The 44,422-nt window shown below is 46.8% G+C and carries 41 protein-coding genes and 3 tRNA genes; 32 read left to right on the top strand and 12 right to left on the bottom strand.

Features of this window, described 5'->3' with window-relative positions; translation table 11 throughout:
• On the bottom strand, positions 1 to 1,431 hold a 1,431-nt coding region (locus J5I83_RS14440; protein WP_304057423.1), incomplete at its 3' end, for a DEAD/DEAH box helicase.
• A 248-nt stretch (positions 1,432 to 1,679) separates the two neighbouring features.
• Here J5I83_RS14440 and J5I83_RS14435 point away from each other — a divergent pair.
• Entirely contained in the window at positions 1,680 to 2,063 is a 384-nt protein-coding gene (locus tag J5I83_RS14435) for a VOC family protein (RefSeq protein ID WP_304057421.1), read from the top strand.
• A gap of 161 nt (positions 2,064 to 2,224) precedes the next feature.
• Here J5I83_RS14435 and J5I83_RS14430 read toward each other — a convergent pair whose 3' ends face one another.
• The 4 genes from J5I83_RS14430 to crcB all read right to left on the bottom strand — a co-directional run bounded on the left by J5I83_RS14430 (position 2,225) and on the right by crcB (position 5,845).
• Entirely contained in the window at positions 2,225 to 2,539 is a 315-nt protein-coding gene (locus J5I83_RS14430; RefSeq protein ID WP_304057419.1) for a hypothetical protein, read from the bottom strand.
• Positions 2,540 to 2,888: 349 nt separating this feature from the next.
• Positions 2,889 to 4,934 carry a PhoX family phosphatase gene (locus tag J5I83_RS14425; RefSeq protein WP_304057417.1) on the bottom strand — a complete coding sequence of 682 codons (2,046 nt, stop codon included), beginning with the start codon at positions 4,932 to 4,934 and terminating at the stop codon, positions 2,889 to 2,891.
• 191 nt (positions 4,935 to 5,125) lie between these two features.
• Positions 5,126 to 5,443 carry a DUF190 domain-containing protein gene (locus J5I83_RS14420; protein ID WP_304057414.1) on the bottom strand — a complete coding sequence of 106 codons (318 nt, stop codon included), beginning with the start codon at positions 5,441 to 5,443 and terminating at the stop codon, positions 5,126 to 5,128.
• An 18-nt stretch (positions 5,444 to 5,461) separates the two neighbouring features.
• A complete protein-coding gene (gene crcB, locus J5I83_RS14415; RefSeq protein WP_304057411.1) occupies positions 5,462 to 5,845 on the bottom strand; it encodes a fluoride efflux transporter CrcB in 384 nt (127 codons plus the stop codon).
• A gap of 172 nt (positions 5,846 to 6,017) precedes the next feature.
• On the opposite strand from crcB, the gene J5I83_RS14410 reads away from it, so the two are divergent.
• Complete coding sequence (locus J5I83_RS14410; RefSeq protein WP_304057408.1) at positions 6,018 to 7,784, top strand: ABC transporter transmembrane domain-containing protein; 1,767 nt, start codon at positions 6,018 to 6,020, stop codon at positions 7,782 to 7,784.
• A 47-nt stretch (positions 7,785 to 7,831) separates the two neighbouring features.
• Here the strand turns inward: J5I83_RS14410 and J5I83_RS14405 are convergent, their stop codons facing one another.
• From J5I83_RS14405 to gpmA, 4 genes are all read right to left on the bottom strand, one after another.
• Positions 7,832 to 8,599 carry a HesA/MoeB/ThiF family protein gene (locus tag J5I83_RS14405; protein ID WP_304057406.1) on the bottom strand — a complete coding sequence of 256 codons (768 nt, stop codon included), beginning with the start codon at positions 8,597 to 8,599 and terminating at the stop codon, positions 7,832 to 7,834.
• A gap of 41 nt (positions 8,600 to 8,640) precedes the next feature.
• Positions 8,641 to 10,083 carry a S41 family peptidase gene (locus J5I83_RS14400; protein WP_304057404.1) on the bottom strand — a complete coding sequence of 481 codons (1,443 nt, stop codon included), beginning with the start codon at positions 10,081 to 10,083 and terminating at the stop codon, positions 8,641 to 8,643.
• A 46-nt stretch (positions 10,084 to 10,129) separates the two neighbouring features.
• Positions 10,130 to 11,347, bottom strand: coding sequence for a murein hydrolase activator EnvC (locus J5I83_RS14395; RefSeq protein ID WP_304057402.1), 1,218 nt, complete (start codon positions 11,345 to 11,347; stop codon positions 10,130 to 10,132).
• A gap of 61 nt (positions 11,348 to 11,408) precedes the next feature.
• On the bottom strand, positions 11,409 to 12,158 hold the full coding sequence (gpmA, locus tag J5I83_RS14390; RefSeq protein WP_304057399.1) for a 2,3-diphosphoglycerate-dependent phosphoglycerate mutase: 750 nt from the start codon (positions 12,156 to 12,158) through the stop codon (positions 11,409 to 11,411).
• 362 nt (positions 12,159 to 12,520) lie between these two features.
• On the opposite strand from gpmA, the gene J5I83_RS14385 reads away from it, so the two are divergent.
• The 9 genes from J5I83_RS14385 to J5I83_RS14345 all read left to right on the top strand — a co-directional run bounded on the left by J5I83_RS14385 (position 12,521) and on the right by J5I83_RS14345 (position 17,880).
• Positions 12,521 to 12,937, top strand: coding sequence for a rhodanese-like domain-containing protein (locus J5I83_RS14385; RefSeq protein WP_304057396.1), 417 nt, complete (start codon positions 12,521 to 12,523; stop codon positions 12,935 to 12,937).
• A gap of 16 nt (positions 12,938 to 12,953) precedes the next feature.
• Positions 12,954 to 13,211, top strand: a complete 258-nt coding sequence (grxC, locus tag J5I83_RS14380) for a glutaredoxin 3 (protein WP_304057393.1) — start codon at positions 12,954 to 12,956, stop codon at positions 13,209 to 13,211.
• Between the two features lie 63 nt (positions 13,212 to 13,274).
• Entirely contained in the window at positions 13,275 to 13,751 is a 477-nt protein-coding gene (gene secB / locus J5I83_RS14375) for a protein-export chaperone SecB (protein WP_304057391.1), read from the top strand.
• 12 nt (positions 13,752 to 13,763) lie between these two features.
• Positions 13,764 to 14,225, top strand: coding sequence for an SH3 domain-containing protein (locus J5I83_RS14370; protein ID WP_304057389.1), 462 nt, complete (start codon positions 13,764 to 13,766; stop codon positions 14,223 to 14,225).
• The gene (locus J5I83_RS14365; protein WP_304057387.1) at positions 14,222 to 15,211 is read left to right on the top strand and encodes an NAD(P)H-dependent glycerol-3-phosphate dehydrogenase; all 990 of its coding nucleotides are present in this window, start codon (positions 14,222 to 14,224) and stop codon (positions 15,209 to 15,211) included. Before J5I83_RS14370 ends, J5I83_RS14365 begins: the two co-directional genes overlap by 4 nt.
• Before the next feature lie 232 nt (positions 15,212 to 15,443).
• A complete protein-coding gene (locus J5I83_RS14360; RefSeq protein ID WP_304057385.1) occupies positions 15,444 to 15,716 on the top strand; it encodes an HU family DNA-binding protein in 273 nt (90 codons plus the stop codon).
• 24 nt (positions 15,717 to 15,740) lie between these two features.
• A tRNA-Val gene (locus J5I83_RS14355) sits at positions 15,741 to 15,816 on the top strand.
• Between the two features lie 31 nt (positions 15,817 to 15,847).
• Positions 15,848 to 15,924, top strand: a tRNA-Asp gene (locus tag J5I83_RS14350).
• Positions 15,925 to 15,999: 75 nt separating this feature from the next.
• Entirely contained in the window at positions 16,000 to 17,880 is a 1,881-nt protein-coding gene (locus J5I83_RS14345) for a SurA N-terminal domain-containing protein (RefSeq protein ID WP_304057382.1), read from the top strand.
• Positions 17,881 to 17,896: 16 nt separating this feature from the next.
• Here the strand turns inward: J5I83_RS14345 and J5I83_RS14340 are convergent, their stop codons facing one another.
• Entirely contained in the window at positions 17,897 to 18,682 is a 786-nt protein-coding gene (locus tag J5I83_RS14340; RefSeq protein ID WP_304057380.1) for an enoyl-ACP reductase, read from the bottom strand.
• Positions 18,683 to 19,018: 336 nt separating this feature from the next.
• On the opposite strand from J5I83_RS14340, the gene J5I83_RS14335 reads away from it, so the two are divergent.
• Positions 19,019 to 21,190, top strand: coding sequence for an ABC transporter substrate-binding protein (locus J5I83_RS14335; protein ID WP_304057379.1), 2,172 nt, complete (start codon positions 19,019 to 19,021; stop codon positions 21,188 to 21,190).
• 22 nt (positions 21,191 to 21,212) lie between these two features.
• Positions 21,213 to 22,190 (top strand): ABC transporter permease, encoded by a 978-nt coding sequence (locus J5I83_RS14330; protein ID WP_304057377.1) that lies wholly within the window; start codon positions 21,213 to 21,215, stop codon positions 22,188 to 22,190.
• 73 nt (positions 22,191 to 22,263) lie between these two features.
• Here J5I83_RS14330 and J5I83_RS14325 read toward each other — a convergent pair whose 3' ends face one another.
• Positions 22,264 to 22,908 carry a DNA-3-methyladenine glycosylase gene (locus tag J5I83_RS14325; RefSeq protein WP_304057376.1) on the bottom strand — a complete coding sequence of 215 codons (645 nt, stop codon included), beginning with the start codon at positions 22,906 to 22,908 and terminating at the stop codon, positions 22,264 to 22,266.
• Between the two features lie 296 nt (positions 22,909 to 23,204).
• On the opposite strand from J5I83_RS14325, the gene mraZ reads away from it, so the two are divergent.
• The 19 genes from mraZ to J5I83_RS14230 all read left to right on the top strand — a co-directional run bounded on the left by mraZ (position 23,205) and on the right by J5I83_RS14230 (position 43,441).
• Positions 23,205 to 23,651 carry a division/cell wall cluster transcriptional repressor MraZ gene (gene mraZ, locus J5I83_RS14320; RefSeq protein WP_304057374.1) on the top strand — a complete coding sequence of 149 codons (447 nt, stop codon included), beginning with the start codon at positions 23,205 to 23,207 and terminating at the stop codon, positions 23,649 to 23,651.
• Between the two features lie 15 nt (positions 23,652 to 23,666).
• Positions 23,667 to 24,611, top strand: coding sequence for a 16S rRNA (cytosine(1402)-N(4))-methyltransferase RsmH (gene rsmH, locus J5I83_RS14315; RefSeq protein WP_304057372.1), 945 nt, complete (start codon positions 23,667 to 23,669; stop codon positions 24,609 to 24,611).
• A gap of 4 nt (positions 24,612 to 24,615) precedes the next feature.
• Positions 24,616 to 24,915 carry a cell division protein FtsL gene (ftsL, locus tag J5I83_RS14310; protein WP_304057370.1) on the top strand — a complete coding sequence of 100 codons (300 nt, stop codon included), beginning with the start codon at positions 24,616 to 24,618 and terminating at the stop codon, positions 24,913 to 24,915.
• A 2-nt stretch (positions 24,916 to 24,917) separates the two neighbouring features.
• The gene (locus J5I83_RS14305) at positions 24,918 to 26,645 is read left to right on the top strand and encodes a penicillin-binding protein 2 (protein WP_304057369.1); all 1,728 of its coding nucleotides are present in this window, start codon (positions 24,918 to 24,920) and stop codon (positions 26,643 to 26,645) included.
• Positions 26,642 to 28,204 (top strand): UDP-N-acetylmuramoyl-L-alanyl-D-glutamate--2,6-diaminopimelate ligase, encoded by a 1,563-nt coding sequence (locus J5I83_RS14300; protein ID WP_304057368.1) that lies wholly within the window; start codon positions 26,642 to 26,644, stop codon positions 28,202 to 28,204. The genes J5I83_RS14305 and J5I83_RS14300 overlap by 4 nt, the downstream gene beginning before the upstream one ends.
• Positions 28,201 to 29,583, top strand: coding sequence for a UDP-N-acetylmuramoyl-tripeptide--D-alanyl-D-alanine ligase (gene murF / locus J5I83_RS14295; RefSeq protein WP_304057367.1), 1,383 nt, complete (start codon positions 28,201 to 28,203; stop codon positions 29,581 to 29,583). Before J5I83_RS14300 ends, murF begins: the two co-directional genes overlap by 4 nt.
• 83 nt (positions 29,584 to 29,666) lie before the next feature.
• Positions 29,667 to 30,752, top strand: a complete 1,086-nt coding sequence (mraY, locus tag J5I83_RS14290; protein WP_304057366.1) for a phospho-N-acetylmuramoyl-pentapeptide-transferase — start codon at positions 29,667 to 29,669, stop codon at positions 30,750 to 30,752.
• On the top strand, positions 30,749 to 32,158 hold the full coding sequence (murD, locus tag J5I83_RS14285; RefSeq protein WP_304057429.1) for a UDP-N-acetylmuramoyl-L-alanine--D-glutamate ligase: 1,410 nt from the start codon (positions 30,749 to 30,751) through the stop codon (positions 32,156 to 32,158). The genes mraY and murD overlap by 4 nt, the downstream gene beginning before the upstream one ends.
• A 3-nt stretch (positions 32,159 to 32,161) precedes the next feature.
• On the top strand, positions 32,162 to 33,322 hold the full coding sequence (gene ftsW / locus J5I83_RS14280) for a putative lipid II flippase FtsW (RefSeq protein ID WP_304057365.1): 1,161 nt from the start codon (positions 32,162 to 32,164) through the stop codon (positions 33,320 to 33,322).
• A 46-nt stretch (positions 33,323 to 33,368) separates the two neighbouring features.
• On the top strand, positions 33,369 to 34,436 hold the full coding sequence (gene murG, locus J5I83_RS14275) for an undecaprenyldiphospho-muramoylpentapeptide beta-N-acetylglucosaminyltransferase (protein ID WP_304057427.1): 1,068 nt from the start codon (positions 33,369 to 33,371) through the stop codon (positions 34,434 to 34,436).
• Entirely contained in the window at positions 34,433 to 35,851 is a 1,419-nt protein-coding gene (gene murC, locus J5I83_RS14270; protein WP_304057363.1) for a UDP-N-acetylmuramate--L-alanine ligase, read from the top strand. The genes murG and murC overlap by 4 nt, the downstream gene beginning before the upstream one ends.
• 70 nt (positions 35,852 to 35,921) lie before the next feature.
• Positions 35,922 to 36,890, top strand: a complete 969-nt coding sequence (murB, locus tag J5I83_RS14265) for a UDP-N-acetylmuramate dehydrogenase (protein WP_304057425.1) — start codon at positions 35,922 to 35,924, stop codon at positions 36,888 to 36,890.
• Entirely contained in the window at positions 36,887 to 37,804 is a 918-nt protein-coding gene (locus J5I83_RS14260; RefSeq protein WP_304057361.1) for a D-alanine--D-alanine ligase, read from the top strand. The genes murB and J5I83_RS14260 overlap by 4 nt, the downstream gene beginning before the upstream one ends.
• A complete protein-coding gene (locus J5I83_RS14255; RefSeq protein ID WP_304057360.1) occupies positions 37,794 to 38,570 on the top strand; it encodes a cell division protein FtsQ/DivIB in 777 nt (258 codons plus the stop codon). The genes J5I83_RS14260 and J5I83_RS14255 overlap by 11 nt, the downstream gene beginning before the upstream one ends.
• A gap of 19 nt (positions 38,571 to 38,589) precedes the next feature.
• On the top strand, positions 38,590 to 39,828 hold the full coding sequence (gene ftsA / locus J5I83_RS14250; protein ID WP_304057357.1) for a cell division protein FtsA: 1,239 nt from the start codon (positions 38,590 to 38,592) through the stop codon (positions 39,826 to 39,828).
• A 66-nt stretch (positions 39,829 to 39,894) separates the two neighbouring features.
• The gene (gene ftsZ, locus J5I83_RS14245) at positions 39,895 to 41,043 is read left to right on the top strand and encodes a cell division protein FtsZ (protein ID WP_304057355.1); all 1,149 of its coding nucleotides are present in this window, start codon (positions 39,895 to 39,897) and stop codon (positions 41,041 to 41,043) included.
• Between the two features lie 383 nt (positions 41,044 to 41,426).
• The gene (locus J5I83_RS14240) at positions 41,427 to 41,912 is read left to right on the top strand and encodes a hypothetical protein (RefSeq protein ID WP_304057352.1); all 486 of its coding nucleotides are present in this window, start codon (positions 41,427 to 41,429) and stop codon (positions 41,910 to 41,912) included.
• Positions 41,913 to 42,377: 465 nt separating this feature from the next.
• Positions 42,378 to 42,454: transfer RNA gene (locus J5I83_RS14235), tRNA-Arg, on the top strand.
• Positions 42,455 to 42,673: 219 nt separating this feature from the next.
• Positions 42,674 to 43,441, top strand: coding sequence for a hypothetical protein (locus J5I83_RS14230; RefSeq protein ID WP_304057350.1), 768 nt, complete (start codon positions 42,674 to 42,676; stop codon positions 43,439 to 43,441).
• Positions 43,442 to 43,545: 104 nt separating this feature from the next.
• Here the strand turns inward: J5I83_RS14230 and J5I83_RS14225 are convergent, their stop codons facing one another.
• Positions 43,546 to 43,749: a cold-shock protein gene (locus J5I83_RS14225; protein ID WP_304057348.1), complete on the bottom strand. Its 204-nt coding sequence runs from the start codon at positions 43,747 to 43,749 to the stop codon at positions 43,546 to 43,548.
• Positions 43,750 to 44,422: the final 673 nt, after the last annotated feature.

Genomic DNA, 44,422 nt, shown 5'->3' with positions numbered 1-44,422 from the left:
ATGGGCTGCTTTCAATTGCTGCGCGATGTATCTTGCCTGTTGCGCAAGGCTGGGGAGCTTGATCAGCAACGGTTTAGGACCTTGCCGTCCGGCAGAAACCGGCATCAGCCGCGGTGCGCTGTCTTCGTCTGTTTCGATGGGCGTAAGCAACTGCCTGGCAAATTGACCCGCAAATTGAAGAATTTCCTGGGTATTGCGGTAGTTGATTTTAAGTATGGTGGTTCGCCCTTGTGCCTGGATGCCGACGCTCTTAAAGCTGAAGCGGCGTTTTTCTTTTGTGTGGTAAATGGATTGAACGTCATCATACAGAACCAGCAGTGAATTCGTGCGCGCATCCACCATTTGAACTACCAGTTTGAGCCATTCCGGACGAAAATCATGGCCTTCATCGATCAACACTGCTTCGTATTGTGCGGAAGGAATGAGTTTGTCATCTACCGCGCGGATGAGCCGATTCACCATGTCATCCCAATAACCATCACGCCCGCCATCCCCTTCGGGCAGGTCGACGTGATAAGCCGTGAGCTGGCGGCGGCACCAGGCATGGAATGTATGGACATTGACTTTGCTGCCGATTTCTTTTTGCTGTATCCAGTGTTCGAGGCGTTTGGCAAGTATTTTGTTATAGCAAAGTATCAGAATCGGTTTAGCGCAAACCCGGGCAAGATATTTTGCACGGTAGCCGAGAATCAGCGTTTTGCCAGAACCTGCCACCCCGTGGATGACTCGATGGCCTTCGCCAAGGCTGCGCGCAAGCTGTTCCTGCTGTAAATCCATGACTTGTAAAATATCCGGTAGCTCGCCAACCGCTGCTGCAGCACCATTCAATAGTTCACCCTGTTTTGCAGGTATGCGGATTTCCGGAAACATATGCCAGCGTATCCGATCCATCTGGGGCAAGCTTAGATTGCCATAGCCACCGAGGGTAAACATGTCCCACAAGCGTTGCTGGAACGCTTCCATTTCCACCGATTCAACCATTTCATCCTGACAAATGACGCGGCGAGGCGCTAATACTTCCCCCAAATCAGTGCTGTCAAACTGCTTGCGGCTGATATTGGGGAGCACCACGCCGTACGACCAAGGGAAAAGGAGTTGTCCCTGTTTTTTACCGCTGCTGAAAACCAGTTGCGGATCCCTTTGCAGCATGTCGGCCACTGCCTCAGCATATTGACGGGCTTGCTCCAGCGGATTGCGCTTGTGAATCAATCCTTCGGACATAAGCAAAGTCACATCCGTTTTGGTAATGGTTTGGATGCTGTCCCGTTTCCAGTCCTTGACTTCCAGAATCAGCAAGCCACGTTTTGGGTGCAGCACAATAAAATCCGGATGCCTCATCGATTGACCGATCGGAATGTCGTACCAGCAAAGATAATCATCTTCCAGTTTTGCTTCCAGACGTTGAGCGAAACGTCTTTCACCGGCGGTCATGCGGGAAATGCAACTAGAGTAGCTAGGAATTAAAGTAGTCATGTTGATATTAACGGCGATTATGGCTATCTGTTTAGCAGCTGAAGTATTCCAATTTTCCATGGAAAGGTGTTGGTGTGCAGTAGTTGCATATGACTGCCTGAACGATGATGCATCTTTCGCTATCACTTCAGAATTGGTGGTATTCTAAAAGACAAATTCTAACTTGAAAGATTTCCCGCTTAAATCTCGTGTGAAAGGAGTGCGTTATGGCGATTACACTCAACCATACCATTGTGCCGTGTTTTGATAAGCAGGCATCGGCAGCGCTTTATTGCAGACTATTTGGCTTTAAGTATTTGGGTGAGTTTTCCCGTTTCAGTGTGGTGCGCGTGAATGATACCTTGTGCCTCGATTTTGACAGCAGGGAGAAATTTGAATCCCATCACTATGCATTTAAGGTTTCCGAGCAGGAATTTGATGAAATATTCGAGCGCCTGCAAGCGGAAAAGCTCAAATATGGCAGCGGTCCCGGTGAAGCGGAGAACATGACGATCAATCATAATTATGGCGGGCGCGGGGTCTATTTCCGTGATCAGAATGGACATCTGCTGGAGATGCTCACTGCGGATTATGAAATGCCGCCTCAATAATTGCCGTCACCGAGTAGCTATGCGTTGATCACGTTATCCTGGGTGCTCATGAAATGTGGCAAGCGGAGAGTTTGATTGATGAGAGGCTTATATTTTTTATCATGCAATCTATTCTTGGCAAGGCGACATCTCACCGCATATGGCCAGCAACGAGGTCGTTCTCAAGCTCTGGAGTATGCCCACGAAATTTTTTCGATAGCAGATGATATAGATGATATATCTGCGTTGGCGCCAGTAATCTCTGCCAGAGGCACGCCGCGCAGAAGAGCCATCCAGTACAGCAGCTCCACCATTTCTGCTGCCATGCATGCTGAACAGTTCCTCGGTTCAGAAGGCATTTCCAGTGATTTTGAAGCTGAATCATGATTTTCTGCGGCTTCATCAGTCACAGGCGAGATTAGCTTGGTAATTGCCTGTGTAGCCGCGATATTGTCTGGATTGAGCGTGTTATCGTTGTTGAGTGCTGAAAATGCCATTTCTTTCTCCTTTCGTTAGTGTTTGATCAATAAATGCGTCATAACCCTTCGAGGAGACGCAAGCTTTGATTGGTGATATGTAATCATCTTTGTTGGTCCAGCTTGTGCACTGTGAATTACAAGTGACCGATGATGGTTACAAGATAACTGATCCAGATTTGATCATCTGTGAGAAAGATCACACCAAGTGATCGCTATGGTTCACTCAGCTGTCAATTAATCCGCGGTGAGCTGGTCTCTTAGATTCATGTTTCCTGGAAGCAGCATTGCATACCATGGCTGGAATAGCGACAGGCAGAATCAAGCTCATTGCTAATCTGATTCTGCCATCATTTTTTGTTAGCAATGCTTACATGCCAACTACGCCATCATCTTTACGTGATATCACTACTGTGGCAGAACGTGGACGTGCGCCGCTCGGATTAACCGTTACCGCTTGCTCCCCGGGATGCCCGAAGACTTTGCCATTATCCGGCCAGTTGCTGGTAAAGTTGTTTACACCTGAGCGGTCTCCAGGGTGTTGCAAATTGACAAACAATGATTTGCCATCCGGAGTGGAGACGATGCCGGTTACTTCACAGTCTTGTGCACCGACCAAGAAACGCTTGATCTCGCCGGTAAACGGATTAGCGGCCAGCATCTGGTTATTGCCGAAAGGGCCAGAGCTTTGTTGCGAGCCGCTCATGTCAGTCTGAATCCAGAGGATGCCATTTTGATCGATCCAGAGACCGTCAGGGCTGGCAAAGATGTTATCCTGCGTTAAAGCGGGACCATTTTGCTGCGGCAGAACCTGACTGTCGGCTTCGGGGCCGGCCAGGATGAAAATATCCCAGGTGAATTTGGTTGCCCAGGAGCGATGACCTTCCTCGCGCCAGCGAATAATATGACCATAGGGATTGGGACCCCGTGGATTGGCGGCATCAATCGTAGCGGCATTGCGGCTACTGTTGTTCGTCAGCGTCATGTAGACCTCACGGCTTTGCGGATGCACAGCGCCCCATTCTGGCCGGTCCATTTTGGTAGCACCGACAACATCGGCTGCCAGCCGGGTATTGACCAACACATCAGCTTGATCCATGAAGAAAACACCTTTACTGATGGACATGGCGTGAAAATATGGATCATTGATATCCAGCGCGAGCCATTTCCCCGTGCCGTCATCATTAAAGCGGGCCACATACAGAGTGCCTTCATCCAGGATGTCGCCATTGACATCTTTCCTATAGCGGGCCTTGGTGACGAATTTGTAGATATATTCATTTTGAGAATCGTCACCTGAGTAGAAAACGACAGGTTGACCCAGTTGAGGGGGAGCAAGCCAGCAGCCTTCATGGGCAAATCGGCCCATGGCGGTACGCTTAATCGGCTTGCTGTTGGGATTAAATGGATCGATTTCCACGATCCAGCCCTGTCCGTTGGGCTCGTTACGGTAATCCTCGTTTGCACTGCCGCCTTTTACCGAGGCATCGAAGCGTATGTACTCATCAGCGCCGCCTTGCGCAGTTTCCCAGCGGTAACGGCCATTATTGGTACTGACACCGTAGCGGCTGTGCTCTCGCGCAAGTTCGGTGCGATTGACAAAATAGCCTGCCCAGTTTTCTTCGCAGGTCAGGTAAGTTCCCCACGGCGTATAACCATTACCGCAGTTGTTGATGGTGCCGCGCGTCTCCGTGCCAGCAGGGCTATACTTGGTTTTGACCAGATCGCTGCCGCGCACCGGCCCCCGGATTTCCATCGGTGTGCTTGCGGTGATACGGCGATTGTATCGTCCATTAATGACCTGCCAGTTCCCTGCGCTGTCTTTACTGATTTCAACGATACTGATGCCATGCGCGGCAATTTCCTTTCTGACTTCATCTTCAGGACGTTGTCCAGTAATCAGGCTAGGACCATTGGTGTGCAATACATTCTGATCGACATATTCATGATTGACGACCAGCAGGCCATGAGCATTAGGATTATCCTCAAACGAGAAATAATACATTCCATCATGATGCGCTCCAACTTGCTGTTCCTGATCAACGCCAGAATTGGATGCATCCGGTGCATAGGCCGGGTAGTTTCCGGTTATGGGGGTACCCCAGGGAATTAAGACTTGCGCTTTATAACCGACTGGTATGGTGACAGTATCCGAGCGTGTGACAGGCACGGCCTCGAAACCCAAGGTCGGATTCAAAGTAAATGGCGTATTAGGTGATGGTACAGATTTGGTAGCGGTGGAAGCGCTTGCGGCGGCCTCCGCTTGACCCGTTAGTTCCGGCAAGCCGAACATCCCTGCAACCGCCACACCCAGGCTGCCTGTCAGCATTTGCCGGCGTGACAGTCTTTTTACAAGTATGGTCGAAAAATGTGGGTTGTCCGAATGATTGCTTTCTGCAATATCGTTATCATTCATATTTCTCTTTGCCTCAAATAGGTGTAAGAAGCAAAGAGTTATAAACGAGGAAAATGTTATTTTTGTGACATTTTTGTAAAAAAAAGATTGCGAACGCGCGATAAAGGAACACTTGCGTTATAGTTTTCGTCTTGTACGGTAATAAAGACTTAGTGCTGCTGCACCCATTTCAGAGCATGGTTAATATTTTGTCAGTTTTCTCCGCTCATGCCATATTCGACTGCTGTTTTGACAAAGAAAACGTTGATGTCTTCTTCACGTAGCCGGGTAAACATGCGTTCAGCGTCTGCTGCACTGAGCGCCATCGTCACTTCAATGGGCTGATCACTCAGCTCGAAAAAATGCGCTGAATGGAGTTTGCCGTCATGACCAAATCCTTCGGTAGCGGTAATCAAGGTGGCTCCGCTGATGCCAAGCTGGCGTGCTTCCCGCAATAACCATTCACCCAAAGGTAAACCATTATGCTGGCGGGACTGGTTGGTGTAAAAAGTCAATTGATAACCGTGCATGCTCATTTTTCCTGAAATTTAAGCATTCCTGTAGAGTGATATTGTCGCTAACCCAAGCATCGTCATCAACAATGATCCCATCACATGTAAACCGATGGAGCCTGCTGCCCAGAGTAACCGTCCTTGTTGTATCAGTGTCATGGTTTCTGCGGAAAAGGTGGAGAAAGTGGTCAGTCCGCCCAGGAAGCCAGTAATGATGAACAAGCGCCATTCAGGGGCTAGTTCGGGATGATTGGCAAAAATGGCAAGTGCCACACCAATCAGATAGCCGCCAATGAGATTGGCGATAAGCGTTCCTGGAGGAATGGTTGGAAATAGCGCATTGAGCGAGCTTCCCAGGAGCCAGCGAAGTACGGCGCCCAGCGATGCACCGAGGCAGATGGCGAAGATGGAATGAAACATTAGTTTGAATGATTGCAAGTGATGATTAATTTGCCAGAGCTTACAGACAATATGCTGGACCGCTATTAAATCCCGATTGAGTGCGTGAGCCAGCATGGTGCTGACGATATGTTCATTATTTATAATTATAGCGGTGTTATCCAGAAGTTGATGAGTTCACTTTATTTCTCAAATGATTAACATTTTGCGTACCATACACGATCGCTGGCAGAAAGCCAGAATGGTGATGATGTTTGTTACACCATATCAGCGGCAAGTCACTTTTAGTCTAATTGCATTGTTATTCACGGCAATGATCATGCTTTCAATCGGGCAGGGTATCCGCTTGCTGATCGATCGTGGCTTGGCTACTCAGTCGGTTGAACTGCTGACGCAGTATATGGTGATTTTTATTTTGCTCATTGTCGCGTTGGCAGCCGGCACGTTTACCCGCTATTACTGGGTGACTTGGCTGGGGGAACGTGTGGTGGCAGACATCCGTTGCAAAGTATTTGATCATTTAATCAATTTGCATCCTGGTTTTTTTGAAGCTAATCGTAGCCTGGAAATTCAGTCACGCTTGACTGCGGATATGACCTTGCTGCAATCCGTCATTGGATCTTCTGTTTCTGTTGCCTTGCGCAATCTGGTGATGCTGCTGGGAGGGGTAGTCTGGTTGTTTATCACCAATGCCAAACTGACAGCGCTGGTGCTGATCAGCGTGCCACTGGTGGTGGCGCCCATTTTGCTGTTTGGACGCAGAGTGCGGCAGCTGTCCCGGCAAAGTCAAGACAGGATCGCAGCAGTGGGCGCTTATATTGGCGAGATTCTGGGGCAAATAAAAACCGTACAAGCCTATAACCATCAAGAGATCGACAAGCACATTTTTCATCACCATGTCGAGGATGCTTTTGCGATCGCCAAGCAACGCACCATGCAGCGTGCTTTATTGATTACCGTGGTGATCATGCTGGTGTTTGGCGCGGTGGGTCTGGTGCTTTGGGTGGGTGGCATGGATGTGATTGCAGGGCAAATCAGTGGCGGTGAATTGGCAGCATTTGTGTTTTACAGCGTTATTGTCGGTTCTGCAGTGGGATCGATCTCGGAGGTGCTGGGAGAGCTGCAGCGTGCTGCAGGGGCCGCTGAGCGTACCGTGGAATTATTGTCTGCTCCCAGCCAGATCATCTCCCCAGCCAGCCCGTTACCCTTGCCGCTTGTAGCAGGTCAGATTGAAATCGAGCGATTGTGTTTTGCCTATCCCTCGCGTCCTGAGATACCCGCTATCAATGAATTGTCACTGACCATCAAAGCGGGTGAGATGCTGGCCTTGGTCGGCCCGTCAGGTGCAGGCAAGTCGACTTTGTTTGATTTGCTGCTACGCTTTTTTGATCCCCAGTCTGGTTGCATAAGGTTAGAAGGCATCGATATCCGCCACTTGGAGATTAACGCTTTGCGAGCATGTTTTGCGCTGGTATCGCAAAATCCGGTGTTATTCTATGGCAGTATCGGCGATAACCTTCGTTATGCCCGTCAGGAGGCAACAGATGCTGAAGTGGAGGCCGCCGCCAAAGCAGCCTATGCGCATGAGTTTATCGTTAATCTGCCGCAAGGGTATCAAACACATTTGGGGGATGCTGGATTGGGATTGTCCGGTGGACAGAAACAGCGAATTGCCATCGCTCGTGCGATCTTGGCAGATGCACCGATTTTGCTGCTGGATGAAGCGACTAGCGCATTGGATGCGGAAAGTGAACGCTGGGTGCAGCAAGCGTTGTCCCGCTTGATGACACACCGCACCACGATAGCGATTGCGCATCGTTTGAGCACTGTCAAATCAGCGGATAGGATTGCGGTGCTCAATCAGGGACGATTAGAAGCGCTGGGCACGCATGCTGAACTGATGATCACCAGCGAGTTGTATGCGCGCTTGGCTTCGTTACAGTTTCAGTTGCATGAATGAGTAGCAGGGTGCTCGGGGTGCGCTCTATATGCTAACTTTGCCACTTTTCAGCCAATTTTCCTTACTGCGCCGGGACTGCAAACTTCGCATGCCGGATCTTTCTTCAGAGTGATGGTGCGCCATCGCATGGTTAAGCCATTGAGTAGTAGCAAGCGGCTATTGAGTGTTTCGCCAATACCCAGCAAAACTTTGATCGTTTCTGCTGCCTGAATGCAGCCTATGATGCCAGCGAGTGGTGCAAATACGCCCAGTACGGCGCAATTGGGATCATCATCTTCACCAGAAACGGGAAAAAGACAATGGTAACAGGGGCTGCTGGCATGACGCAGATCGAACACCGAAACCTGGCCATCAAAGCGCACCACCGCACCCGAGATCAGAGGTTTTTTATGAATCAGGCAAGCTTGATTGATAGCATGACGAGTGGCGAAATTGTCGCTGGCATCGACTACTGCATCAGCGGAAGTAAGCAGATGCAACAGAAGCTGTTCAGTTACCTGCTCCTGTAAGGCTAGAATTTCGATCTCGGGATTGATATGATGCAGTGTTTTCTGAGCAGAAGCTGTTTTGGGTTGACCGATTGCGTCAGTGTTGTGGATGATTTGCCGTTGCAGGTTAGTAAGGTCAACGTGATCTTTGTCGCAGATAACGATTTTTCCGATACCGCTGGCTGCAAGATACAAGGCAGCAGGGGAGCCAAGCCCCCCCGCACCGATGATTAGTACGCATGATTGCGTTAACTTTTCTTGTCCCCGTACATCAATCTGGGGGAGCAAAATATGACGGCTGTAACGCAATAGCTGATTGTCATTCACGATCCTCCCGCCTCACTTTCTCAGCTATTGCTTGTTGTATTTCAGGAACTGGCTGCTTTTTTAGCAGTTTTTGTAGGCTTTCTTTTTGCATTTGCCTCGATACCCTTCAGATGCTCGATCGCTCTGGTGAGTAACAGATCATCACTCGAGCCAAACTCCATGGGAGCGCTCTTTTTCTTATTGGTAGATTTTTTGCTTTTGGGTTTATCTTCTGAACCATTCGGTTTTTGTACGCTGGCAGCATCGGCTCCATTGTTTTCATCATTTTTGTTACTACGCAAATGCCGACTAAGATCTGATTCACGCAATTGCCGGGATGCATCGTCTGTTTCATCAATAATATCCGGCGTAATACCCTTCGCCTGGATGGATTGTCCATTAGGCGTATAGTAACGTGCTGTGGTCAGCTTGATTGCGGTATTGTTACCAAGCGGCAGAATGGTTTGCACCGAACCTTTGCCAAAGGTCTGGGTGCCCATGACGAGGGAACGCTTGTGATCCTGCAGCGCACCTGCAACAATTTCAGAAGCTGAAGCAGATCCCCCGTTTACCAGGGTAACCATGGGTACCGTCTTGATTGCTGATGGTAATTCAGTCAAATAATCTTTACCTGGACCACGTAGATAATATTCAGGACTCGCCATGAGGCGCATTTTTGCATCGCTGGTGCGGCCTTCAGTATAGACGACGAGCGCATTGGCCGGTAGAAAGGCAGCTGAAACGGCTACGGCGCTATTTAGCAAACCGCCAGGATCATTCCGCAAATCAAGCACAAGTCCCTTCATCGGAATTTTGCTTTCTTTGAATAGCTTTTCGATTGCTTGTGCTAAATTTTCCCCTGTGTGTTCCTGAAATTGTGTCACACGCAAATAGCCATAGCCAGGCTCGACTAACTTTGCTTTGACGCTTTCGATTTTGATGATGGCGCGGACCAATGTGAATACCAGCGGCTCAGCTTCACCTTCCCGCGCGATCGTAAGTGTAATCGAGGTGTCAGGCTTGCCGCGCATGCGTTTGATAGCCTCGTTGAGCGTCATACCTTTAACTGCGGTATCATCCAGTTTGATAATCAGATCACCTGTTTTGATGCCTGCCCGGAATGCTGGCGTATCCTCAATCGGTGAAATGACTTTGACCAAACCATCTTCCATAGTAACCTGAATACCGAGTCCGCCAAATTCGCCTTGTGTGCCGATTTGCAGTTCCTTATATTCCTCGCTGTCCAAATAAGCAGAATGCGGATCTAAGCCAACCAGCATGCCATTGATGGCTTCGGTGATAAGTTTTTTGTCATCGACAGGCTCAACATAATCGCTTTTAATGCGACCAAATACTTGGGTGAAAGCGCGTAACTCTTCGATAGGGAGAGGAGGCAGCTCGGCTTTGAGTGCTTTATCAGCTCCAGCGGAAAAGTTGAGACTGATCATCACTCCGGCCGTAACACCGAAGAGGATTAAACTAAGTTTTTTAACAAAATTATGCATCACGTATTCTCCGCACCTATCAACTTTACAATTTTTACCATAAATTTCATTCTATTTTTACCCAGGTTAACGGGTCAAATGGCTTACCCTGATATCGCAATTCAAAGTATAAACCTGATTCACTATTACCACCGCTGTTTCCTACTGTCGCAATTGTGTCGCCGCTACGAACGCGATCGCCAACGCGTTTGTAATTGGCTTCATTGTAACCATAAAGACTCATATAGTTGTTGCCATGATCCAAAATCATGAGATTGCCAAATCCGCGCAACCAGTCAGCAAATACAACTTGTCCGCCTGCTATGGCTTTTACTTCACTACCGTTCTGGGAGCGAATAAATAATCCTTTCCACTTAATTCCTCCTTCTTGCCGTGGACTGTCAAAACGATTGACAAGTTCCCCTCGTACCGGTAGGCGTAGCTGACCTTTGAGCGACGTAAATGAACGCCCACTTGCAGAAGAATCAGGCAGTAAGCGGTTATGAAGCGGGAGAGAAGAAGATTTGGGTGCGGATGGCGGGGTAGATTTTTTTTGCGCGAGCAACCTGTTAATTTCTTTTACCAACTTGGATAACCGTTGCTCATCACTTTTGAGCTTGCTGATTTCTTGTTGTTGCTGGGAAATTTCTTCGGAGAGATTTGCCAGAATCTTTGCACGCTTGATTTTTTCCTGTTCAAGCTGTTGCTTTTGCATAGTCTGCTCAGTTTGGATCTTTACAATTTCAGCTTTTTTGACGTGGCTGTCGCGAGTTAATGTATCCAACTGCTTAAGCTGAATACGTAAGGTATTAATATTTTCGGAACGCGCGCGCTTTAAGTATCCATAGTAATGTAGATTGCGTGCCATTTGATTGGGATCTTGCTGCTTGAGCAGTAACTGCATGTAATCCTGCTGTCCGTTTATGTATTGATAGTAAAGCATATTGCCGAGCTGCTCCTGCTGCCCTTTGATCTGGCTTTGAATTTGTTTGGATTGCTCCAATAATTGATCGAGGCTAGCGTTGGCGTCAGTTAGTTGCTGAGTAAGCAAGATCAAAGCCCGGTTGGTTTCACTGATGGCGCGCTCTGAGTCGCGTAAAGCATCCGCTGCTTCAGTTTTAGAAGTTTCCTTGCGCGCCAGATCTTTTTGTAAGGTTTTAATACGATCTTGTAATTGCTTTAAATCTTTACTGACTTGAGGGTTGGCATAAAGCTGCCCGATGCATATCAGTGCTAAAAAAAACGTAATCACTTTGCGCAGTATAGCACTTGCACTGTAACACATGGTTTATTTCAGATATCGCACACAATGTATATGAATTCGAGATTTTCTGGGATATGCTGGGTTAAACATTTGTTTTAGTTTGATTTGCTACTGCCGATACTGCTTCTTCGATTTCGGTTGAGTCGCCGAGATAATAATTGCGCATGGGTTTTAGATTATCGTCAAGCTCATAAACCAGAGGGATGCCGGTAGGGATGTTATAGTTAAGAATGTCCTCATCCGAAACATTGTCAAGATACTTAATGAGCGCTCGCAAGGAATTACCGTGAGCTACAATGATTGTTTGTTGTCCTGCTTTGACTTGAGGTGCAATCGTTTGATTCCAGAAAGGTAAAAATCTAGCAACGGTATCTTTGAGGCTCTCGGTCAGAGGAATATCTTCCCTGGAGACATTGCCGTAACGAAGATCAAAGCCGGGGTAGCGTTCATCGTCAGTGGTAAGGGCTGGCGGCTGAATATCGTAGCTGCGCCGCCAGAGCAAGACTTGCTTATCACCAAAACGAGCAGCTGTCTCCGCTTTGTTCAATCCTTGTAATGCGCCGTAATGCCGTTCATTCAGCCGCCAGGTAAGATTGATCGGAACCCACATCAGGTCCATTTGATCGAGTGTGATCCAGAGCGTGCGAATGGCACGTTTTAGCACTGAGGTATAAGCAATATCAAAGATAAATCCATTTTCTCGTAAAAGCCGACCAGCAGATCTGGCTTCTTCCAGTCCTTTGGGTGTTAAATCTACATCTGTCCAGCCGGTAAAACGATTTTCCTTATTCCAAGTGCTTTCTCCATGCCGCAGGAGAACGAGTTTTTTCATGTTGACCTTCAAAGAAGAAGCTAGTAGGGTTTGTAAAAGCAATTGATGCACTGGAATTTTATTATATTTTGACAAAGAACGCAGCATGTTGCAGTGATCATGGCTGTTTTTTTGTAGTATTGAATCATTTTGTAGTCCTATAACAATAGGATTGCGTTTCTATTTAAGCGATTATCCGGATTTTGATGGAAATTGTCGGGCAACAACTGTAAGGCGCAGTAAAGCATTAGCAGCGTCAAACACTACAGTGTAAAGTTGTTATTATCGCTGACAGAATTTTTTATAGCTGTAGATTCTTAAGTACTTTGCTAGAATGATGGGTTATTTAAAGACCGATAGTGGGAACTGGAACAGGCGTTTATATGGAATCAACTTTTTTACAGGATAATATTTTTTTTATTGTTGCTGCTATGATGAGCGGTGGAATGCTGTTATGGCCAATACTGTCACGCAATGCTGCTAAAGAAATAGATGTTCAGAAAGCAATCAGACTTATTAATTACGATAATGCACTAGTACTTGATGTCAGGGATGACAATGAATTTGTCAAAGGTCATCTTCCTAATTCTAAACATATTTCTGTTGAGAGGATAGGCGAACGCTGGCATGAGCTAGAGAAATTCAAAGACAGACCCATTGTTGTGATATTCCAACCTGGGTTACGTGCAGGTCATGCGGGTGCGGTTTTGCGTAAAAATGGCTTTAACAAGGTTTACAATCTTAGCGGTGGGATCAATACATGGCGGCGAGAAAATCTTCCGATGGTAAAAGATCGCTAAGAGGTAGAAAGTGAATATGGTTAAGGTGATTATGTATGTATCGGGTTTTTGTCCTTATTGCGTGATGGCGGAAAAGTTGCTGCGATCGAGGGGGGTTGAGGAAATTGATAAAATCAGAGTTGATTTGCATCCCGAGCAGCGCACTGAAATGATGAAGAAAACTGGACGGCGCACTGTTCCACAAATCTATATTGGAGAGGCCCATATAGGAGGTTATGATGACCTGGTGCAGCTCGATCAGCAAGGAGGTATTATGAAACTGTTATCCGCCTAATTTTTTAGTGATGTTCCATCAATTTATAATCTTTATCATCAATTATTCCAATTGGAATCCAATATGAGTGAGCAACAACCAGTATTTGCTATTGAGAAGATCTATGTCAAGGATCTTTCTCTGGAAATTCCTAATGCGCCGCGTATTTTTCTTGATCGGGAGACTCCCGAGATCAACCTGCAGTTGAATGCCCAAGATGCCTGTATTGAGGGGGATATCTACGAAGTCTTGCTGACGGCTACTGTTACTGCCCGAATTAAGGAGAAAACCATGTTTCTGGTTGAAGCGCACCAGGCAGGGATTTTCCGCATACGTAACGTGCCGGGAGATGAGATTGGTTCTGTCTTGGGTATCGTGTGCCCAAATATCTTGTTTCCTTATTTGCGTGAGACTGTATCGGATACTGTGACGCGCGCAGGGTTTCCTGCCGTTATCCTCAATCCGGTCAATTTCGAAGCAGTTTATCATCAGAGAAAACAGCAAGCTGAACCAAAACCTGAGATGAGCCAGAGAGTATCTGAAGCAGAGGGTGTGCACTAAAAGGGGATCCACTTGGTACAAAGAAGGGGCTTGATCGGGAGTGTCTTTCTGTATTTCCTGCTTGTTTTTCCGCGTTGGAGTGCGGCTACGGAAATAGAATTTTTCTCTGTTGCAGCGAATGCGATCACAATGTATGACGCCCCTTCGCTGAATGCTGAAAAATTATATGTGGCAAGTCTAAATTTGCCATTAGAAGTAGTAGCGAAAGTTGAAGGCTGGGTTAAAGTACGTGACAGCAGCGGTGCGGTTGCATGGATAGAGAGAAAATTCCTGAGCGATAAGCGCTTTATCATTGTGACAGCTTCATTGGCTGACGTATTTGAGGCGGCGGATGTTCATTCACCCCTCATTTTCCGGGTTCAACGGCATGTGGTTTTGGAGTGGTTAAGTTCCGACATCGCTGGCTGGGTTAAAGTACGTCATCGTGACGGTCAGACTGGTTATATTAGAGTTAATCAGGTCTGGGGTTCATGAAAATTGCGGTATTGGGTGCAGGTGCTTGGGGTACAGCACTAGCCATCAATCTTTCTGCAAATCACCGGGTTACTTTGTGGACGAGAGATGCGGACCAGCTAGCTGAGTTAGTATCGCAACGGATTAATCGACGGTATCTTCCTGATTTGCTTTTGCCGGATTCCTTGCAATTGACATCAGAGCTTGATCTTGCTGTCAAAACTGCGGAATTGATTCTGATTGCAATTCCTGTGGCTGGTTTGCGTGAGCTATTGCAAAAAATCAAGACAATAGGTAAAGCATTACCAGTAGTTCTGGGCTGTAAAGGTTTCGAGTCACAATCAGCCATGCTACCTCATCAAGTGGTGCAAGAAGTGTATTCTGAGACGGCGCCTTGTGGCATTTTATCAGGCCCGAGCTTTGCGCAAGAGGTAGCGCGCGGGTTGCCTACGGCACTCACATTGGCATCGAATGATGGTGTATTTGCTAAATATATTATTGATGAAATTCACACAACCTACTTGCGTATTTATTCAAGCAACGATGTGATTGGTGTAGAAACGGGTGGAGCAATAAAAAATGTGATCGCAATCGCTACCGGAATTTCTGATGGATTGAAGCTGGGGAATAATGCGCGCGCTGCATTGATAACTCGGGGCTTGGCAGAGATTACGCGCATGGGCGTGGCATTAGGTGGCTGTAGAGAAACATTTATGGGATTAGCAGGGATTGGCGATCTGATTTTAACGTGTACTGGCGATATGTCACGTAACCGGCAGGTGGGGATGATGTTGGCTGCTGGCCACTTGCTGCCTGACATTTTGCAAAAAATCGGGCATGTAGCGGAAGGGGTGCATACGGCACGAGAGGCGGAGCGAATGAGCAGGCGCTTGAAGGTTGAGATGCCTCTGACGCAAGCGGTATGCAGTATTATTTATGAAGGTGTGTCTGCTGAAATAGTTGTTAAAAGAATTCTTGACCGTGAACCGAGAACGGAGTTTGATTGATTGTTGGCGCTCGGCGCGCGCCATTGCGCATTGAATAAAAGTGTGATTTTGTTGAGTTTGGACGCTTAAGGAATTATCTTTGATTCCGTATTTGTGCTTAGAGATATTCAAAAAAAAGAAATTTCCAAGCAATGACTTGACCAGGCGCAGACAGCTTGATATAAGGGCGTTTGCAGGACTTTCTGTTTGTGATCCAACTACCAGTAGCCCAACAACACAAAAGGGGAATTAAATGAATAAATCTGATCTAATCGATGCCATTGCAGAGTCTGCCGGTATTTCTAAAGCATCTGCAGGAGACGCATTAAATGGGGCGTTGTCTGCAATTAAAGACGCGCTCAAAAAAAATGAAAGTGTGACGCTTGTTGGTTTTGGGACCTTTAAAGTAGGAAAAAGAGCTGCTCGTACTGGCCGTAATCCCCGTACTGGAGCCGCTATAAAAATCAAAGCAGCCAAAGTACCAAAATTCACCGCTGGTAAAGCGCTCAAAGATGCGGTAAACTAAGCGCCTTGTTACCAAGCAAAGGTGGGGTGCTTAGCTCAGCTGGTAGAGCGTCGCCCTTACAAGGCGAATGTCGGCGGTTCGATCCCGTCAGCACCCACCAATCAGCGAGCAAGAATTAACTTTGTGGTTTAGGAGTGGTAGTTCAGTTGGTTAGAATACCGGCCTGTCACGCCGGGGGTCGCGGGTTCGAGTCCCGTCCACTCCGCCAAGTCAGTATTATACTAAAGGCGCATTAGCCTGCTATTGCAATCTTCCTTCTCATGTACTTCACTGGATTTTAGCCGTGTTTGATTTTGTTCATCGAAAAAAGACGATCGTTCAGGTTATCTTGTTGCTGGCTGTGTTGCCATTTATGTTCTGGGGAGTGGAGTCGTATCGTACCACTGGTCAGGAGAGCTATGTCGCAGTTGTAGACGGTGAAAAGATCCATCGCAGAGAATTTGAGCAAGCGCTTAGGAATCAGCAAGAGAGCATGCGTAGTATGCTAGGCGATAATTTTGACAGCACGCTGTTTGATAATCCTGAGATGCGTCAGGCGATTTTGGAAAGCTTGATTCAGAGAAAATTATTAACACGCGAAGCAGTCAATGTTGGGCTGACTGTTTTAGATTCACAATTAGCTCACGAGATTCAGAGTATTTCAGCTTTTCATGATGATCAGAAATTTTCTTACCAACGCTATGAGGAGTTGTTGCGTCGTCAAGAAATGACGCCAGCAATGTTTGAAGCACGAGTGGCTGCTGAAGTTATGCAGCAGCAACTGCTGGAACCAATCGCAAACAGTGCGAAGGTTCCTGAAACTGTCATTCAGAAAACCGCTTACTTAAGCGGGGTGAAGCGTGAAATCAATCAATTTCATATTGAGCCGGCACAATTCGTATCCCAAATTGTGCCAGATGAAGCGGCAATACAGTCTTATTATGATAATCACCAAGCAGAATTTCTTTTGCCTGAACGTGTGCGCCTTGAATATTTAGTGTTATCGCTGGAAGAATTGGCTCAGCAAGAAGAGGTTACCGCAGATGAAATCAGAAATTATTTTGATGAGCACCAAAGTGAATTTGGGCAAGAGGAAAAGCGAAGAGCAAGTCATATTCTGATCGCTGTTTCTGAAACAGCTTCGGATGAGGAGAAAGCCGCAGCACGGGACAAAGCTGAGAATGTGCTGTCGCAATTAAAAGTGGAACCAGAAAAATTTGCTGAATTAGCCAGTACCCATTCAGAAGATCCGGGTTCAGCAAAATTAGGGGGTGATCTCGGTTTATTGGGCCGTGGTATTTTAGCCAAGGAATTTGAGGATGAGCTATTCCAAATGCAGCCTGATGAAATTCGTGGTCTTGTTAAAACATCTTTTGGTTTTCATATCATCAGACTTGCTGAAATAAAACCGGCCGATGTAGCGCCTTTGGAAGAAGTAAGGAATGATATTGAGCAGCTTCTGAAACGCCAGAAGGCTGCAAGCAGTTTTGGTGAAGCTGCTGAAGATTTTAGCAATACAGTGTACGAGCAAAGTGATACTTTGCAACTGGCAGCGGAAAGATTTGGTTTGTCGGTTAAACAAAGTGAATGGATCGATAAAAAATCGAAAGAGCCTACAATTATTGCTAACAAAAAGCTACTTGCGGCAGTTTTTTCAGATGATGCTATTAACGATGGGCGCAACACGGAAGCAATAGAAGTCATGCCTGATACTTTTGTTTCTGCCAGAGTATTGGAGCATAAGCCAGCAGCAATTCAATCATTGGACGTGGTTAGAGATGAAATTATCAAGCGAGTTAAGCAACAGCTCGCTGCTGAAATGGCTGAAAAAGAAGGTAGAGCTAAATTAGCTCAATTACAGGCCGGTGAAAGTGATTCAATTTCGTGGAGTGGTACTAAAGAAGTGTCTTATATGCAATCACAAGGGATGAATATAGGTGCTTTGCGTACTATTTTTCAGACTGAGACAGATAAATTACCAGCATATACCGGTGTGGCCGGGTCAGATGGCGTTTTCAACTTGATACGAATTAATCGTGTCATTGAGCCGGCTTCTTCGGATAAAGCTCAATATCAGGTTATTGAGAATCAATTGAGGCAGATGCTTGTTCAAGAGGAGTTGTCATCGTATCAGCTTGGCCTCAGGCAACGATACGATGTGAAAATCCAGGAAGAAGGCTATTGACTATTGTAAAAGATGATCACTCATCAAGATCAAAGGCGATTGTATTAAATCCAGCGTCAACATAAGTAATTTCGCCTGTAATACCACTAGCCAGATCACTGCAGAGAAAAGCGGCGGCATTGCCAACTTCGTCAGTCGTAACATTTCTTCGTAATGGCGCAACTTTCTCGGCATATCCCAGCAGCTTGCCAAAACTTCCTATGCCAGATGCGGCCAATGTTTTAATCGGTCCAGCGGAGATTGCGTTTACGCGTATTCCTTTTTTGCCTAGACTGGAAGCCATGAATCGTACATTTGCTTCCAGACTGGCCTTGGCCAGGCCCATTACGTTGTAACTTGGCATAACGCGGACAGCACCCAGATAACTGAGCGTTAGAAGGGCGGCATTTCTTCCTTGCATTAATGCTAATCCTGCCTTGGCTAATGCAGCAAAACTATAAGAACTGACATCATGGGCAATGTGAAATGCTTCACGATTAACGCTTTCAAGGTAATCCCCGGTCAATGCCTCACGTGGTGCAAATGCGATAGAATGTACTATGCCATCAAGACCATCCCATTCTTTAGCCAGATCTTCAAAACATTGATTGATTTGGTCATCATTTCTTACGTCACAGCGAAACAGCAAACGGCTATCAAAATCGCCGGCCAGCTTTGTAACGCGTTCTCTTACATCTTCTCCTTGAAAGGTAAAGGCAAGCTGTGCGCCCTCACGCTTCATGGCTTTGGCTATACCATAGGCGATTGACCGATTGCTGAGCAGTCCGGTAATGAGGATACGTTTGTTGTCTAGAAATCCCATAATATGTCCTTCTGTTAGTCGAATTTAAAATAATTATAGCTTAAGGTTTATGATAAAGAAGTATAAGGGGAGCTCACACTATCGAATGACTCAATATGCAGCGCATCCCGTAGCGGCTTAGTCCTATTATTATAGGTGAATGGGAAAATATCGAGGATGCGTCTTTATGTCATGTCTTGGTTTTTTCAATTAAGCGATCAACTGTTCCTTCCAGGAAATATGGATGCTGGCGCACATCACCTATATCATGTTGATTAGTTTATTTTCAATCGCTGTGATATGACCTCGATACTTTTTTTATGCCGGATGTCTCTCTTTTTTCAAATATTTCCTAAGATGAATCTACTTGTTGTTTTGATTTTATTGCTGTCAGCCTGCAGTGGCACAATATGGAATAATCCCTACCCAAGCGATGATTCTGGAAAAAATATTCTTTACAATGCGTTTGCCGAGCGTCCCAAGCATCTTGACCCCGTTCAATCTTATAGCTCTAATGAAATTTTGTTTACTGCTCAGATATACCAGCCTCCTTTGCAGTATCACTATTTGAAACGTCCCTTTATGCTTATCCCGCAGACAGTGAACAAAATGCCCATCGTGCAATATTTTGACGAGAATAATAATCTTTTGCCCATGGAAAGTGAAGTTGCTAGCATTGCGTATTCCGTTTATGAGATTTCCATCAAGCAGGGTATTTATTATCAACCTCATCCAGCCTTCGCTCAGGATGACCAGGGGAAATTTCTTTATCAAGATCTGACGCCAGGGAATTTGCGGGATATATTCAAGCTTGCTGATTTTTCCCAGACCGGTACACGGGAATTGCTAGCGGAAGATTACATTCATCAAATCAAACGGTTGGCACACCCAAAACTGCACTCACCCATATTAGGGTTAATGGCAGATTACATCGTGGGACTCAGGGAGTATGCGGAAACATTAAGAAAGGCGACTGCCGTCGCGCCTAAAGATGCTTACCTTGATTTGCGCAATTTTCCATTGGAAGGAGTGGAATTGGTAGATGCTTATACTTATCGCATCAAAATAAAAGGCAAGTATCCACAATTCATCTATTGGCTGGCAATGCCGTTTTTTTCACCCGTTCCATGGGAAGCCGATCGCTTCTACGCCCAGCCGGGGCTTGCGAAAAAAAATATTACCTTGGATTGGTATCCCGTGGGTACGGGGCCTTACATGCTTACTGAGAATGATCCTAATCGAGTCATGGTTCTGGAAAGAAATCCAAATTTTCAGGGAGAATTTTATCCTGCTGAGGGAATGCCTGATGATGAGGAGAAGGGATTGTTGGAGGATGCTGATAAACCTCTTCCCTTCATAGACAAGATTATATTCAGTCGTGAGAAGGAGAGTATTCCACGTTGGAACAAATTTCTGCAAGGTTATTATGATGCTTCGGGAATCAGTTCTGACAGTTTTGATCAGGCTGTACAATTATCCGGACAAGGCGAAGCAACGGTAACAGAAGCGATGACGGCGCAAGGAATACGACTGGAGACGGCTGTTGCGCCTTCTACTTATTATATCGGCTTCAATATGCTTGATCCGGTGGTAGGAGGGCGCACCGAGCAAGAAAAGAACTCTGCTCGTAAATTACGGCAAGCTATTTCAATCGCAGTGGATTATGAAGAATATGTCTCAATATTTGCCAATGGTCGAGGTATTCCTGCACAGGGACCTATTCCGCCAGAAATTACGGGCTACCGGGAAGGTGAGGAGGGGATCAATCCGATTGTTTATACATGGCAAGACGGCAAGGCGCAGCGCAGATCCCTCAGAGAGGCTAAAGCATTATTGGCTGAGGCTGGCTATCCTAATGGCAGAGACGCTAGAACCGGTACACCGCTGGTATTATATTTCGATGTGACTGCACGGGGTGCGGATGACAAATCATTGCTTGACTGGATGCGCAAACAGTTCAAGAAAATTAATATTCAACTGGTTGTCCGGAGCACAGATTACAATCGCTTTCAGGACAAAATACGCAAGGGTAATGCTCAGATTTTTGAATGGGGCTGGAATGCGGATTATCCTGATCCTGAGAATTTTCTGTTTCTACTGTATGGCCCTCAGCGTAAAGTTGGCAATAATAGCGGGAACAATGCGGCTAATTATAATAATGCCGAATATAACCAGCTGTTCGAGCAGATGGAAAAAATGGAAAATAGTGCAGAGCGGCAGCAAATTATCGACCGTATGGTGGAAATCCTGCGTCAGGATGCGCCTTGGTTGTGGGGGTATCATCCGAAAGACTACACCTTGTATCATGCCTGGTACAAAAATGTGAAATCCAATAAATTATCTTATAACACTGTGAAATATCTGCGTATCGATCCTGTTTTACGTGAGCAAAAGCGGCGCGAATGGAATGAGCCGGTTATATGGCCAATAGGTGCGGGAGTAACTGTTCTTTTCTTAAGTCTTGTGCCTGGAATCATTGCCTACCACCGCAGAGAACGGAAGGTCATGCTCGGCAGATCAGCTGCATAAATGAGGGTTTTTTTAAGACGGCATGCTTAATTACATTATTCGACGTGTTCTCTACGCCATTCCAATTTTAGTAGGCGTTAATCTCATCACGTTTACTTTGTTTTTTGTAGTGAATACCCCTGAGGATATGGCGCGAATGCATTTAGGCATCAAACATGTGACTGATGAAGCAATCATCAAGTGGAAACAAGAGCATGGCTATGACAAACCTTTGCTGTATAACAAGCAGGCTGAGGGTGTGGCAAAATTGACGAATACCATTTTCTTTGAGAAATCGATAGCGATGTTCGTATTTGATTTTGGTCATGCTGACGATGGTCGTGATATTGCGTACGAAATCAAATCACGCATGCTGCCTAGTTTAGCCATTGCGCTGCCAGTATTTTTTTTGGGATTGTTTGTTTACATTACTTTTGCGCTGGTGATGGTTTTCTTTCGCATGACCTATATAGATTTCTGGGGTGTTGTCTTATGTGTAGCGCTCATGTCGATTTCAAGTCTGTTTTATATTATCGGCGGCCAATTTCTGGTGGGTAAGCTATGGCATTTGGTACCTATTTCTGGTTATGGTAGTGGTCTGGATGCAGTTAGATTCTTGCTGTTGCCTGTTATCATAGGTGTGATAAGCAGTACGGGTGCGAATGTGCGGTGGTATCGCACAATTTTTCTGGAAGAAATGAATATGGAGTATGTCCGTACTGCACGCGCAAAAGGCTTGCCGGAAAGCATCGTATTATTCAGGCACGTCCTCAAGAATGCCATGATTCCGATTCTTACGGGAACGGTGGTAGTGATTCCGTTATTATTTCTTGGCAGTCTGATCGCGGAATCATTTTTTGGTATCCCTGGGTTGGGCAGTTACACCATTGAGGCGATCAATTCGCAGGATTTTGCCGTGGTGCGCGCCATGGTTTTTCTGGGTTCCTTGCTTTACATCATAGGTCTGATCTTGACCGATATCTCCTATAGCCTGGTAGATCCAAGGATCAGACTGGAGTGATATATGTCATGAACATTGCATTAGACCTGGAAGTGATTTCTGGGTTTAATGCCTCATGGAATGCGCTATCTGCCTAATAATCGATGGGTATGGGATCAAGACTGCGCCATAAATACCAGGTCGCTACCGACCGCCAGGGTCGCCAGTTTGCGGCAATGAGCTGTATTTTGCTCCTCTCTATTGGTTGCTTGGCATTGTAGTGAATACTGACAGCCCGTTGTAATCCAATGTCATCTAACGGTAATACGTCTGGTCGCTGCATGTAAAAAATCAGAAACATTTCTGCGGTCCATCGGCCAATACCCTTTATCTGGATCAGGTGAGCAATCAGTGTCTCATCATTCATTTCCTGCCAGGCAATTTCGTTGTACCCCTCATTGATGAATCGTTGAGATAAATCTTGTAGATAGCTTATTTTTCTGGCGGACAGGCCGCAAGCTCGTAAGGTGTCTGTATCAACGCGATGCAGATTCTGAGGTGTAATCTCTGGCACGGCAATCTCTAGCTTTTGCCATACGCTTGCTGCTGCTTTGACAGAAATCTGCTGGCCGACAATAGCACGAGCTAACGTGGTAAAAGCGTTTCCTCGTGAACGAGGAGCTGATTCATAAAACTGGCTAATCAGCTGCTGCATGATAGGGTCTCGTTTTGCTAAATCATTCGCCGCTTGTTCCCAGAATACGGGTGCGACATGCTGTTCTTTCCTGAGTAATGTCATTTTTAATCTGATTTGTGTTTTGTAGCTAAAACAATTTGTTATTTGCTTGTTTGGAAGCTCATTTTACAGGATGAGCAAGTGGTATTCATCGATAATTTATGTTTCATTCTTATTTGTTTCCAATGCCTTGCCTGCTTTCTCTTAAGTCTTTGTCGCTACAGTGAAAGTACATGGTTTTTACTTGACTGAGCTCATTTTTTTGATTAGAGTGGCAAAAAGTGGGGATAAAAGTAGCAAAGTGGGAAATGGTGGGAGTAAAGTAAAGTGTAAATTTTCGGTAGAGATAAAGGGATGGCATGTTTCGTGGCATTACACAGCTGTGCTTGGATAGCAAGAGTAGATTCGCGGTGCCTGCAAAATACCGTGATGAATTGTCATCCAGATGCGCCGGGAATTTGGTGATTACTGCTGATCCTTCAAGATGTTTACTGATTTATCCCCAGCCTGCCTGGGAGCCCATAGAAAAAAAACTGAATAGTCTTTCCAGTTTCGATCCGCAGAGTCGTAGTTTGCAACGTCTTATCGTGGGTAATGCATGTGATGTTGAAATGGACAGTGCTGGACGAATACTGGTAGTGATGCCATTGCGCCAGTTTGCCGGTTTGACCAAGGATATTGTGTTGGTAGGTCAGGGTGAAAAATTTGAGTTGTGGGATGCCGAGAAATGGAATCAGGAGATTGAAGCAGCGCTGGTATATAAAAATGGCAATATGCCACCTGAGCTTGAAGGATTCTCATTGTAATGTTGTGGTATTGCTGTGCATTTGCCAGTTTTACTGAATGAAGCCATTGACGCGCTAGTAATCAAAGCAGATGGCGTTTATGTGGATGGCACATTCGGGCGGGGTGGGCATAGCCGTTTAATTTTATCCCGATTGGGTAATAAGGGCCGCCTAATTGCATTCGATAAGGATTTGGCCGCAATCGAAGCGGCAGCTCAGATTGATGATGAGCGGTTCAGTATAAGGCATAGTAGTTATGTCAAGATACGGGAGGAATTGCGCGCGCTAAAGGTGGAAGGAGTAGATGGCGTACTGCTGGATCTCGGAGTGTCGTCGTCTCAATTGGATGAAGGTGCGCGTGGATTCAGCTTTCGCTTGGCAGGGCCGCTTGATATGCGTATGAATACCAGTTGTGGCGAGACAGCAGCAGAATGGCTTAATTCTGTTCCGGAATCACAATTGGAAGAGGTAATTAGAAACTATGGTGAAGAGCGGCATGCTAAGCAGATTGCAAGAGTAATTGTGATGGCAAGGGCGCGGCAGCCTATTACTACCACGATTCAGCTTGCTGAGATCGTGGCGGCGGTGGTGCGCAAGGGTGGACATCAGTGGGAGGCTAAGCAGCATCCAGCAACGCGTACTTTTCAGGCGATACGGATTCATCTCAATCAGGAACTTGAAGAATTGTCGCTAACTTTGCCGCAATGTGTGGATCTATTGAATCCAAGAGGGCGATTAGTTGTCATCAGTTTTCATTCGCTTGAGGATCGTATAGTAAAACGTTTTATGCGTACGGAGGCGAGTTCGGACACGCTGCCGCGCAAAATTCCTCTGCGTGATAAAGAGGTAAAAGAATTGAGTCATCAGCGGTTGCGAATAATTGGTAGGGCGCTGCGTCCGGGTGCACGGGAAATAGCGGTTAATCCAAGAGCTAGAAGCGCGGTCATGCGTGTGGCAGAAAGAATCATGATTAATGAGTAATTGTATGATTAAACTGAATATTTTTCTGACTATGATTCTTGTTGTTTGTGGCTTAGGCATCGTGACTTCGCAGCACGAGGCGCGTAAACTTTTTATCTCATTGGAAAAAGAGCTGGAATTGGCCGATCAGTTGGCCATAGAGTGGAATCAGTTACTGCTTGAGCAGAGAACGTGGGCGATGCATGGGCATGTGGAGAAAATTGCCAGAGGGCAGCTTGACATGATTGTGCCAACACCCCAAAGCATTCAGGTCATTTTGCCTGATCATGTCACAGATCTGGCGTATTCTAAGGAGTTTCGCTGATCATGAAACGCGACTCTGCATCGTCTTCAGCTTTACCTATATGGCGTTCACGTCTGCTGATAATGCTATTACTGCTGGGTTTGGTTGCTTTGGCGGGACGTGCTATTTATTTGCAGGGACTGAATAAAGATTTTTTACAACAACAAGGGCAATCGCGCTATAGCCGCATCGTTGAGTTGAATGCGCAGCGTGGGAAAATAACAGACCGACATGGCGAAGTACTGGCAATCAGTGCGCCAGTGAAATCTGTTTGGGCTGATCCGCAGAAAGTGAATGCTACGCCGGAGCAATTGCAGGCGTTAGCGCATTTGCTCGAAATGGATGTGGCCGATATTCGTAAGCGACTTTCTGATCAGGAGAAGAGATTCGTCCATTTAAGGAGACAACTACCTCCGGAAATGGCTGCTGGCGTAGCCAACTTGAACATAGCCGGTGTGTATCTTAAGCGGGAATTTTATCGCTATTACCCAACAGGTGAGGTGGCCGCCCATATTCTTGGGTTTACTAACATAGACGGCAAGGGGCAGGAGGGCATGGAGCTGGGATGGGAAGATGTTCTTACCGGCGAGCACGGTAGCCGTCGTGTGATCAAAGATCGTATCGGACGCGTCATCGAGAGTGTCGAGAAAATTCGCTCACCCAGGCCAGGCCAAAATTTGGCGTTATCGATTGATAGTAAAATACAATATCTTGCCCATCGGGAATTAAAACGAGCAGTAAAAGCGAATCAGGCCAAGGCAGGCAGCGTCATTGTGCTGGATGTGCAGACGGGGGAGGTGCTGGGATTGGCCAATTATCCAACATACAATCCTAACCAGCGGTCAAGTATACGGGCTGGAAAAACACGTAACCGGGCATTGGTTGATGTCTTTGAACCAGGTTCGACCCTGAAACCGTTTGCTGTTGCTGTTGCAATGGAAATTGGCAAGATAAATCCTGATACGTTGTTTCAAACATCGCCGGGTGCACTCAAGATAGGAAATGCTACGATACGCGATGTTCGCAATAAGGGAACCCTTTCCGTATCACAAGTTATCCAGGAGTCGAGTAATGTGGGTGCAGCAAAAATTGCATTGTTATTGCCTCCAAAAACATTGTGGGAAATGCTGAGCCGCTCTGGCTTTGGTATGCCGACAGGATCTGATTTTCCAGGAGAAGTCAATGGCCGCTTGCGTCCTTATCATAAATGGCGGCCAATCGAGCAAGCCACTATGTCTTATGGCCATGGAATATCAGTCAATTTGATGCAATTGGCACGCGCCTATACTATTTTTGCTGCTGAAGGACGGCTCAAGTCTGTATCGCTACTGAAACGGGATGTTCCGCCTGCCGGTCAGCAAGTGATCTCACGTGAAACAGCACTGGCCATGAGCAGAATGCTGGAATCAGTAGTGCAGCCGGGCGGTACCGGTTTGCAGGCCAGAGTGAACGGATATCGGGTTGCTGGCAAAACGGGAACGGCACATAAGTTATTGGAAGGCATGAAAGGCTACGCAAAAAATCGCTATATCTCCACGTTTGTTGGTTACGCACCGGTTTCCAATCCGCGCCTAGTAGTGGCAGTAATGGTTGATGAGCCTTCGGCGGGGCAATATTTTGGTGGTGCCGTGGCGGCTCCTCTATTTAGCCAAGTGATGTCGGGCGCCTTGCGGCAGTTAAATGTTCCCCATGACGCACTTAACAATATTGTGACTTCTCCTGCACCAGTTATGCTGGGGAGCAAAGGATGACGCCAGCATTAATGCGGAAATCGGATGAAGGTTTTGTAACACGGCTTCTCGATCAACTGGGGGTGCCAGCCAGGCACTTAGTTGCAGATAGTCGCAAATTGAGAGCGGGTGATACATTTCTTGCTCTTGCTGGCGAAAAATATGATGCCCGCAAGGATATTCCTCAGGCTATTGCAGTAGGGGTTAACGCTGTGATCTGGGAGAAGCATCAATTCTCCTGGGATCCCTTATGGAAAATACCCAATTGTGCAGTGGCAGGATTAAAAACTAAAGCTGGCGTCATTGCCAGTCATGTTTATGGCTATCCTTCGCGTGAAATATCACTGGTAGGCATTACTGGCACTAATGGTAAAACTTCATGTAGTCACTGGTATGCCCAGACTATGGCCGTTTTGGGGAAAAAAACAGCGGTGATCGGCACGCTTGGAAATGGATTTCTAGAAACGCTGAAACAGTCGAGAAATACCACGCCAGATGCGGTATCGCTTCAAGCAGAATTTGCAAAGATGTTACAAGACGGTGCAGAGAGTGTGGTGATGGAAGTTTCCTCTCATGGTCTGGTGCAGGGAAGGGTTAACGGCGCTGAATTTGCTGTGGCAGTGCTGACTAATTTGTCACGCGACCATCTTGATTATCATGGAAGCATGGATGCTTATGCTGCTGCCAAAGCAAAATTATTTTTCTGGCCTACGCTTAAGTGCGCCGTACTAAATCTGGATGATGTGCTCGGAATAGAATTGTCTCGTCAGCTTGTGCACAAAAATATGCAAGTTATCGGTTATGGATTTAACCAGCCGGAAAATATGGGGAGATGGCCACAAGCCTTGAGAATGTTGCGGGGAAGAAACCTAAAAGCAAATATCGACGGTCTGGAGTTCGATGTTGAGTTTGAGGGGCGGCGAGGGGAGTTGAAAGTTAGCGTCATGAGCAAATTTAATGCCTCCAATTTGCTTGCTGTGCTTGCTACATTACTTGCAAATGAAGTCGATTTTCACGAGGCGGTTGCGGCATTGTCGCAGGTTAAACCGATTGCGGGCAGAATGGAGAAGTTTGGCGGAGGAGATCAACCCGCTGTAATCGTTGATTATGCCCATACCCCGGATGCGCTGGAGAAGGTATTGACAGGGTTACGAGAAACAATTTGTAGCAGCCAGGTAAGAAATAAATTAAGTCTAAGAAATCCAAGATTGATTTGTGTATTTGGCTGCGGTGGCGATCGGGATCGGGGAAAACGCTGCTTAGCTGGTGAAATCACCACCAGACTTGCCGATGAAGTCATTATTACCAGTGATAATCCGCGGAGTGAAGGACCGCGCGCTATTATTGATGAGATAGTCACAGGTATATCCCGCCGTAATTATTCAATTGAAGAAGATCGTGCATCTGCGATTTATCAGGCGATACACAATGCGCGTAAAGGTGATGTGGTATTGATTGCCGGTAAAGGATCTGAAGCGTATCAGGAAATCAGCGGGCACAAAGTTCCGTTTGATGACCGTGAAATTGCGCAACAAGTGCTCCATGACCTGGCTAACCTGAAATTGCGGGCGCAGCGATGATGACTGTACAAGAAGCGGCTCATGCGTTGCACGCAGAGTGGTGGGGTGAGAATGCCTTATTCACGGGTGTAAGTACCGATAGCCGAACGATTCAGCCAGGTGATCTGTTTGTAGCATTATCCGGCGCTCATTACGATGGTCATCAGTTTATTGCCAGCGCGAGAGCTAAGGGAGCAGTTGCTGCCTTGGTTGAGAAACAAGCAGGTATTGGAAGCTCTCTAGCGGGGCTAGGCTGCATTCAAGTCTGTGATACGCGGTTAGGCCTGGGTCAATTATCTGCTTACTGGCGCACGCGTTTCTCACTACCCCTTGTTGCAGTCACTGGAAGCAATGGTAAAACGACCGTCAAGGAAATGATTGCCGCCATTTTTCGTGAGGCTGTTAAGGCGAATACGGAACAAAGCAATTCTGCTGCAGACAGTGTGCTGGCAACTGCGGGCAATCTTAACAATGATATCGGCGTGCCGCAAATGCTGTTAAGACTGCGTGAGCAGCATGCTTATGCCGTGATCGAAATGGGGATGAATCACACGAGTGAGATCGCTTATTTGACCCGACTCGCTAAACCAACTATTGCGGTCATTACTAATGCTGGCGCAGCCCATATTGAAGGACTAGGCTCAGTGGAGGCGGTCGCGCGCGCCAAAGGTGAAATCTTTGAGAGCTTAAGTAACACCGGTGTGGCCATTATCAATGCAGATGATGAATATGCTGCATTATGGCGAGAACTTGCTGGAAACAGACGTATTATCGAGTTCGGATTGAGTGGCTCAGCCCAAGTAACAGCATATTGCCGAACTGATGCTTCTGCAGATGAATGGACACTAAAACTTCCCGCAGGGAGCGAAGAGATGCGATTACAAATACCCGGCCAGCATAATATCCGCAATGCCCTGGCGGCTGCAGCAGCGGCAGTTGCAGCCGGTATAGATAAACGGACAATCGCAGCGGGATTGCAAGCATTCGCTGGCGTACCGGGACGCATGCAAAAAAAAGCTGGTTTGCACCAAGCGAGTTTAATTGATGATACTTATAATGCCAACCCTGATTCAATGCGGGCGGCACTGGCAGTGTTGGCACATGCACCTGGAAAAAAAGTGCTGGTGCTTGGCGATATGGGGGAATTGGGGCCGGGTGCGGCAGATTTTCATTACCAGATTGGCGTGGAGGCCAGTCATGCCGGAGTAGAACAACTGCTCACGTTGGGTAATCTCAGCAAGCATACCGCAGCAGGTTTTGGCAGTGGCGCCCGCCACTTTACAAGTATGGATGCCTTACTGGTAGAAGCAGAGAAGTTATTGGATGCCAATGTCACCATGCTGGTAAAAGGTTCGCGTTTCATGCAGATGGAACGGGTGATCAAACAGCTAGAGGTTTGAAGCGCTATGGATTGCTGGCGGGAAATGAATAGCAGTAGGTAGTTAATGTTATATCAGCAACCTGTATTGTTCTAAGGATAAAAATGTTATTAGTAATCACTCAATGGATTGCACAGGATATACGTGCATTTAACGTTTTTAGCTACATTACGTTACGCACGATGCTGGCTGCACTTACTGCTTTGGTGATTTCATTTATCGTCGGCCCGGCGATGATACGTAAGTTAACGGCATACAAAATTGGTCAATCCGTACGCAATGATGGCCCGCAAACACATCTGGTTAAGGCAGGGACGCCAACGATGGGCGGGGCGCTGATACTCGTCTCCATCATAGTTACCACACTGTTATGGGCAGACCTCGCTAATCATTATATTTGGACCGTTTTATTGACTACCCTGGGATTTGGCGTTATTGGCTGGATAGATGATTATCGCAAAGTAGTGCATCGTAATTCCAAGGGCCTGTCTGCATCGGCCAAGCTTTTTTGGCAATCAGTCATTGCCTGCTGTGTGGCATGGTATCTCGTTTCGATTGCCGAGCTCCCGGAGCAAACCAATATGATTGTGCCGTTTTTTAAGGAAGTAGCGATTCCATTGAGCGTATCTGGCTTTCTGCTGCTGACCTATCTCGTCATCGTGGGAACGAGCAATGCCGTGAATTTAACTGATGGACTAGATGGTCTTGCCATTATGCCAACGGTGATGATTAGTGGTGCACTGGCGATTTTTGCCTATGTAGCCGGTCATGTTGTCTTTGCGAAATATCTGGGTATCCCTTATATCCCCAATGCAGGTGAGCTGGCTGTTTTTTGTGGTGCGCTTGCGGGTGCTGGCCTGGCATTTCTGTGGTTTAACACTTATCCCGCAGAAGTATTTATGGGTGATGTCGGTGCACTTGCACTTGGAGCAGCATTAGGCGTGGTCACGGTGATTGTTCGCCAGGAGATCGTGCTGGTCATTATGGGAGGGGTATTTGTGATGGAGGCTTTGTCAGTGATGCTGCAGGTAGCTTCATTTAAGCTATTCGGTAAGCGTATCTTCCGTATGGCGCCGCTTCATCATCATTTTGAGCTGAAAGGATGGCAAGAGAATCAGGTGGTCGTCAGGTTCTGGATTCTGACGATCATTTTAGTGTTAGTGGGATTATCAACTTTGAAGCTGCGATGAGTTTGCGTAATAAAAAAGTGCTGGTGCTTGGCATGGGCGAAACAGGGCTATCTATGGTGAAATGGTTGACTCGCCAGGGAGCAGAGGTGCGTGCCGCCGATAACCGGACGGCGCCTCCTCACCGTGAAGCGCTGGAACAGCTGATTCCGGCTACAAGAATATACCGAGGGCCTTTTAGCGCAGAAATCTTTGATGATGTTGAGCTCATTGCGATTAGTCCGGGTATTCCCTTAGCTGAACCGCTGGTGCAAGCAGCCATGAAACGGGAAATTCCAGTGGTAGGCGATATTGAGCTTTTTGCACAAGCACTCGATCACCTTGAGCAACCGAGGTCCAAGATTTTGGCAATTACCGGTTCGAATGGAAAAACTACTGTCACGACGATGGTGGGTGAGATGGTTAGAAATGCAGGCTGCGATGTTGAGGTGGCGGGTAATATTGGCCCGGCAGTATTGGACACCCTGATGCGTCGCATGGATTTGGGCAAGCTGCCGCAGTATTGGGTGCTGGAGCTTTCCAGTTTTCAATTGGAAACAACCTGTAATCTTGCTGCTGATGCAGCAGCAGTGCTCAATTTAAGCGAAGACCACTTCGATCGCTATGCCGGCATGCATGACTATGCTGCGGCCAAAGCCAGAGTGTTCATTGGTGACAACAAGAGTGTGCAGATTCTGAATCGGGATGATGCAATGGTATGTGCCATGGCGTTACCAGACAGAGAACAGATGACTTTTGGTCTGGATGAGCCGGTCTCTGAGATGGATTTTGGCATATTGCAAAGCGGCGCGGATCTGTGGTTGGTTCAGGGCGGGAAGTACTTACTGAAAGCTAGCGAGATGATGATTCCAGGGATGCATAATGTTGCCAATGCGCTGGCGGCGATGGCGTTATGCCGGGCGGTGGTATTGCCATATGAACCCTTGTTAACTGCATTACGTCAGTTCAAGGGACTGCCGCACCGCATGCAGAAAATTGCTGTTATTAATAATGTGACTTTTTATGACGACTCTAAAAGCACCAATGTAGGGTCTGCGATTGCGGCATTGAACGGGATGGAGAGAAACGCTGTGCTGATTGCAGGCGGAGATGGCAAAGGACAAGACTTTTCCCCTTTAAAACAACCTGTGGCTGATTGTGCGCAGGCGGTGATACTGCTTGGCCGTGATGCCAATGCGATTGCAGAGGCGATCGGCGATTGCCAGGTTCCAATCCATTATGCTGCGACAATGGACGAGGCCGTACGGATAAGCTTTTTATTGGCACAACCCGGTGATGCAGTATTGCTGTCTCCAGCCTGTGCCAGCCTGGATATGTTTAGAAATTACATTCATCGCGCAGAGGTTTTTATTACTGCTGTCAAAGAGATAGGGAAGAAGTTTATTTATGCTGATCAGGAGAGCCATTGATTCATGATTGACCAAGCCGCTATTAATCGCCAAAAAATAACTACCGATTTCGACTTCTATTTGATCTGGTCGGCACTGGTATTGTTAAGTCTGGGATTGGTCATGGTTTATTCTGCATCAATAGCAATCGCCGAATCAGAATATGGCGAAAGTGGCTCATATTACTATTTGATGCGTCATGGCATTTATTTGCTTGTAGGCCTATTGATCGGCTTTTTTACTTTCCAGTTTCCAATGCGTGCATGGCGGGAATATTGTCCTCATCTGTTTTTAGTTGGAATCATATTGTTAGGTCTGGTATTGATTCCAGGAATTGGCCGTGAAATCAATGGCAGCCAGCGCTGGATTTCATTGGCAATAGTCAATTTTCAACCATCTGAACTGATGAAGTTGTTGATGGTGATTTATGTTTCGGATTATGTGGTTCGTAAATTGGCTTACCTGGATAACTGGCGTAAAGGTGTTTTACCTATCTTAGCTTTGGTATCGGTAGTAGGATTTTTGTTACTGCGAGAACCCGATTACGGTGCATTCGTCGTTGTGACGGGCATTGCAATTGCGATTATGTTCATGGGCGGCATGAGTTTGAAGTTGTTTGCCGGAGTGGCAGCCTTGCTTGTGACGTGTTTGAGCTTGTTAATTATAACGGTGGGTTATCGGAGTAGTCGTATTGATGGCTTCCTGGATCCGTGGGCTGATCCTTATGGCAAGGGTTATCAGTTAAGTCATGCCTTGATTGCGTTCGGGCGAGGTGAGTGGCTGGGGGTGGGTCTGGGGGGGAGTGTCGAAAAATTGTTCTATTTGCCGGAAGCACATACTGATTTTATGTTTGCCGTGCTTGCTGAAGAACTGGGGTTTATGGGAGTAGCGACGGTCATAGCGATGTTTGCCTGTATACTCGTGCGCGCTTTTGTCATCGGCCGCACCGCTGCCACGTTGGAAAACTATTTCTCGGCGCTTGTGGCGCAAGGCATTGGTGTTTGGCTAGGGTTCCAGGCTTTTATCAATATGGGAGTAAATATGGGAGTGTTGCCGACCAAGGGATTGACATTACCGCTCATGAGTTTTGGTGGCAGCAGTATTGTCGTTACCTGTATTGCGCTGGCTGTGTTATTGCGGGTGGATTGGGAGAATCGGCAAAAAATTAAAGGATTAAATGTGTGATGACTGTGGCAATTAAGCTAGAGAGCTGAAGGTGGCGAGGACAATCATGATTATGGCGGGCGGAACGGGCGGACATATTTTTCCAGGATTAGCAGTGGCTGATTATATGAAGTCGCTAGATTGGAATGTCGTGTGGCTTGGCACGCATCATGGGATGGAGGCAGCATTGGTGCCACAGCATGGCTATCGTACCGAGCTCATTGAGTTTTCCGGCTTGCGCGGGAAAAAGGCGATTGACTGGCTCTTATTGCCATCGCGATTGTTGTTGGCTTTCTGGCAAAGCGCCAGGATAATCATCCGCACTCAACCGGATGTAGTCGTAGGAATGGGTGGTTATCCTGCGTTTCCTGGCGGTATCATGGCTGCATTGTTCAACAAGCCGTTCGTAATCCATGAACAGAATGCGATTGCAGGTCTTACCAACAGAATTCTCGCAAGAATTGCTGACAAAATTTTACTGGGTTTCCCCGATGCCATAAAAGACAAAAGCGGCAAGGTGCAGGTGACGGGGAATCCAGTGCGGTGTGACATTTTACGATTGCCGTCACCTGAGCAACGTTTTGCTGGCCGTAGTGGCAAACTTAAGCTATTAGTGATCGGTGGCAGTTTGGGGGCGCACATATTGAATACGGTTGTGCCAAAGGCTTTGAAGCTGATTCCAGAAAACGAGCGTCCCCAGGTTACGCATCAGGCGGGAAAAAAGCATTTGGATCAACTGCGGCGGAATTACGCTGAATCTGGTGTAGAAGGCGAGCTGGTACCTTTTATCGAGGAGATGGCTGCGAGCTATGCCGATTGTGATCTGGTTATCTGCCGTGCTGGCGCGCTGACTATAGCTGAACTGGCGGTAGCAGGCGTCGCTAGTATTCTTGTGCCTTATCCTTTTGCAGTAGATGATCATCAAACTGCCAATGCTCAATCTCTAAGCAAACACCATGCCGCGCTGTTATTACCTCAAGATAAATTGAATGCTGAAGATCTGGCAGGACTGATCAGAGGACTGACGCGTGAAAAATTACTGACAATAGCAACGCTTGCTCGCAGTCTGGCGAAACCGGATGCAACCAGAATGGCCGCTGAAGCCTGTCTGGCAATAGGAGAGGGTGAGAGATGAAGCACAAGGTTAGGCATGTGCATTTTGTAGGTATCGGTGGCTCAGGCATGGGCGGGATCGCTGAAGTCATGATTAATCAGGGGTATCGGGTAAGTGGTTCGGATCTGGCTAGTAATCTGACCACTGAGCGTTTGCAGAAACTGGGGGCAATCATACATATTGGTCACGCCAAGGAGAATGTGGCATCTGCTGATGTTGTTGTAGCTTCAACCGCCATTGGACCGGATAATCATGAGGTTGCAGCAGCGCGCGAGCGTCGTATCCCAGTAGTGCCTCGCGCCATGATGCTGGCAGAGTTGTTACGTTTACGGCAAGGTATAGCCGTTGCCGGTACGCATGGTAAAACGACAACAACCAGTCTGATTGCAAGTGTTCTGGCAGAAGCAGGACTTGATCCGACTTTCGTGATCGGTGGCAAACTTGAAGCGGCAGGTAGCCATGCCAAACTCGGCAGCGGGGAATATATCGTGGTAGAAGCAGATGAATCTGATGCTTCCTTTCTTTATTTAAAGCCTATTCTGGCAGTAGTGACTAATATCGACGCGGATCATATGGCGACCTATGGCCATGACTTCGGTAAACTCAAGCAGACTTTTGTCGAATTTATCGAGCACTTACCTTTCTATGGCATGGCGGTATTGTGCCTGGATGACAAACATGTACGTGACGTCATGTCTATTACTACCAAACCGGTGACAACCTATGGTCTGTCAGAGAACGCGCAAATCAGTGCGACCAATATTCGTCATGATGGCGGCAGAATGCATTTTCGTGCACGTATCGGTGTAAACGGTGCGGCACGTCAGTTTGATGTCATGCTCAATCTGCCGGGTGTTCATAATGTACAGAACGCTCTTGCAGCCATAGCAGTTGGCAATGAACTTGGTGTGCCGGATGCTGCTATCATTCGCACCCTGGCAACGTTTGGAGGAGTGGAACGACGTTTCCAACGCTATGGCGAGATCAAATTATCCAGACAAAGCAGTTTTACCTTGATTGATGACTATGGTCATCATCCGGCAGAAATTGCTGCAACCATGGCGGCAGCGCGCGGGGCATTTCCCGGTCGCCGGTTGGTATTGGCCTTTCAACCTCATCGCTATAGCCGCACGCGTGATGCGTTCGAAGATTTTATCAGGGTATTATCCAGTGCTGATTTGTTACTGCTGACCGAGGTCTATGCGGCTGGAGAAGATCCGATCGTGGCGGCAGATAGTAAATCGCTCGCTCGTGCCATCAGAGTGCAGGGAAAATTGGAGCCGATTTATATCGAGCATGTAGATGAACTGCCGGCAGCTATCCATGGGGTTGCGCAAGATGGTGATGTCATTTTGATCATGGGAGCAGGCTCGGTAGGAAAAGTAGCTGCCCGCGTATTGCAGGCTACAAAAAAATTGGCCGTAATCGGTGGATGAAGCAATGAACATACAGCTATTGAGCCATACAAAATTTAGCCAATTGGCAGCACAGTGGGTTGCGATCGGGATGAATGCTTCAGCGGGAGGAGATTTTGTTGGGGTGATCGATACCAGTTTATTACGCGGCGAGTTACGTGTGCGCGAATCGATGAGAAAACACGTTTCTTGGCGCGCCGGTGGGACGGCAGAATATTTTTACTTGCCGGCTGATCTGCACGATCTTGCGCTATTTCTAAGCCAATTACCCAGAACTGAGCAGGTTTGGATGATTGGGCTGGGGAGTAATTTACTGGTGCGTGACGGGGGTCTGCGCGGTGTTGTGGTGGCATTGCATGCACGGCTCAATGATTTACTTTTGATTGAGCAAGATCAAGCTGGTGGATTGATTTATGCCGGCGCAGGTGTGCCTTGTGCCAAGCTGGCACGCTTTGCCGCCTTACATCACTTGGCTGGCGCCGAATTTCTAGCGGGTATTCCAGGCACAGTGGGTGGAGCCTTAGCAATGAATGCGGGATGTTACGGAGCAGAAACCTGGCAGATTGTCGACAAGGTCAGAACGATTGATCGCGCAGGTGAGCTGCATGAACGCAATCCAGAAGACTATATTATCGATTATCGACATATTTCTTTAAAGCAGGAGCCGGAAAGTGTTGGCAAGGAAGAATGGTTTGCCGGTGGTTGGTTTCGATTAGCACAGGGCGATCAGGATATCTCCCGGCAAAAAATCAAAGCATTGCTAACGGCCCGGATACATAGCCAGCCATTGAATTTTCCCAATGCGGGTTCGGTGTTTCGGAACCCTACTGGAGATTATGCGGCACGCCTGATTGAGGCATCTGGTCTTAAAGGATATTGTGTAGGCGGGGCAATGGTTTCTACCAAGCATGCCAATTTCGTCATTAATAATGGTGATGCTACCGCTGCGGACATCGAGGCAGTTATTGCCATGATGAGCAACGCTGTGAAGGAGAGAATAGGGATCGAATTGATTCGGGAAGTCCGGATTATTGGCGATGCCAGGAGAAATAGAGAATGAGCATGCCTGATTTTGGAAAAGTCGCAGTACTCTTGGGCGGGCGTTCAGCCGAGCGTGAAATTTCGCTTAAAAGCGGTGATGCAGTGCTTAATGCACTGCTGAGAAAAGGAATAAATGCTCATCCTTTCGATCCCGCTCATCTTCCTCTGGAGGCGTTGCTGCAGCAAGAGTTCGAACGGGCATTCATCGCATTGCATGGCCGTTACGGAGAGGATGGTTCGGTACAGGGAGCGCTGGAGCTGATGGGACTGCCTTATACCGGTAGCGGTATTCTGGCAAGTGCGCTGGCAATGGATAAATGGCGGACTAAATTGATCTGGCAGGCCGTGGGAATTAGCACGCCTCGTTACGTTATCATCGATGCCAAGAGTGATTTCAATGAAGTTGCAGCTTATCTTGATCTGCCTATGATCATCAAACCAGCGCGCGAAGGCTCAACTATAGGCCTAAGCAAGATTGAGACAAAGAAAGATTTTTCAGATGCTTACCAATTAGCGGCACAGCATGACTCGCTGGTATTGGCAGAACAGTTCGTCGAGGGAAGGGAGTTGACAGCCGCTATTTTGGGTGAGATGCCGCTGCCATTAGTACGAATAGAAGTAACAGGGGAGTTATATGATTACCATGCCAAGTATCTGGCGAATGATACCCGTTATTTTTGCCCGAGTGGCTTGCCGGATGAATTGAGTCAACAGATACAGGCGCAGGCTTTGCGGGCCCACAGAATTTTGGGGTGTGCAGGATGGAGCAGGGTGGATCTGATTCTGGATAAAAATGACCAGCCTTTCTTTCTTGAAGTGAATACTTCTCCGGGTATGACTGATCATAGTCTCGTGCCGATGGCTGCAAGAGCTGCAGGTATTTCGTTTGAAGATCTAGTGGTGAAAATTTTGGCATTGTCCTATGTGGAATAATCACCGGTTGCTGAATGTATTTGCCAACTTGATGCTTACCGGCGTGATATTGGCTGCAATTTATGTCATTGGTTCAGGGGTGATAAAATTGCCCCTCTTCGCGCTAAGGGAAATTAGTGTGGAAGGAATGAGCACCAATCACTTGGAGCATGCCAAACTGCAGCATGTCACCCGGCAGCAGATTGAGAGTATTGTTCGTAATGAAGTCAGAGGAAATTTTTTTACAGTTAATTTAGATGTGTTACGCGAGGCGTTTATAGATATGCCATGGGTGCGGGCAGCAAAGATTCAGCGTAGTTGGCCGTCAGGTCTGAAAGTGATGTTGGAGGAGCATACTATATTGGCCTATTGGGGTGATATTGCGTTAGTTAATAAGCAGGGCGAAATATTTCGTGCTCCGATTGACGAAATACTACCTGTTTTTATAGGTCCTACTGAAGAAAGCGTGCCCGTTATTATTGAGCAATATGAGATTTTCAACAAAGTATTGGAGCCAATCAAGCAGCGTGTTGCTGAGATTGCGTTGTCGCCACGGCACGCTTGGCTCGTTCGTCTGGAAAATGGAACACTGTTAAAACTGGGTCGGGAGAAAATTGAAACTCGGCTGAGACGTTATGTTTCAGTCTACAGGCAGAGTATCGTGAACCTGAATCAGTCAATCCCCTTGGATTATGTGGATTTACGTTATCCGAATGGATTTGCCATGCGACTGTCCGAGGCAATGCCACAGGTTCCGCGTAAGAACGGTACCGGGAAAAAGTCTTGAAATCGGGGAGGAATATTAAATGAATAAAGCCAAAGAAGGTAGAGACCTAATTGTTGGTTTGGATATAGGTACTTCAAAAATTGTGGCCATTGTTGCTGATGTAAAACCTGAGGGTGGTTTTGAAATTATCGGTCTGGGAAGCTATCCGTCACGCGGATTGAAGAAAGGTGTTGTGGTCAATATAGAAACAACGGTTACCGCGATTCAGCGCGCACTCGAAGAAGCTGAATTGATGGCAGACTGTAAGATTGGTGAGGTTTACACCGGAATTGCAGGTAGCCATATCCGCGGCTTCAATTCGCACGGGATGGTTGCGATCAAGGACAAGGAAGTATCAGCGATGGATGTAGAGAAAGTGATGGAAACCGCCAAGGCGGTCAATATTCCGGCTGATCAGCAGATTCTGCACATCCTTAATCAAGAGTTTATTGTCGATGGGCAGGAAGATGTGCGAGAACCTATTGGCATGAGTGGTATCCGGCTGGAAGCAAAGGTGCATATTGTTACTGGCGCAGTATCGGCTGCACAAAACATCATTAAATGTGTTCATCGTTGCGGACTGGAAGTACGCGATTTGATTTTGCAACCGTTAGCTTCAGCCATTGCCGTCTTGTCGGAGGATGAAAAAGATTTAGGAGTGTGCCTGGTGGATATCGGGGGAGGGACCACTGATATTGCAGTGTTTACCAATGGGGCAATCCGCCATACGGCCGTCATCCCGATTGCCGGCGATCAAATCACGAATGATATCGCGATGGCACTACGTACCCCGACCAAAGATGCCGAAGATATTAAATGTCGTTATGGCTGTGCCTTACGCGCGCTGGCTGAAGTGCGCGAGGTGGTGGAGGTGCCGGATGTGGGTAATCGAGGGGCGCGCCAGCTTTCCAGACAGACACTCGCGGAAGTTATCGAGCCGCGCGTAGAAGAGCTTTATTTGTTGATACAAGCTGAATTACGTCGTAGCGGTTTTGAACAGCTGCTTTCATCCGGAATTGTCATTACGGGTGGCAGCAGCTCTTTGCAGGGAATGGTAGAGTTGGGTGAAGAAATATTTCATATGCCCGTACGTCTGGGGATGCCTCAGTACCAGGGCAGCTTGGAGGAAGTCGTCCGTACACCCAGATTTTCCACAGGTATTGGTTTAATTATGGCTGGCATGGAGGAGCGCAGGCTTCATCATCACAGCCATTTACAAGGGGGATCGGCTAAGCAGGTTTTTGCAAAAATGAAAAGTTGGTTCCAGAAAAATTTTTAATTATCGCGTTACGAGTACGCATTAAAAAGAAATTATCCAAATTTAACATGCAAAAGGAGAAGCAACATGTTTGAAATCACGAATAATGAAAGTCAGGAAGCAGTGATTAAAGTGATCGGCGTCGGCGGGTGTGGCGGTAATGCAGTCGACCATATGATTCTTAATGAAACAAAAGGTGTTGAATTCATCTGCATCAATACCGATGCGCAGGCACTCAAGGGAAATCGTGCGCCAACTTTATTGCAACTCGGTACAGGTATTACCAGGGGATTGGGAGCGGGTGCAAATCCTGAAATCGGGCGTGAAGCAGCCTTGGAAGATCGGGATCGTATCGCTGAATTGATTCAGGGTGCAGATATGCTGTTCATTACAGCCGGCATGGGTGGCGGTACTGGAACTGGGGCAGCGCCCGTGGTTGCGCAAATAGCCAAGGAAATGGGTATTCTGACGGTTGCGGTTGTCAGCAAACCCTTTTCATTTGAAGGGAAACGCTTGAAAGCAGCGCAAGCTGGTATGGAGGCCCTGTCACAACATGTTGATTCATTGATTGTCATTCCTAATGATAAGCTGATGATGGTGCTAGGTAACGATATCAGTATGCTGGATGCATTCAAGGCGGCCAATGATGTGCTGTATGGTGCGGTAGCAGGTATTGCTGAAGTGATTAATTGCCCCGGACTCGTTAATGTCGACTTTGCCGATGTCAAAACAGTCATGTCGGAAATGGGTATGGCCATGATGGGCTCAGCCACCGCAAGCGGTGTTGACCGTGCGCGCATGGCTGCAGAGCAAGCAGTCGCTAGCCCCTTATTAGAAGAAATTACCTTATCGGGTGCACGCGGCGTATTGGTCAATATTACTGCCAGTTCAGGCATGAAAATGCGCGAAGTGCATGAAGTAATGAATACTGTTAAGGAGCTGACTGCTGAAGATGCGACAGTAATTGTCGGAACAGTCATCGATGAGGGAATGAATGAGAGTTTGCGTGTAACACTCGTTGCTACTGGCCTGGGAAGTGTTACTCAAACCCAAACCAGACCGCTTACTGTCATTCATACCCGTACCGGAACAGATGACAGAGCCTCCACCATGCACTTTGAGGAGCCAGCAGTCATGCGTACCGGCAGAAGAAGCAATGCTACGGTAGCAGCAATGCAGCAATCAGGCGTCGATCCAATGGATATTCCCGCCTTCTTGAGAAGACAAGCGGATTAATAATTAGCTGCAAAAATGACTACTTGATTTCGGGTTTATAACTCCTCAATGCATGTTGCGCTGCCCCTGTTGTAACTAACAGGGGCAGTATTGCAATAGCCCACCAATCTTGCCTGATGCAGTAAAATTATCAACCGATCGCTGAGATCTGTTCCTAAGCACAAGGCTTTATCAAACTTTTCCCACAGAGTTTTATCCAATAGAGCATGAGATAGTCGTTCTTCGGATTGAGTAATTTTTCTGAGGAGTACAGTAATTTACCCTACAGTAGGGATGAGAATTTTTAAAAAATTAGTTGTTAAATAGCTAGATATTCTGCGCTAGTGTAACAATAGCTTCACCCATGCAAATTGGGTATTATGGACAGAAGGGGAAAGCAATATATGGAAATTTCTGGTATCTGGAAATATCTGGATAATGTTTGGATAATGACCGGGTTAGTGCTGGTCTTGCTGGTTAGTCTATTGAAGATGCTATCAGTTAATAACCTCAACAGCCGTAAATCAAAGCAGCAAATGCAGAAAGGGATTAATTATTTATTCGTGTTGGGTCTAAGCGGCGTGATATTGAGCACTCTGTTTTCTCAAAGCGATAATCTTACAGCATTGCAGCAAAATGATACCAGCTTGTTTGATGCTACTTCTTTTCCCACTCAAGATACTGCTAATATCAAAGCATCACAAGCAGTTGGCAATGATAGTGGCGCCGCAGTAGGCACAGGTAGTAGTGCAGACTTTAACCAGCTACTCCACGTGATGCCTGCTCGCACCCGCTCGGAGCGCCCTAATACAGCCGATCAAAGGAGCAAAGATGATAGTGGTGCGGCCATCAATGTCGATGAAGATGATTTCAGTGAGGAAAAAAAATAAAGCCTTGTCTCTGTTGATTATCTTCTATCTTGGTAAGTAACGTGAGTGCGGCATAGAATCATTCCAGCACGGCTGGAAGGGTCTGAGAAAATCTAATATCAAGGGAGGGCTTCTTCTTGCGGAAAGTATAAGCTACTAATAGACAGAGCGATAACTCTCGTGGGTCAAATATTAGTTTCATCATGGAACTTTGATAACTATTTTGACTGAGGAATCCAGTGGCTGTAGGTTTTTTGATTTGCCTCAGATCTTTATGACTCATTTGCTGGACAACCCAGAGATGATTCTCACCTTTTGAAAGATGAGATGTGATGTCATTAATTATTTACGCCGCCAGTTGCTGCCCGATAGCCATTCAATCTCAGAAAAACTTTAATTTTTACTGAGCAGAATGCTTGCTATAATATTTCTCTAAATGAAATGATAATTGCTTAAAACCAAAGCATAGCCATTTGAGAAAAGATAGCGCCCGTAGCTCAGTTGGATAGAGTACTTGGCTTCGAACCAAGTGGTCGTGGGTTCAAATCCTGCCGGGCGCGCCAATAATTTTTTTGGAATACTCCTGCTATATTCATACTGTATCCTGTTTTAGGCAGAAGGTTTTTTTATCGTTCAGCAATGGCGATGAATCTGACTAAGTATCCAGTTACCGTCTTTTTTCCTTAAAAAAGTTTGTGTATGCCCATTGAAATGCTTACGGAGCCGGATTACTTGTGTTTACCTGTTCTTTTTGTGTCTGATTTTAGAAAATAATTCTGCGAATGTCGAAGCTTTCTCTGATTATGGCGATGGAAGCAGAGGCGGAGGGCTTGATCGATGCTCTAGGATTGGAGCCATTTGTACCACGCCCATTTTACGAACGCTTACCGTTGAAATTCTACCACGGTATTTATCAAGGCCGGCCAGAGACCTTCCTTGAGATTACTATTACCGTTCCTGGAAAAGATCCCCGCTATCAGGTCGATAGCATTGGTACAGAGCCGGCAGCGGTGGCTGCGTTTGCGACAGTGATGGAATTTCAGCCCGATGTTTTGGTGAGTGCCGGTACCGCCGGCAGCTTTGCTAAACATGGTGCCTCCATAGGAGAGGTTTACTTAAGCGATTCAGCTTTTTACTTCCATGATCATCGTATTCCGCTTCCCGGCTGGGATATGTTCGGGAAAGGTGCTTATCCGTCGCTCGATGTGCGTCATCTGGCGCGTGAACTTGGTCTTCCGCTCGGTAACATTTCCAGCGGCAACGCCCTTGATTTTACTGAACAGGAGCTGGCGGCGATCGCAGCCCACGGTGCGATTGTCAAGGAAATGGAGGCGACTGCCGTTGCCTGGGTAGGATACATCACCGGCACACCGGTGTTCGCCATCAAGTCGATCACCGACCTTATTGATACTCACCCTGACTCACCAAGCGAATTCGCAAGAAACTTTGTTACGGCTGTCATCAGTCTGACTGAAAAGACTCTGGCAATTATCGACACATTTGCGCGTGATGAAAAAATCTTGATTGAGCATCAGACGAAGGAAGTATAGTCGATGTGAGTTTCAATACGACATAAATCCGCCTTCCAGTTCAAGTATGTGCAAAAAGAACCCCGGAGGATAGTCCGAGGTTCTTTGTTAGTGCTAGCTCGATACTAGGCGGACCTAATATTGGATGCTTGCTTGCCTTTAGGTCCAATAATCACTTCAAAATCGACACGTTGTGCTTCGCGCAACGTCCTGAAACCTTCACTATTAATAGCAGAAAAGTGTGCAAATAAATCCTCTCCGCCACCATCTGGAGTAATAAAGCCATAACCTTTAGCGTCATTGAACCATTTAACAGTACCTGTTGCCATGTTATCTCCTTTACAATTGATTATACATATGGTGATCAGTATCTGGCTGCACATTCAATCTTTTTGGCCTTCACAGTATAGATGAATGACGCAACGCTAACGGGCGAGGCCCGCCATGCTGAGCGTCCATCGCGACTATCAGGTTAGTCTGTAACCTTTACTACGGCGACCAACGTTTTTCAGTTATAAGAAAAATAAAGATTCTTTTTATTAAGCTCAGATGGTTGCATAGGTTAGCAATATATGCTGATAAAAAAAATACGTGCAAACACGTAAGGGTCAGCCCTTATTGACAAACCATAAAAAATCATTTACGGATCAAACCATCCGGGTGAGCGCATGAAAGAGGTTAGTCTGGAATGTAAAGCAGAGGGATCAAGTGTACAATTCGGAATCAGGTAGCAATCCGCAACTTTCCTCACTGAGTCGGTTCTTGTAAACTTCTTCTATTCGCGTTAGGTCTCAATAGCGATTTCCACCTCTACCACGTTTTGGCTAGCAGAAAAACAAGCGTTTGTTCTATGTCATTTTATCGCTATTTGATCTTACATGGACGCTCACGTTATGCCAAGCTTTCAGTCGATGATTTTAAGAAGGTAAAGATTGCAGCCATACATCCGGACTTTATATGAGGCGCATTGCCTCTGTCCCTGATGGAATCCGCTGAGTAACG

This window comes from Nitrosomonas communis (assembly GCF_024102715.1).
Classification (GTDB): Bacteria; Pseudomonadota; Gammaproteobacteria; order Burkholderiales; family Nitrosomonadaceae; genus Nitrosomonas; species Nitrosomonas communis_B.
The sequence above is the reverse complement of the archived record's forward strand: the minus strand, read 5'-3'. Positions and strand labels throughout refer to the sequence as shown.

What these genes read in the sequence shown, in the direction of transcription:
- mraZ (WP_304057374.1), top strand. Translation starts at nt 23,205, where the DNA reads ATGTTTCGTGGCATTACACAGCTGTGCTTGGATAGCAAGAGTAGATTC.
- murG (WP_304057427.1), top strand. Translation starts at nt 33,369, where the DNA reads ATGATTATGGCGGGCGGAACGGGCGGACATATTTTTCCAGGATTAGCA.
- J5I83_RS14300 (WP_304057368.1), top strand. Translation starts at nt 26,642, where the DNA reads ATGACGCCAGCATTAATGCGGAAATCGGATGAAGGTTTTGTAACACGG.
- secB (WP_304057391.1), top strand. Translation starts at nt 13,275, where the DNA reads ATGAGTGAGCAACAACCAGTATTTGCTATTGAGAAGATCTATGTCAAG.
- J5I83_RS14400 (WP_304057404.1), bottom strand. Translation starts at nt 10,083, where the DNA reads ATGCATAATTTTGTTAAAAAACTTAGTTTAATCCTCTTCGGTGTTACG.
- murD (WP_304057429.1), top strand. Translation starts at nt 30,749, where the DNA reads ATGAGTTTGCGTAATAAAAAAGTGCTGGTGCTTGGCATGGGCGAAACA.
- murB (WP_304057425.1), top strand. Translation starts at nt 35,922, where the DNA reads ATGAATGCTTCAGCGGGAGGAGATTTTGTTGGGGTGATCGATACCAGT.
- J5I83_RS14240 (WP_304057352.1), top strand. Translation starts at nt 41,427, where the DNA reads ATGGAAATTTCTGGTATCTGGAAATATCTGGATAATGTTTGGATAATG.
- J5I83_RS14410 (WP_304057408.1), top strand. Translation starts at nt 6,018, where the DNA reads ATGATTAACATTTTGCGTACCATACACGATCGCTGGCAGAAAGCCAGA.
- J5I83_RS14365 (WP_304057387.1), top strand. Translation starts at nt 14,222, where the DNA reads ATGAAAATTGCGGTATTGGGTGCAGGTGCTTGGGGTACAGCACTAGCC.
- murF (WP_304057367.1), top strand. Translation starts at nt 28,201, where the DNA reads ATGATGACTGTACAAGAAGCGGCTCATGCGTTGCACGCAGAGTGGTGG.
- J5I83_RS14425 (WP_304057417.1), bottom strand. Translation starts at nt 4,934, where the DNA reads ATGAATGATAACGATATTGCAGAAAGCAATCATTCGGACAACCCACAT.
- mraY (WP_304057366.1), top strand. Translation starts at nt 29,667, where the DNA reads ATGTTATTAGTAATCACTCAATGGATTGCACAGGATATACGTGCATTT.
- J5I83_RS14255 (WP_304057360.1), top strand. Translation starts at nt 37,794, where the DNA reads ATGTGGAATAATCACCGGTTGCTGAATGTATTTGCCAACTTGATGCTT.
- ftsL (WP_304057370.1), top strand. Translation starts at nt 24,616, where the DNA reads ATGATTAAACTGAATATTTTTCTGACTATGATTCTTGTTGTTTGTGGC.
- J5I83_RS14305 (WP_304057369.1), top strand. Translation starts at nt 24,918, where the DNA reads ATGAAACGCGACTCTGCATCGTCTTCAGCTTTACCTATATGGCGTTCA.
- ftsW (WP_304057365.1), top strand. Translation starts at nt 32,162, where the DNA reads ATGATTGACCAAGCCGCTATTAATCGCCAAAAAATAACTACCGATTTC.
- J5I83_RS14225 (WP_304057348.1), bottom strand. Translation starts at nt 43,749, where the DNA reads ATGGCAACAGGTACTGTTAAATGGTTCAATGACGCTAAAGGTTATGGC.
- ftsA (WP_304057357.1), top strand. Translation starts at nt 38,590, where the DNA reads ATGAATAAAGCCAAAGAAGGTAGAGACCTAATTGTTGGTTTGGATATA.
- J5I83_RS14360 (WP_304057385.1), top strand. Translation starts at nt 15,444, where the DNA reads ATGAATAAATCTGATCTAATCGATGCCATTGCAGAGTCTGCCGGTATT.
- J5I83_RS14340 (WP_304057380.1), bottom strand. Translation starts at nt 18,682, where the DNA reads ATGGGATTTCTAGACAACAAACGTATCCTCATTACCGGACTGCTCAGC.
- grxC (WP_304057393.1), top strand. Translation starts at nt 12,954, where the DNA reads ATGGTTAAGGTGATTATGTATGTATCGGGTTTTTGTCCTTATTGCGTG.
- J5I83_RS14330 (WP_304057377.1), top strand. Translation starts at nt 21,213, where the DNA reads ATGCTTAATTACATTATTCGACGTGTTCTCTACGCCATTCCAATTTTA.
- ftsZ (WP_304057355.1), top strand. Translation starts at nt 39,895, where the DNA reads ATGTTTGAAATCACGAATAATGAAAGTCAGGAAGCAGTGATTAAAGTG.
- J5I83_RS14325 (WP_304057376.1), bottom strand. Translation starts at nt 22,908, where the DNA reads ATGACATTACTCAGGAAAGAACAGCATGTCGCACCCGTATTCTGGGAA.
- J5I83_RS14335 (WP_304057379.1), top strand. Translation starts at nt 19,019, where the DNA reads ATGAATCTACTTGTTGTTTTGATTTTATTGCTGTCAGCCTGCAGTGGC.
- J5I83_RS14395 (WP_304057402.1), bottom strand. Translation starts at nt 11,347, where the DNA reads ATGTGTTACAGTGCAAGTGCTATACTGCGCAAAGTGATTACGTTTTTT.
- J5I83_RS14430 (WP_304057419.1), bottom strand. Translation starts at nt 2,539, where the DNA reads ATGGCATTTTCAGCACTCAACAACGATAACACGCTCAATCCAGACAAT.
- J5I83_RS14230 (WP_304057350.1), top strand. Translation starts at nt 42,674, where the DNA reads ATGTCGAAGCTTTCTCTGATTATGGCGATGGAAGCAGAGGCGGAGGGC.
- J5I83_RS14260 (WP_304057361.1), top strand. Translation starts at nt 36,887, where the DNA reads ATGAGCATGCCTGATTTTGGAAAAGTCGCAGTACTCTTGGGCGGGCGT.
- gpmA (WP_304057399.1), bottom strand. Translation starts at nt 12,158, where the DNA reads ATGAAAAAACTCGTTCTCCTGCGGCATGGAGAAAGCACTTGGAATAAG.
- J5I83_RS14385 (WP_304057396.1), top strand. Translation starts at nt 12,521, where the DNA reads ATGGAATCAACTTTTTTACAGGATAATATTTTTTTTATTGTTGCTGCT.
- J5I83_RS14420 (WP_304057414.1), bottom strand. Translation starts at nt 5,443, where the DNA reads ATGCACGGTTATCAATTGACTTTTTACACCAACCAGTCCCGCCAGCAT.
- J5I83_RS14435 (WP_304057421.1), top strand. Translation starts at nt 1,680, where the DNA reads ATGGCGATTACACTCAACCATACCATTGTGCCGTGTTTTGATAAGCAG.
- murC (WP_304057363.1), top strand. Translation starts at nt 34,433, where the DNA reads ATGAAGCACAAGGTTAGGCATGTGCATTTTGTAGGTATCGGTGGCTCA.
- crcB (WP_304057411.1), bottom strand. Translation starts at nt 5,845, where the DNA reads ATGTTTCATTCCATCTTCGCCATCTGCCTCGGTGCATCGCTGGGCGCC.